The sequence below is a fragment of the Terriglobia bacterium genome, assembly GCA_020073205.1.
Classification (GTDB): domain Bacteria; phylum Acidobacteriota; class Polarisedimenticolia; order Polarisedimenticolales; family JAIQFR01; genus JAIQFR01.
Genome location: JAIQFR010000022.1, coordinates 1 through 47,788, shown reverse-complemented (window position 1 = coordinate 47,788; position 47,788 = coordinate 1). Strand labels below are relative to the sequence as shown.

31 protein-coding genes and 1 pseudogene are annotated in these 47,788 nt (G+C 69.8%); 16 read left to right on the top strand and 16 right to left on the bottom strand.

Annotated features, from left to right (window positions below; translation table 11 throughout):
* Nucleotides 1–320 precede the first annotated feature (320 nt).
* Nucleotides 321–2,609, top strand: coding sequence for a fused MFS/spermidine synthase (locus tag LAO51_06880; GenBank protein MBZ5638470.1), 2,289 nt, complete (start codon nucleotides 321–323; stop codon nucleotides 2,607–2,609).
* Between the two features lie 3 nt (nucleotides 2,610–2,612).
* On the opposite strand, the gene LAO51_06875 is transcribed toward LAO51_06880, so the two are convergent.
* Complete coding sequence (locus LAO51_06875) at nucleotides 2,613–4,670, bottom strand: tetratricopeptide repeat protein (protein ID MBZ5638469.1); 2,058 nt, start codon at nucleotides 4,668–4,670, stop codon at nucleotides 2,613–2,615.
* A gap of 245 nt (nucleotides 4,671–4,915) precedes the next feature.
* On the opposite strand from LAO51_06875, the gene LAO51_06870 reads away from it, so the two are divergent.
* The gene (locus LAO51_06870; GenBank protein ID MBZ5638468.1) at nucleotides 4,916–7,285 is read left to right on the top strand and encodes a tetratricopeptide repeat protein; all 2,370 of its coding nucleotides are present in this window, start codon (nucleotides 4,916–4,918) and stop codon (nucleotides 7,283–7,285) included.
* 65 nt (nucleotides 7,286–7,350) lie between these two features.
* Nucleotides 7,351–8,064, top strand: a complete 714-nt coding sequence (locus LAO51_06865; protein MBZ5638467.1) for a glycosyltransferase family 2 protein — start codon at nucleotides 7,351–7,353, stop codon at nucleotides 8,062–8,064.
* Between the two features lie 109 nt (nucleotides 8,065–8,173).
* Here LAO51_06865 and LAO51_06860 read toward each other — a convergent pair whose 3' ends face one another.
* The 4 genes from LAO51_06860 to LAO51_06845 all read right to left on the bottom strand — a co-directional run bounded on the left by LAO51_06860 (nucleotide 8,174) and on the right by LAO51_06845 (nucleotide 13,203).
* Nucleotides 8,174–9,490, bottom strand: a complete 1,317-nt coding sequence (locus LAO51_06860) for an insulinase family protein (protein MBZ5638466.1) — start codon at nucleotides 9,488–9,490, stop codon at nucleotides 8,174–8,176.
* Nucleotides 9,490–10,869 carry an insulinase family protein gene (locus LAO51_06855; GenBank protein MBZ5638465.1) on the bottom strand — a complete coding sequence of 460 codons (1,380 nt, stop codon included), beginning with the start codon at nucleotides 10,867–10,869 and terminating at the stop codon, nucleotides 9,490–9,492. Before LAO51_06855 ends, LAO51_06860 begins: the two co-directional genes overlap by 1 nt.
* A 278-nt stretch (nucleotides 10,870–11,147) precedes the next feature.
* Nucleotides 11,148–12,170, bottom strand: coding sequence for a hypothetical protein (locus LAO51_06850; protein ID MBZ5638464.1), 1,023 nt, complete (start codon nucleotides 12,168–12,170; stop codon nucleotides 11,148–11,150).
* A 7-nt stretch (nucleotides 12,171–12,177) separates the two neighbouring features.
* Nucleotides 12,178–13,203: a hypothetical protein gene (locus LAO51_06845; protein ID MBZ5638463.1), complete on the bottom strand. Its 1,026-nt coding sequence runs from the start codon at nucleotides 13,201–13,203 to the stop codon at nucleotides 12,178–12,180.
* 1,066 nt (nucleotides 13,204–14,269) lie between these two features.
* Here LAO51_06845 and LAO51_06840 point away from each other — a divergent pair.
* From LAO51_06840 to LAO51_06830, 3 genes and pseudogenes are all read left to right on the top strand, one after another.
* Nucleotides 14,270–15,355, top strand: a complete 1,086-nt coding sequence (locus tag LAO51_06840; protein MBZ5638462.1) for a hypothetical protein — start codon at nucleotides 14,270–14,272, stop codon at nucleotides 15,353–15,355.
* A 105-nt stretch (nucleotides 15,356–15,460) separates the two neighbouring features.
* A pseudogene (locus tag LAO51_06835) lies at nucleotides 15,461–16,021 on the top strand (amidohydrolase family protein).
* Nucleotides 16,018–17,934: a hypothetical protein gene (locus tag LAO51_06830; GenBank protein MBZ5638461.1), complete on the top strand. Its 1,917-nt coding sequence runs from the start codon at nucleotides 16,018–16,020 to the stop codon at nucleotides 17,932–17,934. The pseudogene LAO51_06835 and the gene LAO51_06830 overlap by 4 nt, the downstream one beginning before the upstream one ends.
* Before the next feature lie 302 nt (nucleotides 17,935–18,236).
* Here LAO51_06830 and LAO51_06825 read toward each other — a convergent pair whose 3' ends face one another.
* Complete coding sequence (locus LAO51_06825) at nucleotides 18,237–19,349, bottom strand: hypothetical protein (protein ID MBZ5638460.1); 1,113 nt, start codon at nucleotides 19,347–19,349, stop codon at nucleotides 18,237–18,239.
* Between the two features lie 443 nt (nucleotides 19,350–19,792).
* Between LAO51_06825 and LAO51_06820 the strand changes: the two genes are divergently transcribed.
* Together LAO51_06820 and LAO51_06815 are read left to right on the top strand one after the other, a co-directional pair.
* On the top strand, nucleotides 19,793–20,122 hold the full coding sequence (locus LAO51_06820; GenBank protein ID MBZ5638459.1) for a hypothetical protein: 330 nt from the start codon (nucleotides 19,793–19,795) through the stop codon (nucleotides 20,120–20,122).
* A gap of 340 nt (nucleotides 20,123–20,462) precedes the next feature.
* Nucleotides 20,463–20,969, top strand: a complete 507-nt coding sequence (locus LAO51_06815) for a TIR domain-containing protein (GenBank protein MBZ5638458.1) — start codon at nucleotides 20,463–20,465, stop codon at nucleotides 20,967–20,969.
* 88 nt (nucleotides 20,970–21,057) lie between these two features.
* On the opposite strand, the gene LAO51_06810 is transcribed toward LAO51_06815, so the two are convergent.
* From LAO51_06810 to LAO51_06800, 3 genes are read right to left on the bottom strand one after another with little or no spacing between them, the layout of a single operon-like run.
* On the bottom strand, nucleotides 21,058–23,994 hold the full coding sequence (locus tag LAO51_06810; GenBank protein ID MBZ5638457.1) for a hypothetical protein: 2,937 nt from the start codon (nucleotides 23,992–23,994) through the stop codon (nucleotides 21,058–21,060).
* A gap of 60 nt (nucleotides 23,995–24,054) precedes the next feature.
* Nucleotides 24,055–25,662 (bottom strand): amidase, encoded by a 1,608-nt coding sequence (locus LAO51_06805; protein ID MBZ5638456.1) that lies wholly within the window; start codon nucleotides 25,660–25,662, stop codon nucleotides 24,055–24,057.
* Nucleotides 25,663–26,250 carry a TlpA family protein disulfide reductase gene (locus LAO51_06800; GenBank protein MBZ5638455.1) on the bottom strand — a complete coding sequence of 196 codons (588 nt, stop codon included), beginning with the start codon at nucleotides 26,248–26,250 and terminating at the stop codon, nucleotides 25,663–25,665.
* Nucleotides 26,251–26,460: 210 nt separating this feature from the next.
* Between LAO51_06800 and LAO51_06795 the strand changes: the two genes are divergently transcribed.
* Both LAO51_06795 and LAO51_06790 read left to right on the top strand, forming a co-directional pair.
* The gene (locus LAO51_06795) at nucleotides 26,461–27,474 is read left to right on the top strand and encodes a hypothetical protein (GenBank protein MBZ5638454.1); all 1,014 of its coding nucleotides are present in this window, start codon (nucleotides 26,461–26,463) and stop codon (nucleotides 27,472–27,474) included.
* On the top strand, nucleotides 27,474–28,418 hold the full coding sequence (locus LAO51_06790) for a CPBP family intramembrane metalloprotease (protein ID MBZ5638453.1): 945 nt from the start codon (nucleotides 27,474–27,476) through the stop codon (nucleotides 28,416–28,418). Before LAO51_06795 ends, LAO51_06790 begins: the two co-directional genes overlap by 1 nt.
* 92 nt (nucleotides 28,419–28,510) lie before the next feature.
* Here LAO51_06790 and LAO51_06785 read toward each other — a convergent pair whose 3' ends face one another.
* The 3 genes from LAO51_06785 to LAO51_06775 all read right to left on the bottom strand — a co-directional run bounded on the left by LAO51_06785 (nucleotide 28,511) and on the right by LAO51_06775 (nucleotide 31,163).
* A complete protein-coding gene (locus LAO51_06785) occupies nucleotides 28,511–28,819 on the bottom strand; it encodes a hypothetical protein (protein ID MBZ5638452.1) in 309 nt (102 codons plus the stop codon).
* 53 nt (nucleotides 28,820–28,872) lie between these two features.
* Nucleotides 28,873–29,784, bottom strand: coding sequence for a hypothetical protein (locus LAO51_06780; protein MBZ5638451.1), 912 nt, complete (start codon nucleotides 29,782–29,784; stop codon nucleotides 28,873–28,875).
* A gap of 356 nt (nucleotides 29,785–30,140) precedes the next feature.
* Entirely contained in the window at nucleotides 30,141–31,163 is a 1,023-nt protein-coding gene (locus LAO51_06775; GenBank protein MBZ5638450.1) for a methyltransferase domain-containing protein, read from the bottom strand.
* Between the two features lie 226 nt (nucleotides 31,164–31,389).
* Between LAO51_06775 and LAO51_06770 the strand changes: the two genes are divergently transcribed.
* From LAO51_06770 to LAO51_06760, 3 genes are read left to right on the top strand one after another with little or no spacing between them, the layout of a single operon-like run.
* A complete protein-coding gene (locus LAO51_06770; protein MBZ5638449.1) occupies nucleotides 31,390–32,106 on the top strand; it encodes a CPBP family intramembrane metalloprotease in 717 nt (238 codons plus the stop codon).
* Nucleotides 32,107–32,113: 7 nt separating this feature from the next.
* Nucleotides 32,114–32,587: a sigma-70 family RNA polymerase sigma factor gene (locus LAO51_06765; protein ID MBZ5638448.1), complete on the top strand. Its 474-nt coding sequence runs from the start codon at nucleotides 32,114–32,116 to the stop codon at nucleotides 32,585–32,587.
* A gap of 33 nt (nucleotides 32,588–32,620) precedes the next feature.
* The gene (locus tag LAO51_06760; protein ID MBZ5638447.1) at nucleotides 32,621–33,052 is read left to right on the top strand and encodes a hypothetical protein; all 432 of its coding nucleotides are present in this window, start codon (nucleotides 32,621–32,623) and stop codon (nucleotides 33,050–33,052) included.
* Between the two features lie 15 nt (nucleotides 33,053–33,067).
* On the opposite strand, the gene LAO51_06755 is transcribed toward LAO51_06760, so the two are convergent.
* Nucleotides 33,068–33,778 (bottom strand): PilZ domain-containing protein, encoded by a 711-nt coding sequence (locus LAO51_06755; protein MBZ5638446.1) that lies wholly within the window; start codon nucleotides 33,776–33,778, stop codon nucleotides 33,068–33,070.
* Between the two features lie 99 nt (nucleotides 33,779–33,877).
* On the opposite strand from LAO51_06755, the gene LAO51_06750 reads away from it, so the two are divergent.
* On the top strand, nucleotides 33,878–36,073 hold the full coding sequence (locus LAO51_06750) for an alkaline phosphatase family protein (protein ID MBZ5638445.1): 2,196 nt from the start codon (nucleotides 33,878–33,880) through the stop codon (nucleotides 36,071–36,073).
* 31 nt (nucleotides 36,074–36,104) lie between these two features.
* On the opposite strand, the gene bla is transcribed toward LAO51_06750, so the two are convergent.
* On the bottom strand, nucleotides 36,105–37,037 hold the full coding sequence (gene bla, locus LAO51_06745; protein ID MBZ5638444.1) for a class A beta-lactamase: 933 nt from the start codon (nucleotides 37,035–37,037) through the stop codon (nucleotides 36,105–36,107).
* Between the two features lie 147 nt (nucleotides 37,038–37,184).
* On the opposite strand from bla, the gene LAO51_06740 reads away from it, so the two are divergent.
* Nucleotides 37,185–38,459: a polysaccharide deacetylase family protein gene (locus tag LAO51_06740; GenBank protein ID MBZ5638443.1), complete on the top strand. Its 1,275-nt coding sequence runs from the start codon at nucleotides 37,185–37,187 to the stop codon at nucleotides 38,457–38,459.
* Between the two features lie 6 nt (nucleotides 38,460–38,465).
* Here the strand turns inward: LAO51_06740 and LAO51_06735 are convergent, their stop codons facing one another.
* Both LAO51_06735 and LAO51_06730 read right to left on the bottom strand, forming a co-directional pair.
* The gene (locus tag LAO51_06735; protein ID MBZ5638442.1) at nucleotides 38,466–41,219 is read right to left on the bottom strand and encodes a serine/threonine protein kinase; all 2,754 of its coding nucleotides are present in this window, start codon (nucleotides 41,217–41,219) and stop codon (nucleotides 38,466–38,468) included.
* Between the two features lie 213 nt (nucleotides 41,220–41,432).
* On the bottom strand, nucleotides 41,433–45,875 hold the full coding sequence (locus LAO51_06730; GenBank protein ID MBZ5638441.1) for a PAS domain S-box protein: 4,443 nt from the start codon (nucleotides 45,873–45,875) through the stop codon (nucleotides 41,433–41,435).
* Between the two features lie 322 nt (nucleotides 45,876–46,197).
* Here LAO51_06730 and LAO51_06725 point away from each other — a divergent pair.
* On the top strand, nucleotides 46,198–47,788 hold a 1,591-nt coding region (locus LAO51_06725), incomplete at its 3' end, for a hypothetical protein (GenBank protein ID MBZ5638440.1).

Below are 47,788 nucleotides of genomic sequence, written 5' to 3'. Positions count from 1 at the left end.
TCCACCGGCGGCGCTGCTCGGGCGTGGCCGGGCCGGCGAATTCGAACTTTCCGATCGGGTATCGCAGGTCCATGGGCGGCTCCTTCACCGTTTACCGGAACGTTCAGAATAACAGGAACGCGGCCGGGCCACGCATTCCTCCCCTCCATTCTCGTCGCTCATGCCATAATCCGACATCATGGCTGGGTCGGCACACCTCGAAGCCTCCGCCGCCGTGCGGGTCCCCGGCTTCTTCCGCAGCGCTCACCAACGATTGACCGGGATGATGCCCGCGGCCTGGGCGCCGTCGCCGCGCGCCTCCGCCTGACGAGCGACGACCCATGCTGCCGCTCTACGTTCTCGCCACGTTGCTCAGCGCGGTGTTGCTCTTCACCGTCGAGCCGATGGTGGCGAAGATGCTCCTGCCGCTCCTCGGCGGGAGCCCGGCCGTGTGGAACACCTGCATGGCGTTCTACCAGGTCGTGCTGTTGGCGGGGTACGCGTACGCCCACCTGCTCCCGCGCCGCCTGTCCCCGAGGGCCCAGGCGGCCGCGCACGTGGTCGTCCTGGCGCTCCCGATTCTCTTCCTGCCGCTCGGCCTTCCGACCGGGGCGGCGCCGCCGGCCCGCGGATCGCCGATCCCGTGGACGCTCGGCATGCTGCTCCTCGCCGCCGGCGCGCCGTTCTTCGTGCTCTCGACCACCGGTCCGCTCCTCCAGCGTTGGTTCGCGGCGAGCGGGCACGGGAGGGCGCGCGATCCGTACTTCCTCTACGCGGCGAGCAACGCGGGGAGCCTCCTGGGGCTGCTCCTCTACCCGCTGGCCCTCGAGCGGGCGCTCCCCCTCGGGATCTCGGGAGGGGAGGGTCGGCTCCAGCTCACCCAGCGCACGCTGTGGTCCCTCGGCTACCTGGCGTTCGCCCTGGTCGCGGCGTCGTGCGCGCTCTCGGCGGCACGGCGGAAGGGAGCCGAGGGCCGGCTCGCCCTCGCCTCGGATCACGGCTCTGGCCGCGCGGCGGCGCCGTCGTGGCGGACGCGGGCCCTCTGGGTTCTCCTCGCGCTGGTGCCGTCGAGCGCGCTCCTCGGCGCGACGCAGCACGTCACCGCGAACATCGCGGCGTTCCCGCTCCTCTGGGTGGTCCCGTTGGCGATCTACCTCCTGACCTTCGTGCTGGTCTTCTCGCCGCGGTGGCGCTTCCCCGCGCGGCGGTCGGGCCAGATCCTCGCCGTGCTCGCGGCGCTCGTCGCCGCGAGCTTCGTGGCCTCGGTGCGCTCGCAGGGTTGGATCCTGCTGCCACTCCACCTCGCGACCCTCTTCGCCGTCGGCCTCACCTGTCATGGCAGGCTCGCCGAGGAGAGGCCACACGCGACGCGCCTGACCGAGTTCTACCTCCTCGTGGCCGCGGGCGGCGCGCTGGGAGGCGTCTTCAACGCGATCGTCGCGCCCCTGATCTTCCGGAGCGTCGCCGAGTATCCGATCGCCCTCGTCGCTGCATGTCTCCTGCGTCCGCGGACGGACAAGGAGTCCTCGCGCGTCCCGTCGCGGGCCACGCGCGCCCTCGACCTGGGCCTTCCGCTCGCGCTCGCGGCGCTCATGGCCTTCCTCGCGGTCCTCCCGATGGCGCCAGGGGCCGAGAGCACCTGGAGCGACGTCGCGATCCGGGCCGGCGTCCCCGCCACGCTCGCGCTCGCGCTGATAGGCCGCCGCACCCGGTTCGCGCTGGCCGTCGGCGTCCTGATGGTGGCCGGCTGGGTGGAGAACACCGCTCCGGCCTGGAGCCTCCACCGCGAGCGGACGTACTTCGGAGTCCTGAGGGTCGCGATGTGGGAGAGCCCGCCGTTCAAGATGGTCGACGCCGAGGGTCACGAGTGGTTTCGCCAGGTGAAGTTCCACGTGCTCACGCACGGCGCCACGCGGCACGGATCGCAGGCGCAAGACCGCGATCTCGCCGCGATCCCCACGACCTACTTCCACCCGACCGGTCCGATCGGGCAGGTGTTCTCCGACCTCCTCGGCAAGGAGCCGCCGCGCGCGGTCGGCGTCGTCGGCCTCGGCGCGGGAACGCTGGCGGCCTACGGCCGGCCGGGGCAGCGCTTCACGTTCTTCGAGATCGACCCGGCGGTGATAGGGATCGCGCGCGACCCGCGCTACTTCACCTACGTCTCGCATTCGAAGGCGCGGATCGAGATGGTGCCGGGCGACGGCCGACTGTCACTCTCGCAGGTGCCGGACGGGGAGTTCGGCCTGATCGTGCTGGACGCGTTCAGCTCCGACGCGCTTCCCGTGCATCTCCTGACCCGGGAGGCGCTGGCCCTCTACTTCCGCAAGCTCGCGCCGGACGGGATCCTGGTCATCAACCTGTCCAGCAGGTTCATGCGACTGGAACGCGTCGTCGGCGCCCTGGCGTCGAGTCTCGGCCTCGAGATCCTGATCCGTCGCGACCGCGTGAAAGCCGCGAGAGAGGCCTTCGAGGGGAAGGACGGCTCGATCTGGGCGGTCCTGGCCCGGGACGCGGTCAGGATCGCGCCGCTGACGAGGGATCCGCGCTGGGAGGCTCCGGTGGCGGACTCCCGGTACCTGTGGACGGACGATTATTCGAACGTCCTGGGGGTCCTTCACTTTCCACGATAGCCGTCACTGTCGTCCTTTGCCCCGACGCCTGGCGACCTCCCGGAGCCCTGCCCCCGCGTACGCGTCGTTCGGGAAGGCGAGGAGCGTCTCCCGGAACAGGCGCTCCGCCCCGTCGAGGTCGCCGCGCTCCGTGAGCACGGCGGCCAGACCGTTCCTGGACGCGGGATGATCGGGACTGGACTCCATCCCCGCGCGGAAGGCGGCCTCGGCGTCGGCGAGCCGGCCCTCCGACAGGAGCGCGAAACCGAGGTTCGCTTTGGCGTCGGGCCTCCGGGGCTCGAGGTCGATCGCCTTCCGGAACGCGGCTTCCGCTTCCGGATACCGGCCCAGCGCCGCGAGCGCGGCCCCGAGCCCGTTCCAGGCGTAGGCGGAGGCGCCGTCGACCCGTGTCGCGCGCTCCAGGATCGGGACGGCCTCCTCGTTGCGGCCCTGGGCGCGCAGTTCCTCCCCCAGACCGACGTAGGACATCACGTAGCCGGGATCCAGATCGACGGCCAGCCGCTGCTCCGCCTCGGCCTCGGCGAGGCGTCCCTGCCGGTGGAGCAGCCGCCCCAGGTTGTAGTGGGCCCTCGGGTGGCGCGGGTCGAGGGCGATGCAGGCGCGGTAGTTCTCCATCGCCGCGTCGAAGAGCCCCTTGTTCTCCATCACGACACCCAGATTGAAGAGAAGAGCGGGGCTCTTCGCGTCGGGGGAGACCCTCGGGCCCCAGGCCTTGTCGAACGTCGCGAAATCGACCGCGGGCCTCTTCTCCGGGAGGCCATGGTCGAGAAGGGCATTGAACAGCTCGAACGCGATCCGCCGGTGGCCCTCGCGCGTGGGATGGACGTAGTCCTCGATGAGGTTGAACCCGACCAGCCCGTGAGGGGAGGCCTTAGCGAAGCTCCGCTCGATGTCGACGAGGATCACTCCTCGCTCGCGCCCGACCCGCCGGATCGCGTCGTTGAACGTGCTCAGGACCCGCGAGGGCATCGCGTCGCGGTCCCGCGCGAGCACGTAGGACGCGCGGGCGTCGTCCCACCGCCCGAGGGCCTCGTAGGCCTTGCCGAGGACGAAGTGGACCTCGGCGTAGCCGGGAGCGACGGCGCGTGCGCCCTCCAGGCTGAGGGCGGCGCTCACGGCGTCGCCCGCCGCCAGGAGCCGGCGCGCCTCCGCCAGCCGCTTCAGGACGTCCCGTCGGGCGTCGAGCCGGAGCCCGTCGGGGAAGACCGACCGATCGGGCGACCACCCGCTCAGATTGCAGGGAACCGTGCAGAGGACGAGCGGCACGCCCTTGCCGCGGGCCATCTCCGCGATCGCGCGGAGGTTCTCCTCGAGCGCCCGGAGGGCGTCCTGCCGGTCCCGATCGTCCACCGTGCTGCCGGTGTCGCGGATCACGTCCACGCCGAGCAGCTCTCCGGCGCTCCGGGGCTCCGCGTCCTTCTCCCCCGGCCGCGCGCGCGGCCGGATCCTCTCGTAAAGGCGTGTCATCGCGGAGTAGAGCCGCGACCGGAAGAGCACCGCCTGGATCCATCGCAGCTGCGGGCCCCGCTCCAGCTCCCGGCGCATCCGACGCTCGACGAACTCGTTGTGCGCCTCGAACATGACGAGCGCGTCGGGCGCGTAGTCGAGGATCTCCCGTGCGAGGATCCTGAGCCGGACCGAGCCGTACGACATGGCCGCGGCGTTCACCGCCTCGATCTTCCGGTCGCGATACGTACCCGCGAGCGCCGCTCCGAGGACGTGCGTGAACGCCGCGTCCGCGCCCCACGGGAAGCCGTAGGCGCTCGACCCCCCGATCGTGAAGAAGCGGAACCCATTCGCCGGCTTCCTCGCCAGGAACTCCTGGTAGTTGAACGAGTGGCGGACCGCCTGCGGGATGGTCCGGTAGAGGTCCCGACCGTCGTCTCTCTCGTACGCCCGCATCCGGGACGAGAACCCCTCGTAGGGGTCGCGGTCCGAAAGCAGGGTGCGGACGCCGAAAGCCCTGAGCGACGCCTCGACGAGTCCGACGATCGCGGCGGCGACCAAGAGTCCGATCGCGGCGTCCCGGACCCTCGAGCCGGCTCTCGCGGCGCGGTGCATGGCGGAAATCTCCCGCCGCGTAGCATACTACCTGCTCTGCCCCCGGGCCCTCGGCCCGTCCTGAAGTGCACCCTCGCGATGCGCGCGGCCGGGACGCCGGACGCCCTCATGAAACCGCTCGTGGGAAGGTGAAGCGCGCAGGACGTGCGCGGCCGCAACCGCCGGCCCTCATACGACCCTGCACTATAATGGGCTCAATGGGCATCGGCCAAATCCCCGAAGACGCCGGGAAGGCTCCTGATACCGTGAGGGGCGGCTCGGCGCGACTCCGGGCGTCGTCCAGGCGGCTGACGGTTCTCTCGGCGACGGTCGTAGCGCTGGCGGCGTTCGCGGCCTACTACAACAGCTTCGGCGGGCCTTTCATCCTCGATGACGTGCTCTCGATCGTGGAGAATCGAAGCATCACGCGCCTCTGGCCGCCGTGGACGGCGCTCTCGCCGCCCGTCGGATCCCAGACCGTCAGCGGCCGGCCGCTGGTCAATCTCTCGCTGGCGGTCAACTACGCGATCGGCGGCCTCAATGTCCGGAGCTATCACGCGCTGAATCTCCTCGTCCACGTTCTCGCGGCCCTCGTTCTCTTCGGCGTCTTGCGCCGGACATTCCTGTTGCCCGCATTGAGAGACCGCTTCGGTCGTGCGTGCACGCCGTTGGCGACGGCCGCCGCCCTCCTCTGGGCGGTGCATCCGCTGCAGACCGAGTCGGTCACCTACATCGTCCAGCGGGCAGAGTCCATCGTGGGGCTCTTCTACCTTCTGACGTTGTACGGTGTCATCCGCGGAGCCCAATCCCCGCGCGGGACCGTCTGGTACGCCGGCGCCGCGATGACCTGCCTGCTGGGAGCGGCCAGCAAGGAGGTCATGGCGACGGCGCCGCTGGCCGTGTTTCTCTACGACGGGCTGTTCCTGGCCGGATCGTTCCGCGAGGCGCTACGCAAGAGGTGGGGCCTCTACGTCGCGATGGCTGCAACCTGGGGGCTGCTGGGCTACCTCGTCGTCTCCACGGATCACCGCGGCGGTACCGCCGGTTTCGGGACCCAATTGAGCACCTGGTCGTATGCCCGGTCGCAATTCGGAATCATCGTCCACTACCTTCGGCTGTGCGTCTGGCCGAGCCCGCTGGTGCTGCACTACGGATCCGAACCGGCGAAGATCGCCCGTGAGATCGTCCCCTGGGCGACGCTGATCGCGATCCTGGCGGGAGCGACGGTCGTGGCATTGTGGCGCCGTCTTGCGATCGGTTATCTGGGAGCCTGGTTCGCCCTGGCTCTGGCGCCCACCTCGAGCATCGTCCCCACCGCCGACCTCGTGTTCGAGCACCGGATGTACCTGGCGCTGGCGGCGCCGGTGGTGCTGGCGGTCACCTGCGCCTACACAATGTGGGACCGACTCCTCGCCAGGATCGGAACCTCCGGCCCGGCAAAACGGTGGGCGATTCCGGCGGTCGTGCTGGTGGCTGTGACCGCGGCGCTGGGAGGCACCACGGTCATGCGGAATCGGGATTACCGGTCCAAACTGGCGATCTACCAGGACACCGTGAACAAGCGGCCTCGCAACTTCCGCGCGTGGGTGGGTCTCGGCTCCGCCTTGTTCGAGGAGGGCAAGACCAGCGAGGCGATCGAGGACTACGAGCGGGCTCTGCGCCTCAATCCCGGCTTTGCCGACGCGCACAACAACCTCGGCAACGCGCTGCTCCGCCTGCGCCGCACCGAAGAGGCCATCGAGCACTACAGGAAGGCGCTGCGGCTGGAGCCCAATTCTGCCAAGGTCCTCAACAATCTCGGGAAAGCCCTTGCCACGATGGGGAAGCCCCAGGATGCGCTCGAGTACTTCGAGCGGGCGCTGCGGATCGACCCCTGGCTGGCCGGGGCCCACGTCAATCTCGGCAACGCTCTGCTCCGACTGGGCAGACCGAAGGACGGGATCGGACACTACGAGGAAGCGCTGCGGCTCAGACCGGACGATGCCGAGATCAGCAATGACCTCGGCATTGCGTTGGCCCGCTCAGGAAGAACGCAGGAGTCGATCCGGTACTTCGAGCGGGCGCTGCGCCTCGAGCCCGCGTTCGCCGAGGCGCACAACAATCTCGGGAGCGCCCTGGTCGCCGTCGGCAGAGCGCCGGATGCCATCGGCCACTTCGAGGAGGCGCTGCGACTGAGGCCGGATTCCCCAGAGATCCACTGTGCGTTGGGCGATCTTCTGGCCTGGGCAGGCAGGACGGGCGACGCCGCATCGCACTACGAGCAGGCCATGCGACTGAAACCCGACCAGGTCCGGGCCATCGACGGTCTGGCGTGGCTTCTGGCGACGCACGATCGCGACAGGGGCGGTGATCCGGCCAGAGCCGTCGGCCTGGCCCTCCGCGAGCGCGAGCTGACCGGCGACGGTGACGCGAGGTCGCTCGATACCCTGGCCGCCGCGTACGCCGCCGCCGGCCGGTTCCAGGAGGCCGTGGCGACGGCGCAGCGGGCGGTGAGTCTCGCATCGACGGCGGGGCAGGATCAGATGGCGAACATCATCGAGACCCGTCTCGGATTCTACCGGGACCACCGCGCGTTCCGTGAGGCGGCCCGTCCGGCGGAGGGCTCTCCTTTGCCCGGTCTTCCCAGAGCACCGTGATCGTCGTATCCACCGCGAATCCACCGCGCGTTCGCGCCGTTCCGTGCTATCTTCGGACCCGTGTCATGGTGAAGACCCGTCTGTCCGTCATCGTACCCGTCTACAACGAAGTCCGCACCGTCGAGGCGCTCATCCGCCGGCTGCGGCAGGTCCCCCTCGAGATCGAGCTGATCGTCGTGGACGACGGCTCGACCGACGGCACGCGGGAGAAGCTGAACGCGATGCCCGGGATCGACCGCCTGATCCTGCACGCGGGAAACCGCGGCAAGGGGGCCGCGGTCCGCACCGGGATCTCCGCGGCGACCGGGGACGTCGTGGCGATCCAGGACGCCGACCTGGAGTACGATCCGTTCGACTTCGTTCCCATGCTCGAGCGCATCGAGAAGCACCGGGCCTCGGTCGTGTACGGCTCCCGGATCCTGGGTAAGAACCCCATGAGCTACCTGGCCTACTACATCGGCGGTCGCGGTCTCACCTGGATCGCCAACCGACTGTACGGCCTCGCGCTCACCGACGAGCCCACCTGCTACAAGATGTTCCGCCGGGAGATCCTCCGGGAACTCGACCTCCGCTGCGAGGGATTCGAGTTTTGCTCCGAGGTCACGGCCAAGGTCGCGCGTCGCGGGCACCGCATCGTCGAGGTCCCCATCCGTTACGAGCCCAGGACCCTCCGCCAGGGGAAGAAGATCCGCGCGCGCGACGGGCTCATCGCCATCTGGACCCTCCTCCGCTGGCGATTCTGGCGAGGCCCCTCGCCTCTTCATCCTGACCGGCGGTGACGTGTCCCGATGGAGGCATGCAAGAACCCGCTGCGCATCGACGTCGATCTCGCCGCGCGCCGATGCAACGGACGTTCTCCGCTCCCGCTTCTGAACAGGCGGCCCGCCGTCACTCCGGTCGAAGCGTCAGCATCGTGAGCCGGCCGGGGTCGTAGAAGCGGCGGATGAAGGTGTTGATCTCATCGAGCGGAAGTGCCGCGGCCTTCTCGGCCTGCCGGTCGAAGAACCCGTACGGGAGCCCGTGCCGGCGTTCCGTCATCGCGGTCGCGAGGATCTGCCCTGGCGACTGCCGGAGGAACGCCCGGCGGCCGGTGACGTTGCCGGCCGCCATCGCGCGCTCCTCTTCCGTGATCCCCTCGGCGTGGAATTTCGCGAGGACGTCCCGGATCCTGCGCTCGGTCGCCTCGGCGTTGTCGGTGCGCGTGAAGGTCCCGATCGCGTAGACCCCGGGATCGAGATCGTCGTCATCGGACACGTCGGCGCCGTAGGTGTCTCCGGATTCCTGGCGCAGCGCGACCATGAGGCGCGAGTTGAAGTGGCCGCCGAGCGCATGGTCGGCGATGAGCGCCGCCGCGTAATCGGGGTCGAGCCAGCCGAGCGAGTCGCGCCCGTACGCGAAATAAACCTGCGTGAGCCGGGGAAGCCGGACCGTCGCCTCGCGGGGCCTGCGGTCGGCAGGCGCGACCGGACCGAAAGCGGGCCTCATCCCGGCCGGCTCGTTCCCGGCACGGGGCAGGAGCCCCTGGGCGACACGGCGCGCCTCCTCGAGGCCGAGGTCGCCCGCGAAGCCGACGACGCGCCCGGGAATCCGCACGAGAGCGTCGCGCGCCGCGAGTAGCTTTTCGAGGTCCTTTCCCGGAAGCTTCGGTCTCTCCGACGGGCGGCGGCGCGGGTCGTCCTCGCGGAACAGCAGGCGCACACCCGCTTGACGGAGAACGAACTGCGGGTTCTTGAGGGCAGCTTGCCAGTTGATCTTCATCTCCTGCCGGAGCCGGGAGAGCGCCTTCCGGTCCAGGTCGACACCCCTTAGGACGTCCCGCACGAGCTCGAGCGCGGCGGGGAGATCCTCCTTGCCGCAGGTCAGGAACATCGTCGCGGAGCGTGCTCCGGTCGACAGCGAGAGCCCGGCCGCCAGGCGGTCGGCCCTGCGGCGGAGGTCCCCCTTCGAGTCGCGGAGCTGCAGTTCGAACGCCACGCCAGCGTCGTGCTCCTCGACCCACGGGCTCCAGGTTCCCGCGGCGAACTCGAGGCGAATGGAGACGACGGGCGCTCGGTGGTCCTCGACCAGAAGGCCCGTCGTGCTCTCGTCCACCTGCCATTCCTGAACGGTGTCGATCGAGGCGGCCGGGAATGCGAGGAGCGCGAGCGCCGCGATCGCTCCCGCGCGAGATAGCCTGACGAGGGAACGTCCGAGGGAGTCTTCCATCACCGGCCTCCGAAGAGGGGGTAGAGCCAGCCGAAGAGCCGGACGTAGAGCGGGACGTGCTCCGGCCGGACGTAGAGCCGGATCGGCTTCGCATCGAGGACGTACTTGCGGAACGCGGCCTCGACCTCGGCGCGGGTCACGTTCTCGATTCGGGCGGCGCCGTCGAAAGCGCGCGCCTCGTCACCCTCCCACCAGGCCGCCCTCCCGATCTCCGAGGCGACCTGGTCCGCGAAGAAGACCCGCGTCTGCTCTTCCCGGGCCAGAGCCTTCTTCGCCGCCCTGAAGCGCTCCTCGTCGAGCCACTCGAAGCGACCCAGCGCCGTGAGCGCCTCGTCGAGATGGCGGAACGCCGTCTTCTCGCGACGGTACGGCAGGCTCGCCGAGAAGAACAGCAACAGCCCGCCCCGCCGCATCGACTCGATCAGTGTATTCGCGTACACCGCCCGGTTCCGCTTGCGAACCAGCTCGTCCTCGAACGGGTCGAGGGAGCCGCCCGCGAGGAGCTCCTGGACGAGGAGCAGGGCCGCGTGGTCGGGGTGCGTCGGCGGTGGCAGGGGGAATCCGGCCACGGCGATCTCGGCGGGCGGCAGGTCCTCCTTGAGATCGAGGGTGCCGGGGTACTTCCACGTGTCGAGCGGCGGGACGTCCCCGGGGGTGATTCCGTCGGCGGGCAGCGGTCCGAACACCTCCCGGATTCGTGCGAGCACGGCGGGTGCGTCCACCGGGCCCACGACGACGAGATGGGCGTTGCGCGGCCGATAGTAGCGCTCGTAGAAGTCGCGCGCGTGCTCGAGGGTCGCGGCGGCGATGTCCTCCTTGGTCCCGACGGGGGAGAGGGAGTACGGGTGCTCGCCGAAGATCCTCTTCAGCGCCTCGGTGAAGAGCCGGCTCATCGGGTCGTTCTCGGTCGAGAGCCGCAGCTCTTCGGTGACGATCCGCTTCTCGTTCGCGAGGTTCTCGTCCGTGAGGGACAGGTTCACCATCCGGTCGGCTTCGAGGTCGAGCAGGGGGAGGTGACCTGCGGGTGGTATCGTCGAAACGTAGACCGTCTCGTCGAACGACGTGTAGGCGTTGACGTACCCTCCGAACCTCTCGTGGTGGTCCCAGACCGCGCGCTTCGGGTGCGCCGCGGTCCCGCCGAACATGAGATGCTCGAACAGGTGGGCGACGCCCCGTGTCCGAGGCTCCTCGTTCGCCGAGCCCACGTGGTACCACACCTGGGTCGCCACGATCGGCATCGTGGAGTCCTGAAGGATCGAGACGCGGAGGCCGTTCGGAAGGGTCTCCGAGACGTACCCCGGCGGCGGCGCTGCCGCCGCAGCTGCCGCGGAAAGCGCGATCCCGAAGACGATCCAGGCGAGGCGACGTGACGGTCGCATGGAGCGGTCCCCCTGTACTCGGATCCTGGGCGAACTCTACACCCCCTCCCCTCTCTTTCGACCCGCCTCGTCTCTCGTGCGCCGGAAAGCGGGATCGGGACGACGTCGATCGCCTCGACGAAGGGCTCCAGTCGCTTCGGGGACATCGCTTCACAGCCCCGCCAACGGCTCGCTGCTGCGCCGCGCCAGGGCGGTGCTCGATATTCCGGCGGCGAGGGGACAGGGAGCCGAGTTCGGCAGCGAGCCGAGGTCGCACCGCTCGGCTCCTCGCGCTCCGGTCAGTAGCTTCGCGCCCGCTGCTCGGCGGTCTTCAACTTCGTACGTGCCGCTTGGAGTCGCTCGAGCAGCTCGACGGTCGCGGTGACGCCCCACGTAGGATCGCGGCCCGTTCCCGAGGCCGACGCGCTCGTGTGTCTTACGACACCGACCGAATACCTGTCGTAGCGGAAGAGGGCGCCGTATCCCGGGGAGAGCTCCTCGCGAAGGACCAACAGGAGAGACGCCCCCAGGTAGTGCCGTTTCTGCTGGTCGAGGCGGAACCGGTATCGCACGAACCCGAGAGGCTCGATGAAAAGAGCCCCCTTCGCGCGGGTTTCCGAGAAGTCCGAGCCGCCCGTGATCTCGGCGCCCACCGACGGGTGGAGGAGCACCCACTCGATCGTCGGGAGCCTGTAGATGGAAAGCGGCCTCCGGTGGACGAGATCGTTGAACACGCGCTCCCACGGGAACTGGCCGAATCCGTCCGTGATCACCCACATCCAGGTGTCGCTCAGCTTCTTCAGCTGGGCGGCTCCCTGACTGAGGGCCGGCTTGTTGTAACCCGTGACCGCGGTCTCGACCGCCCGGGCGGCCTCGGTGATCGCCGTTCGTTCGTCATCGCGCGCGAGACACGTGCCGGACGGTCTCGAATCGAGGGGAAGTCCGTTCTCCGCGGAGAGTTCGACCTCGTCGTCCTCTGCCAGGAAAAGAACGCTTCGACTGTACGTGCTCCCGTCGTAGGGAATCGAGTCCGTGTGGGCTGCGAACTCGAGCGCGAGGTACGGCCCGGCCGACTTGAGGCCGCCGACCAGCCCGCCGAGCCTGAGGATGACCCGCGCGGGCGCGCACGGCTGTCCCGTCTTCGCCGCGGTCGGCCAGCTCGACTCGAGGATCCGGATCTGTCTGGCGGCCTCATCGCAGACGGTCTTCTTCGCGACATCGAGGCCGGCGCAGTCGTCGGCGCGCGCGGTTCCCACGGCCGCGGCCAAGACGAGTCCGAGGCTCAGGGGCACGATGAGCCGAGTGAGAGCGTTCTTCCGCATATCGCCCCTACAGCATCGACTTCAGGGCGTCGACGACGTAGCGAAGTTGGTTGACGAGCTCCGTCTCGTTCTCGGGATCCGGTTTCGGGATGGACTTGAGTTCGTCGATGTACTGATCCACCTCGGCGACCTTCTCGAACTCTCCGCCGAACCGCTTGACGCCGTAGTACTGGTCAATGGCCGCCTTGAGATCATTCGCGGGGAGGTTGTTCGGGTCGGGGAGGCGCAGAATGGGCCCATGCACGGCCGGGTGCTCGAGGTAGTGCTCGATGCTGTGGATGTTCCGGGCGTAGTAATGCTCGACGGCGAAGCGGAAGTAACCGCTGGACTCGTTCGCCTGCAGGTCGAAGCCGCGGACCCAGGGGATCGGGTCCAAGCGATGGAAGACGTTGCGATAGGTAACGCACAGGCCGTTCGCCGCGTACCTCTTAGGAAGCAGTCGGCTCTCCGTGTAGGCCTGCAGTCCCTTGCGCTGCAGGAGCCGACTCGTATTTGCGACCATGACGATTTCGCGAAACAGGAAACCCGGCGGCAGGCCGGGCCAGCCGATGCCCGGGGCGGGGGTCGCCAGCGCGTTCACGGCCTCCATCGCCACGGCCGTGCCGAGGCTGTGCGCGATGATCGAGAATTCCGTGTCGCCGTCGCTCTTCTTGGAGATCACGTCCGCCAGCGCCGCGGTGACCCTGGCCACGACGGCCATGCGCGTGACCTCCACGAGGAAGAGAACGACATCTCCGATGTAGGTCCAGACGAAGCTGCCTTCGGTTGCACCGTCCAACCAGGAGAGCGCGTCCTTGACCTGGGGGAACAGCGCGCTCGCCTTCAGTTGTGCGAGGTCCTGGTCCCATCGCTGGAGCTGCGCGTCGAAGACATCGTCGTACGTGATCCCGACGAAATCGACTTGCTTGCTCGGCGGAGCGCTGACGGTCGCGTAGCGGCTCCCGAGCTGATCGATCTGCTCGACAACGCCGTTCCACCAATTCGCCGGGTGAACGCCCACGCCGTGGATCAAGAACACGACTTGTTTCGGCACCCTGTTCCTCCCGCGACAGCCGCTTGGCCCGCCGATCGACCGCCGGCCTCACACCAGGGTGGTGCGTCCTTCGTCCCGGACCGGATGCGGATCCCGAACCTGCGCTCTCAACTTACGAGAATCGGGAAGCACTCCATTCGATCTTCGAAACCCATGGGCACTTCCGAAGAGGAATGCTGGATCATCCTGCCTTTCGCCCCGAAACGACCCATCCAAGTCCATTCTCCTCTCGGTCGCCGGGTGAATTCAAGCTGCTCGCCGCGAGGTCATGGCGGGGGCCGGCGCTCGCCTGGGCGTAACGGATCCTCCTCCTCCGCCCGGAGGTGCCAAGGCGCAGCGCGGCGCCAGCGGAGCGAACGCCTATTGCAGGGCGCGGGGGGGAAGGGAGCCGGGAACGCGATCGCGCCGTATGATGTCGGTCGCGCCGCGTCGGCAGAACCGTGCCCACGACCGACGTGGCCCCGGTAACTCCGGGGAAGGGCTCATGTCACCGCGCGAAGGTACGCAGTCCGGCAGGATCCGAATTCCCGCGATCACGGGCATCATCTTCGTTTCGGTCCTTCTCGTCGTCGTCCTGTTCGTGAACATCGTCGGGCGCGCGGATCGCGCCACGCCGAGCTCCAGCCTGGGGGCTCCGGATGTCGTCCCACAGGGTGACACGTCCACGGGCCCAAGTGCTCCGAAGCCTCAGAACGGTCAGGGCGTGGTCGAACGTCTCGATGCGGCGCCGGATCGGACCCGAGCCGGCCGAGGGAGCGAGACGCCGACGGAGCGCCGGTACGACGAGCGGGGCGCGGACGCCGGCGCCAGCTCCCAGCCGACGCGGACGCAGCGCCCGCCAACCGTCGATGTCCGCCAGTCGCCGGAGGGATCTTCATCGGACGCACCCGCGGGCGGATCGCACGCTGTCGCACGGGGCGTCGCCCCGTCGGTACCGGTGGCGGCGGGGTCCCGTTCCAGCGCACCCGACGTCCGGCAGGGCGGCCCCGGGGTCCGTGACCCCGTCGCGTCACCCGCGCCGGCCGCGTCACAACCCGAGGGCGCCGCACCCGCGGAGGCACCGGCGGTGCCTCCCGTGGACCCGAGCTCGGACCGTGGGCCGCCGGTGCTCGTCGGGCTCCGCTTCGAACCGCCGGAGATCGGCGGCGGCGACGCGACCACGCTCGTGATCGGCGCGACCGACGACCTGTCCGGGGTACAGAGAATCGTGGGGAACCTCAGCAGCCCGAGCGGAACGGCCTCGCTGCCGTTCCACGTCGAAGGCGACGGCACCGCCACCACGTTCAGCGTCCCGATGGCGATCCCCAAGGACGCCGAGACGGGACTCTGGTACGTCGCGACCCTTTACATCGTCGACCGTGCGGGCAATCCACTGAACTTGAGATTCACGCCGGCGACGGTTCCGGCGGGAGGGGCGCTCAAGGTCGAGTCCGCACAGCCGGACTCCACCCCGCCCACGGTGCACGACGTCCGGGTGGACAAGCTGACGCTGAACGGTGGCGAGCGGAACCCGATCCGCGTCGAAATCGACGACGATCGCTCGGGGGTCGCGAGCGTCACGGGGTTCTTTCAAAGCCCCACGAAGGCCGCGATCCTCCCGTTCGCCTGCCACGCCGGCGAAGACCCGGCCTTCTGGGAAGGCGAGGTGACGGTCCCTCGTGACGCCGACTGCGGGACCTGGAGCCTGGAGAACCTCAGGGTCGTCGACGGCGCGGGCAACATCGCCATCGTCTCGGGCGATTCTCCGTTGATCGCTCGAGTCGAGTTCGGCGTCTCGAGCGACCAATGCGATTCGACTCCGCCGACGCTCGAAGCGTTCACGCTCACGCCGACCGCGGTCTCCAACGAGTCCGCCACGGACATCCGGGTCACCGCCGTGGTGAGCGACGTCGGGAGCGGCGCATACTCGCTGAACGGAGTCGCCTCCGGGCCGGCAGCGACGAGCGGACTGGTCCCGACCCTCTTCTTCTCGTGCGCCCCGCCCGCGAACGACCCGTCGGGCGCCTGGATCGGGACGATCGTCGTGCCGCGGTTCGCCGCCAAGGGCCTCTGGCGGGTGACGCTGGTGCGGCTGCAGGACCGGGCGCTCAACAGCCGCGAGTACAACGCCGGCGACCCGGCCGTCGCGCAAGGAGTGTTCGAGGTGCGTTGAGACGGCAGCGATCCCCGGGTCAGTCATCGCCGCGCTTCGACGTATGATGCGCCTCCTGGCACGGAGGAGACTCATGCGAATTCGACTGGCGCGACTCGCGATCGTCACCATCGCGGCGGGCTTCGCGGCGCAGTCCTCGGCGTCAGGCTCCTCGCCGGAACGGACGCTCCCAATCCGGGATGCTTCCACGGCGCCTCGCTGCACACGGAGCTCTGGTCGCTCGCGTCCGCCGGCCTCCCTCCAGCTTCGGTGCTGCGCATCGCCACGCGCGATGCCGCGCGCAGCCTGGACGCGGACGACCTGGGAGAGATCGCTCCCGGGAAGCTCGCGGACCTCGTCCAGCTGGAGGCGAACCCGCTGGAGAACATCCACGCCACGGCCCGGATCTGGCGCGTCGTGAAGGGGGGCTACATGTTCGATCCGCGGCGGCTCCAAACCGGCCCCCTGAGGCGGCGAGGTCCGCTGCGCCCACGGCCCCCGGGCACGTGGCGCGTTCGTTCGACGCCAGCGGTCGCGGGCGCGCCGCATCGTCTTGCCGTTCAGGCGCTTCGCCGGCCGGTGCTCCCCACGTCGAATTTGTCGAAGATCCACGGTCAGCGTATAGGAACGGGGCCTCGGCTCGGGGGTCTCGGGGGGGGCCTGAGAGGTCGGGTGGTCTTGCGATGAAGCTCGCCATCGTTCGCAGGGATCCAGTCGCGATGCTCGTCCTCTTGGGCTCGCTGTCGACCGCGGCGGCGCAGCAGACGCTCTACGTGGACGCGGTGAACTGCCCCGGTCCCGGAACGGGCACGCCGGCCAACCCGTACTGCAAGATACAGGACGCGATCTGCTACCTGAAGAACAACGTCCCCGCCGGAGGCACGGTCCTCGTGCGACCGGGAACCTACGCCGAGGCCGTTCGGATCTTCGGCGGGATCAGCGTCGTCTCGACCGACGGCCCCGCGGTCACGACCATCAACGCCTCCGGGAAGCCCTGCATCCTGTCAACGTGCGCTCCGAACACCGCGACCACCCAGTGCACCGCGGTGCAGGCGACCTCGGTGAGCGGGGTGGGTCCCACGTCCGCGGACCGGATCCAGGGTTTTCACATCACCGGCGGCAAAGGGTACGTCTGGACCACCGGCACGATCTCGTCCGTGGGGGGCGGGATCTTCGTGTGGGGCAACAGCTCGCCGACGATCACGCAAAACGAGATCGTCGGGAACTCGCTGGCCGCCACGACGACCAAGCTGTTCTACGGCGGCGGGATCTACATCGGGAGCAACATTGGGGGTGGCCAGGTCCCCGCGAGGCCGGTGATCACCCAGAACCTGATCGAGGGAAACGTCGCCGATCCACCCGCGGGGACGAACAACAGTCCTTCGTACGGGATCGGCGGGGGGATCTACTCGGGGTTCGACGCGGCGCCCGCCATCGACGGCAACACCATCCGGAGCAATCGCGGAGGCGGCGCACTGAAGTCCAATCAGATCAGCGCCGGCGGCGGGATCGCGATGTACGGGCGCGCGGCGGCCGGATCCCCGTTGATCTCGAGGAACCTGATCCAGGTCAACACGACGACGAACTGGGCCGGGGGTCTCCAGGCCGGCGGCTTCACCGGCGGTACGGGCGTGCTGAACGGCGTCGGGATCGTCGAGAACAACGTCTTCGACGGCAACAGCTCGACGCTCGGCGGCGGCGCCCACACGTCGTCGACGACGATCGCCTTCCGGAACAATACGTTCGTCAACAACGTGGCGTCCTACGGCGGGGCCGTCTACCTCGAGCCCGGGAGCACCACCGGCCTGCCGACACTGGCGAACAACCTGCTCACGTTCAACTCCGCCAGCAAGTCGTCGGGCGGCGGCGGCGTCTGCGTGGGCGGCGCGTTCAATCCCATCGTTCGGTACAACGATCTCTACGGGAACACCCCGCAGAACGTCGCGTGCACGAAGTCCGACTCGAGCTACATCGCGGTGAACGGCAACATGTCGGCGGACCCGCAGTTCGTGGATCGGGCGAACAAGGACTTCCACCTTCTCTCGAGCAGCCCGGTGATCGACGTCGGGGAAAACGCGAACGGCGCCGCGCAGGACAGGGACGGCGCTCCCCGTCCCCAGGACGGAGACTACGTCGGGGGTCCCGTCGTGGACATGGGAGCGTACGAGTTCTCGCCCGACTACGACCGGGACGGCATTCCCGACTGGCAGGACCCCGACATGGACAACGACGGCGTGCCGAACGCGCAGGACTGCGCGCCGCTCAACGCCGCCGTTTGGTCGCCGCCGATCGAGGTCCAGGGTCTGCGGGTGGACAAGGCCGCCGCGACCCGTCTCGGTTGGACGGCACAGGGGCAGGCGCCGTACTACGACGTCGCGGGCGGAGCGCTGTCGGACCTGCGGTCCGGCCAGGGTACGAACGGCGCCACCTGCTTGAGAAACGACGACGGACAGCCGGCATGGGACGACGGGTCCCGGCCGGATCCCTCACCCGGCCAGGGGTACTACTACCTGGTTCGCGCGCAAGACGTCTGCGGGTCCGGAACCTACGGCTTCGCGAGCACCGGGGGTGAGCGCCGCCCTTCCACGGATTGCCCCTAATCCCGGCTTCCTGCTCCCCGCGCTCGTTCCCGTCGCGGATCCCTGGCCGAACCACCGAAGACCGGGAGCCCGAGGCCGTCAGTTCGCGCGCTTCAGGATCAGCGGGCCGTAGAGGCCGGAGAACAACTGGTCCACCAGCTTGAGCCGCCTCACTTCCCGCTCCCCGGCGCCTCCTTCACCCCCAGCGACCGGCCGAGCGAGAGGATCCGCAGGCCCACGAAGCCATGGGCTCTGGCGAGCGGTCGGATCGATCCGGACCAGCCTCGCCCGGATCACGACCAGGAAACGGCCGATGACCCGGGTCAGCTCGCGACCCTCGTCTCCCGCTTCGTCACTTCCAGAGCGGCACTCGACCGGAGGTTTCGGACCTCGCGGGTCTCCGGCGTCACCTCGTCGACGAACTGGGCGTGGTCCTCGGCGGCACGGAATTCCGCCGTGGCGCGAACGGTGTCCCCCAGGGCCTCGTAAGCCTTGAAGAGCGCGTGGTGGGCGTAGAAACGGAGGATGCGGTCGTCCTCCTGGATGGCCCAGGCGAGGACGTCCCGCAGCAGCGCGAGGCTCTCCTTACTCCGTCCGAGCTCCTGGAGCGCGCGTGCCTCGTCCAGACCGCGGACGGCTTCGAGCCGTTTGAACCCGCGGCTCCGAGCCAGCACCCTGGCCGCTCGCGCTGCGCGGCGGGCGCCCTGCCAATCTCGCCGCTCTCGGAGCAGCTTGACGTGCACCCCCAGAGCCGTGGACTCCCCATACACGTCCCGCGCCCGTCGGTAGGCGGCCACCGCCGTCTTGAGCGCCGCCTCCGCCGGCGCGAACGCCCCCAGCTCGGCGAGAATCGAGGCCTTTTCATGGAAGACCCACGCACGCTCCCGGTGCTGGCGGGATTCGAGCCGCGCTTCGGCCCGGGCGAGAAGGCCGAGCGCTCCATCGCAAGAACCGAGGCCGCGCCAGCACTTCGCCGCCTGCGTCAGGGCGGGGACGAGGATGCTCTCATCGGGCGGCTCGAAGAGCAGATCCTCCACGATGTACCGCGCGAGAGCGAGCCGGCCCAACGAGCCGGCCGCGACGGCCATCCCGAGGAGCGCCTTCTGTCGGCTCACCCGTTCTTGAGCCCCCGTCGGCGTACGGGTTCGCGCGGCAAAGAACCGCGCGAGCGCCTCGCGGATGTTGCCCGACTTCCAGTTCTCGACACCTTCACGACCCAGCCCCTCGAACGAACCCGTCAGCACCACCGATTCCGCATTCTCCTCGAGGTCGAGAAGATCCGCGGCGAGCTGGATCGGGAGATCGTAGAGCTTGAAGAGCCGGTAGAGTCGGCGGACCCCCAGATCCGTCTTCCCCTGCTCCGCTCGCGCGAGCGTCGCGAAGTGCACGCGCTCGCCCGCCGTCCCGGAGCGGGCCTCCACCTCGCGTAGGCTCAAGCCCAATTCCTCGCGACGCCGCCGGAGAAGCTCTGCGAGAACCTTCGAGGGGTGAATCGCGGCTTTTCTCATGCGCGAATGAATACACCCATTCGACGTTTCTGGCAACGGTCGAAGGTCGAGTCCTTAGGCGAATCGTCTCCCGGCCCCGTTCCCGATGACGATTGTGTATCCCGGTCGCAACAAACAACGTATATCTGGCAAGACGTGAGACGAGTGGCCCGTCGGCTAGCCAGAGGAACGACCTCCCTTCACGGGTGGGCGAGGAACGACCCCGGCGGCGCGGGATCTCCCACACCCATCGGTCCGCCCATCCGCCGACGCGCGGCGCCCACTCGGGCCAGGGCCCGCCCCCCACCATGCTCGTCCGCCCCCGGCCGCGGTCCGCCCTTACTTCCCCGGCGACTCCGACCCGAGTCGCCTCCAAGAAAAGGAGCCTTGCCATGAAGCCTCTTCTCGCCTTCTTTCGCACGGCCGTCATCGTTCTCGTTCTCTGCGTCGCCATGGTGCCGATCCACTCCGGAGCGCGCCTGAATTGCGACGTTTCGGGGATGGAGGTGTCCGGGAGCAGCGTGATCGTCGCGCTCCACAACGCGGATCAGGAAACGGAGCTGGTTCAGGTACGCATCACGGTGCTCCTGGACGACGACACGATCGAGACGCTCACGAGCGCGCCGCTCTCCCTCGAAGCCGGGGAGACGGCCAGCGTCCAATTCCAGGCCTCACGGACGGTCTCGTCCATTCTGGACGGTCCGGAACCCTGGCCGTTCTAGCTTGTTGACCGGGAGCCCGCCGGATCGCCGGGCCGAGCCGGCGGGCTCCTTTCGGGCTGGCTCGAGGCGGTGTCGCGAGCCGCGGCCGGTTGCCCGCCGCTCGAGAGGGGGGTGTCGCCGCGAAATTCACGGTCGTTGCAAGGTCAATACATACGACGTATCATTCAAATCCACGAGCCGCAGGACTCGGAGGAACGGCCCTGGTTCACGGATCGTCCCATGCAACGCTCCGATCGCTCCGTGACCGGCCGCGCACGCCCGGGTCGGGGGGGCTTCATCGGCCGCTGGCGGCGGCCATCGGCGCCGCATGGCTCCAGGCACTCCGCACCGAGGAGAGATGATGGCACGGCGAGTCTTCTTCAGCTTCCACTACACGAACGACATCTGGCGAGCGAACCAGGTTCGGAACGCCCATGTCGCCGCGGGAGCGGGGGCGGCCGGCTTCTTCGATCGCTCGGAATACGCGGAGGCCAAGAGGTCGGGCAAGGACGGCATCGCGCGCATGATCCTCCGGCACCTCAGGGGCACCTCGGTCACGGTCGTCCTGATCGGACGGGAGACCGCGGAGCGCCCCTGGGTGAAGTACCAGATCGAGAAGTCCATCGAGCGGAAGAACGGCCTCGTCGGCATCTACATCCATCACATGAAGGACGCGAATGGCGAGCCGTCGCCCTGCCGCGGAGGCAAGCCGGTCGTCCCGGAAGGCGTGGAGTTCCCCGCCTACGATTGGGACGATCGCCTCGAGAGATTCCGGTGGGAGATCGAGGCCGCGGGACAACGCTCGGACGCGCTCCGCAGCACGCGCCCACCGCGCGACGGGGAAGTTCGCGGCATGAACGGCTCGTGAGACCCCACGACGACGCGGAGCGCCGGACTCGTGGCGGCTCGCACTCCGCCGCCGATCCCGTTCACGCCACGCTCAGGGCTCTCCTGGCTCAGCCGGCGCTGCCCCTGCTCCGTCCCGCCGTCCGTTGACGCTTTCCCCGTTCCGGGATGTCGCGCTCGACCGAATCCGGCTCGAACTCGAGACGGACCCGCGTGCCTCGGCTCGGGTCCGCCGCGATCTCGAGCCGCGCCCCGATCGCTTCGGCCCGCCACCGCATCCCGTCGAGGCCCGACCCGTGGCCGGGCGCCGGCGGTCCCGCCTCGCCGAGCCCGCGCCCGTCGTCGCTCACGGAGAGCGTCCAGAAGCGCCGGCCCGGCACGAGCGAGAGCGTCACCTTCCGCGCCCCCGCGTGCGTCGCCGCGTTGTGCAGCACTTCGAGCCCGAGCAGAGCGACGTTGCGGCGAACGGCCAGCGAGAGCGGCACGACGGGAACCGGATCGGGTAGGTCGACCTCGAGCCGCGGCTCCGGCCCCGGGAACATCGCCTCGCCGCGCTCGCGGAGGTGCGCGGCGAGCGACGCGGTGTTCGCCGCCCCGGGTCTGAGCGTCCGCACCATGTCGGTGAGGGAGTCTCCGAGTTGGCGCGAGACGTGGCCGATCCTCTCGACCAGCGCCCAGCGCCGTTCGGCATCGACGCCGGGACGCGCGGCGACGCCGGCGAGGATGCCGATGGTGCCGAGCCCCGAGCCGAGCTCGTCGTGAAGGTCCATCGCGATGCGGGCCCTCTGGCGCTCCAGGCGCACGAGGACGGCGATGCGCGTGCGGTGCACCGCGTACGCGGCCCCGGCCGCGGCGGCGAGCGCCGCGAGGAACACCCACGGCTCCAGGTACCACGGTCGGCCGACGGAGAAGGAGAAGAGCGCCGGCTGGGGCGACCACCGCACGCCGTCGAGCGTCGCCTCGACCTCGACGCGGTACTCTCCCGGGGCGACGTCGACGAACCTGAAGAGCGGGTTGGCGGTGGGTGGCGACCACGGCTCGTCCGGGCGGAGTCGCGACCGGTACCGCAGCAGCGACGGGTCCCGGTAGCTCGCGGCGGCGAAGCGCAGCTCGAGCCGGTTCCGGTGGTGCGGCAGCCGCAAGGCCTCCGCGACCGGCAACGGGCGCCCGTCGATCGAAGCCTCGGCCAGCGCCACCGCAGGAGGGGGCACGGCAGCGCGCCGCACGCCGGCGGGAACCTCGAGCACGCCGATGTCGACCGAGAGCCAGACCCCGCCGTCCGAATCCTCGATCGCGTCGGCGACCCGGGTCTTCCACACGCCTTGCCAGGCGCCGGGTTGCTCGACGATCTCCCACCCGTCGGGCTCCCCCGGCCGCTCCGCCGCACGCACCGCGTAGCCGCATCCCGTCAGCCACGCCGTGCCGTCCGCGTTGCGCGTGATCGACGAGGTCCACTGAGAGGCGAGACGAGCGGAGCCGGGGATCGGCTCCCAACGTCCGCCGCGATGGCGGAAGAACCCCCGGCCGCCCACGGCGGCCCACGTGTCTCCGCTCGGCATGGCGGCGAAGCCCTCCCACGAACCTGCGCCCGGTACCTCCTGGCAGGTCCACTCGGGTCGGCCGTCGCCCTCGACCTGGCGCACGGCGGCGCGGCAGACCCGGTCCCCCCGCGCGACGAAGAGATCTCCGCCCGGCGACTCGAAGGCGCGGTAGCCGCGCGGGGTGCCGCGATCCTCGCCGGGGATCGAGCGCACCACGAGACGCGGGGCGTCGTCCCCCGCCTCGAGGCGGAAGACTCCCAGGTTGGTCGGAATCCAGATCGAGCCGTCGTCGCTCGCCGAGCAGCGCCAGTTCCCCCGCAGTCCCGGCGCGCGGACCGCGTGCATCCCGCCGCGCGCGTCCCACACTCGGAACAGGTCGTCCCCCGCCTGCCAGACGCGCCCCTCGGCGTCGACGCACGGCGGGTAGATGCTCCCCGACGGCACGCGCTGCCACGAAGCGCTCGCGGGGCCGCGCGGCGTCCGGTGCAAGCCTCCCCACAGGGCGTGCCAGAGCGCATCCTGCGTGACGGCGAAGCTGCGGCCCCCTCCCGTTTCCTCCGCCATGCGCGTGTCCGGCTCGGGCATCTGCACGAGGCCGAACGGCGTCGCCACCCACAGGCTGCCCTCGCGGTCCACGAGAAGGGGACCGCCCCCCTCGGCCCCGATCGCCGGCGTGACCCACTCGGGCGGTGCCCCGTCGCGCTCCGCCACGATGCCGGAGTCGTAGGCCGCCCAGAACGTCTCGCCCCGGCGCACGACGTCGATCAGCCGGTGGGGCTCGTGGAACAGCGCCTTGTCCTTCCCCGCGGCCCAGAGGTGGACGCTGCCGTCGGCGCAGCCGAAGACGATCGATCCGTCCGCGAGCGACCGCACGGCCACGGGATCCGCCGCGCGCGCGAGGGTCGTCGTCCGCCCGCCAGGGGTGATCCGGAGCAACGCATCATCCGTGACGGCGAGCACGGTCTCCCCCCGGTCGGCGAACAGAAGTCCGATCTCGGGTCCGGGCTCTAGATCGACGGGCTGCCAGACTCCGCCGGGGGCGAGCCTCTCGAGGCGGCGATCGAACATCGCCCAGAGGGCCCCGTCTCCCGTGAAGGTCGCGAACCGGACTCCGTCCGCCGGACGGCCGTCGGGCCCTTCGAGAGGGGAAGCGGCATCCCCCGCGGCCCGCCAGAGGCGTCCATCGGCGTCCCTCAGGATCATCGACTCGGAAGCGGTGCCTCCGATCGGAGTCGCGTTCAACGGAATGACGAGCCGGAACGCCTGCCCGTCGTACCGAAACACCCCGCCCGGCGTGCCGATCCAGAGGAAGCCATGAGCGTCCTGGAGGACGTTCGAGCAGTAGCTGACGCTGAGACCGTTCGACGCGTCGAAGCGCCGCGCGAAGACGACCCCCGCGCTCGCGCTTCCCGCGGCGAGCGCGGCCAGCAGCCCCGCGAGCCCCGCGAGGGCGGCCCGAGCCGCGAGGTTCCCGATGCCGCGTCCCCGATCCTCCGGCGCACCCATGGTGCGCCCGATTCTAGACCGGGTGGAGGAACGTAGCAGCGGTCGCCGACGTCTTCGCGCCTACTTCACCTCGGCCGTCGGGAGGAACTTCGGCGCCTTCCGGAACCTGGTCCGCTGCTCGAAGGCGTACGCGAGCCTGATCAGCGTCGCCTCGGCCCAGGCGCGCCCGAAGAACGAGATGCCCACCGGCAGCCCGAACACGTATCCCATCGGCAGCGTCACGTGCGGATACCCGGCCACGGCCGCGAGGGTCGACGAGCTAAGGTAGCCGCCGTCGCCGTTCACGAGGTCGATGGGCCACGCGGCCGTCCCCGTCGGGCAGATCAGCGCATCCAGCCGGTGCTTGCGCGAGGCGCCGTCGATCCCTTCCTCGCGCGACTGCCGCCGGCATTGCGAGAGCGCCTTCAGATACTCCGGCGTGGACAGCGGACCCTTTTCCTGCGCTTGCTGGAACAGCTCCTGCCCGAAGTACGGCATCTCCCGCTCGGCGTGCCGCTCGTTGAACTCGATGGCGTCGGCCAGCGACTTGAGGGGAGAGCTCGGCCCGAACCACCGGAAGTACGCGTCCAGTCCGGCCTTGAACTCGTACAGGAGAACCATCAGCTCCTGCGCCTCGAACTGGCCCAGGCCCCCGATCTCGACCGGGTCGACGATCTCCGCCCCCGCCCCCCGGAGCACCTGGAGCGCGTCGTCGAACAGCGCGTCCACCGCGCGGCTCTCGCCCGCGTACTTGCGCACGACGCCGAGGCGGGCGCCCTTCAGCCCTCCCGGATCGAGCGCCTGGACGTAGTCCTGCGTCTTGCCGGCGGATCCTCTCGCCGCGGCATCGTCCGGATCGGCCCCCGCGATCGCCGAGAGAAGAACCGCGGCGTCGGCGACCGTGCGCGCCATCGGGCCGGCGGTGTCCTGCGTGTGGGAGATGGGGACGATTCCCGTGCGGCCGACGAGCCCGACCGTGGGCTTGATCCCGACCAGGCCGTTCGCGCACGCGGGCGAAACGATCGAGCCGTCCGTCTCCGAGCCGATCGCCACCGGGCACTCGCTCGCGCTGACCGCCGCCCCCGAGCCGGAGCTCGACCCCGAGGGACTGCGATCGAGCGCGTAGGGGCAGCGCGTCTGGCCGCCCCGCCCGCTCCAGCCGCTCGAGGAGTGCGTGGAGCGGAGGTTCGCCCACTCGCTCAGATTGGTCTTCCCGAGCAGGATCGCTCCCGCCCTGCGCAGCTGCGCCGCGACGAACGAGTCCTTCGGAGACCTCGCGTCCGCGAGCGCGAGCGACCCCGCCGAGGTCGACATCCGGTCGGCGGTCGCGACGTTGTCCTTGACCAGCACCGGAATGCCGTGGAGGGGCCTAAGCGCCCCTCCGGCCTTCCGCTCCTCGTCGGCCTTGAGAGCGAGGGCCATCGCGTCCGGGTTCATCTCGAGGACGGCACGGAGCGTCGGGCCCTGCCGGTCGATGTCGGCAATCCGCTGCGAATACGCCTGCACCAGCTGCTGCGACGTGAATCGCCCGGACGCGAGCCCGGCACCGAGCTCCGCCAAGGTGAACTCCTCGAGCTCGAACGCCGGAACCGGCGCGGGCGCCTGCGCCCCGAGCTCGAGTCGAGAGGACGCGGCGACGGCGGCCGCACCGATCAGGCCCGTCTTCAGGAACTCACGACGATCCGGCATTCAATCCTCGCCGCGGCCCCCCAGCGCCGACACCACGGCGGCGCGCATCGCCGCGTACTCCGCCCGCGCCTTCGCGTCCTTCGAGTTCGCCGCGAACGAACCGCCCGGGTGCACGTGGCGAACGATCCCCTCCCGGTCGATGAGCAGCGACGCCGACGTGAACTCGGCGTCCGGGACCCGGTCGAGCCAGAGGCGGCGCAACGCGCTCCACTCATCGTCGATCGCCACCGGGAACAGGAACCCGTACGCCGCGACGTATCGGCTCACCTCCTCGACGGTCGTGGGCGTGGGTCGCGGCTTCGGGGTGTACATGCCGACCACCACCAGGCCTCGCGAGCCGAATTCCCGGTAGAGCGCGTTGAGAGCGGGGGCGGTGGCGGAGCAGTACGGGCAATCGGCGTCCATGAAGAACCGGACGAGGACGACCTTGCCGCGAAGGTCCGAGAGGCTGAGGGGTCCCCCCTGAACCCAGCGCAGGACGGGCCACTCCGGCGACGGCTTGCCGACGAGACTCGCGCCCGGGCCGCCCGCGAGCGCCACGGAACCGCTCACCGCAGTGGCCAGCAGGCTCGGCCAGATTCGCCTCATGACATGGTGAGCCTATCTCGACCGATCGTGGGCCGCCACACGGAATGTCGCCTGGCGAGGAAGGGACGGAGCACCTCGATTCGGGAGTAGCATCAAGGCGGGATGAACCGACCACCGCGAACATGGGCTCGGCGCGGAACCCCGCCTTACCGGTGCGGCGGTTCGAACGTGTCCCGCCGTAGACCGTCAAGGATCTCCGGGGGACTGTCCTTGGTTTTGATCGCCGCGATGTCGTGGCCGCTCGCCGCCTGTCGCAGCCCGCGGCCGGATCGGACGACTATCGACGCCGCCGTCCGGTCGGGCTTGGGGTTCGTCGCGTCCGCGTACCACGGCAACTCGTTCGACGATCCTTACCTCCGATACGTCTACACCGACGAGCGCCTGTCTTCTCCGCTCGAGGGGTACGAGGTCACGTACCGCCTCCTCGACGCGTACTTCATCGTCCGGATGCTCAAGGAGACCGGCGTCGCGCCGGGCCCGGCGGCCGTCCTCTTCGAAAGAGCGGAGGCTCTGACCACGGCGCTCGTCCCCTCGTGGCGCGCTTTCGGAATCTACAACCTGCGCCGCTCGCCGTCGCCGGGCGGCATCGCGCTCGACACCTACGCGATCCTCGCTTGGCTGAGCCGCGATGTCGGTTTGGCGCGCGTGCTCGTGTCGGGCCTCGACGGCGACGGGTGGCTTCCCGCCAACCTCTACACGGGGGAGCAGTCGTTCCGCCTGCTGGCCGACGAATCGTGGGCAGCACGGGCCGTTCTCGTATCGGGGATCGATCCTCCGCTGGGGAACGGCCTGGTCCTTCGGATCGGCAAGGAGGCGCTGCTTCGTGTCGGGCGTCCTCAGTCCTCCGTCGCGCGGGCCAATCTGGTGGTCCTCGCCCTCGACGCGCTACGCGATCTTCGCGAGTCGACGGGCGGTGCTCCCGGTGGCGATCCCAAGGTCGACCGGATGCGCCGGGGCCTCGTCGAGGAAGGCGTCCGCCTCCTCGGAGATTCCGAGTTGGAGGACAGCACGCTGACCCTCGCGAACCTGCTCGGTTCGCTCGCGCCGGAAGGGGAGGCGCGGAGAGAGTCGTTGGAGCCGGGGGTGAGGACGCTCCTCGCGGGGCAGGATCACTACGGCGGTTGGAGCGAGGCGCGTGGAACCGGCGGTTCCTCCGGCCGTGTCTTCACCACGCTTCGAGCGATGCTCGCCCTGGCGACCTACCGCCGCGATCGAGAGCCCTGATGAGCAAGGGTTCCGCACGGGCTTCGAACGGTTTCCCGGCGGCCCTTCTCTGCGCCGAGGCCGCGATCCTCGTCACCGCCTACGGCGTCGGCGTCGGCCGTATCGAGGCGCCGATCTCGGTGCTGCTCCGCGGGACGCCGAGGGGGTACCTCTTGGCAGCGTTCGCGGAGCTTGCGGTGGTCGTGGGCGTCGTTTACCTCCTGAACGGCCTCCGCCTGCACCGGAGGGGCGCGGGTCCCGCGCGAGCCGATCGTCGATTCGTCGCGACCCGCTGCTCGGAGGCGATCCTTCTCCTCGGCGTCATGGCGCTCGCGTTGCGCTTCCTCGTCCCCGGTCTCGATGCGTCGGAATTCGCCCGCAGAGGACTGGGAGCGCCCGGCGCCCTGTTGCGGTTCGCATGGACTCTGCCGTTCGGCGTCCTTGCCGAGGAGGTGGTGTTCAGGGCAAGCCAGGATCGGCTTCGCCGTTGCCTCGGCGGGTGGCCGACCCTCGTCACGATCCCCGTCTTGTTCGCCTTCTATCACTCGACGCCGGGCCGCACGGCATCCTCCCTCGATCTGGCGCTGCTGGCGTCTCTGGCCGCCGGCGGATGGATCATCTCGCGGCTCTACGAAGCCACGGGCAGCCTCGCAGCCGCTGTCGGTGTGCACCTCGCGTACGATTTCCTGGCGGTAGGGCAGGCGTGGCTCAACGTCTTTCGGGGCAGGGCGATCGAAGCCGCCTACTTCGCCGTATGGCTGGTGGGGTCTGCGGCCCTCGCGTTCGCGGGGGCCCGTCGAGCCTTGAAGCTCACCCGAGTGGCCGGCGAAGCCGACCGCCATGGAGGGCACGGACGCACTTGGCCTGAGATCATCCCGGCGCCTGCCTGGGCCCGCTGGGCCATCGCGCTCGTGCTGGCGGTCGGCCTGCCGGTCCTCCTATCCCGGATCCGGTCGGGCGGCTGAAGACCGGAGTCCGGCGGCCCGATCCTCCCGGCCGCGCGAGCGCTAGCTCCGAAAGGGACCCGCTCGGCGTCTTCCGCCGCCTCTGAAGGGGATCAATCCGAAGGCGCCTGCTCGATGTTCGGCTTCCTGAACACGGGGGAGCCGCCGCCGCCGGTGGGGCAGTCTTTGTGGCAGATCATGTAGTAGACCGACCCGTCCCAGCAGGTGAACTGGCAGTACCCCTGCCCGTTCATGCATACCTGGGTCGCACCGACGCAGCCCCCGTCGTAGGAACACATGACGTAGCCCTGTCCGTAGTCGCAAATCTCCCAGCAGTTCGGGATGGCGAGCGCGAGACCGGCTGAGCCGACCGCGACCCCCACCAACAGCGCCATCAACCAGAACCTCGCACGTCGTACCATGGCACCCTCCTGTTTCCCGGCGCTCCCGCGACAGCGAACGCCGACCCGGACGGTTAACGAGCCTCCTTCAAGCGGAACCGGATGATCCGGTTGGATCGCGGTTCCAAGCCGACCAACCCTTCTCCCAAGAACGCGGCCCCTCCCACCTCTCCGAGGCCGCGGATCACGTCCACCGCGCGGCCCTCCGGCGAGAACCTGTAGATCGCAGCGTCACGCGCCGTGGGAGAAGCGGCGCCCTGGCTCCCGGTCGTTGCCGTTCCGTTCTCGAAGACGTAGAGCGCGCCGAGCCGGCCCTGGCCGTCCCTCAAGAAATCGACGAACGGGTTCACCAAGCCTCGGTGCCCCTGGGACTTCGCCGTCTCCTCCACCTTCCGCGTGCGAAGAGCGAGATCCGCCACCAAGTCGGGGGGATCGATGGTGAATTCCCCGGTCGGTCTTCCGTCCGAGCCGAAATGGAACACCTTGCGGCCGGGGTTCCAGAGCGCGATCACCCCGCCCTTCGGGTCGTCGAGCAAAAGACAACCCATCGGCGTCACCTGATCGGTCGCGCCCGGCAGGGGAACGAGCGATTTCGCATATCGAAGGTCGCCGTCGAGCACGTCAAAGAGGTAGCCCGTGGCGTTCGGATACGCGAACACGTTCCGCTCGGCGGCGCCGACCGCTCCGAACGCGGCGGTGAGGGCGGCCTCTCCGACGATCGCGCCGTCCTTCGAGAGCCTCACGACCCGCCGGGAGCCGCCGTCCGCGAGGATCAGGCCGTCCGCCGAGCGCGACAGCCGAAGCCAAGGCCCCTGGAACTTGCCGGACGCCGAATCCGAGCCGTCGGTAGCCCAACGAACGGTGCCGTCAAGTCCGAGGCGCAGGACCTGCGCCGGGTCGGCGGCCGTCGCGTAGAGCGAGTCCGGGCCGGCGGCCAGGATCTGGATGAGACGGCCACCGCGGAACGGCAGGCCGAGGGATCCCACGTCGAGGGTCCCGACCCTCTCGACGGAGGTTTCGACGGGAAAGGCGTCGAGGCTGGTGTTCCCACCACAGCGTGACAGCCCAAGGGCGAGCAAACCTGTCGCGAGTGCGACGACCGCGCGACACGCGACTCCTGGGGTCGAGCCGCCGACTTCGGTCGAATGGGCAACCACTTCCACCTCGAGTTCGACGGACTGAGAAGCAATATACCCGAACCTCGACGAGCCCAAACCTGTTTTTCGCGGTGGCTCGGGTCGATGACCCGGCGATCCGGAACCTTTCCACCCATGCCACCGCGCCGAGGCACGAGTCGCTCGACGGTCAGGGGCGCACTCTCGAGCGAAGCGCCGGCGACAGCTCACTCTTTGACGATGATCAGATCCAGGGAAGGTTGATAGAAGCCCCGATGAATCGCGGGCCCGACGCGCGCCAGGAACGACTCGAACCGATGATCGAGAGACCGCCTCCAGGCGACCTCCCGCCTCAGGCTCCTCCCCCTGAGGTAGAGGGGAAGGCTGCTGATCACCCGAAGCTCCTCGGCCCGCTTCAGCGTCAGGTCGAACTCGTGGTAGCTCACGCCGCGCCCGCGCCTCAGGAACCGCTGCATCGCGTCGCCCGTGCACTCGGGATACGACCCCCGGAACGACGGCCTCGGGCTGAAGCGCGAGTACAGGAGCGCGAGGTCGTCCGGGAGCCAGGGGTAGAACGGCAGGAGGGACGTGTGGTGGTCGAAAAACCAGAGGCGATTGGGCGTCTCCACGACGCACCACAGGGCGCCGGGGGACAGCATGCCCCACGTGTCCGTCATCGCGATCATCCTCTCGCCGTGGGTCATGTGCTCCAGGCAGGCGAAGAGGATGACGAAATCGAAGCGCCGGTCGGAGAGCCTTCCGCCGACCTCCGTCGCGTTGCACTCGAGCAGCTCCACGTCCAGGCCGTAGACTCGACATCGATCCCGCGCCACGGCGAGGCTCTCCTCGGCGACGTCCACCGCGGTGACCTTCGCGCCTTGCTCTGCAAGTGCCACGGTGGACGAGCCCGTGCCGCAACCGATCTCGAGAACGGTCGAGCCGGACAGGGGCTTGGCATGGTCGAGCCACGGAACGACCGTGGTGCGGAAGCCCTCCAACCGCCGGGAAAGGTGGTCGCGCAGGTCACTCCCCCCGGCGTCCGAGGCGAGGTACGCGTCGAGGGAATCCGCCTGTCGCTCCGCGAGATACGACCGGGAGAAGTAGCTCTCCTTCAGCGAGGCGGTGATCCGCTCGACGCCGGCGGGATCGAGGTCCCTGAAGTTGTCGGCGATCCGGGACTCGATCTCGCGGCCGACGAATCGTCCGAGCAGAGACCGGAGCCCACCCGACCGTTCGGCCACTGGGCGCATCGGCGTTCCTCCTCCGGTTGCCGCGCTCCCGAAGAGTCTATTCGCGTCCGGTGCGGGCACAATAGGGGCGCAGGGGCTGCGAGCTCAAGGAGTGCCGTGGACGGCGCGAAACCGGTCTGGCCCCCACGGCACCGTCCGAAGGAGATCAACGACTCTCCGTAACTTCCGGGACGTTCCCGGATACCTGTCGTGACGGAACAGAACTCCAACACCCGGAGAGTCCAAGATGCCCGCTGTCGAAACCGACACTCGCCCCGGCGCCCCGAAGCTCGTCGCGCCCCGGTGGCACACCGCTCTGCTCGTGGCGGTCTTTCTCGCGTTCACCGTCGCGGGCGTGTTCTTCCAGAAGGCGGCGCTCAGGGACCCCTCCGCGGTGCGCCCCCCCACGCTCGTCCCCCTGTATCTCTCGATGCTCGCCCTGGAATGGGGACTGCTGTACTTCGTGTGGAAGGGCGGGCTGCGCCGCAGCGGAACGACGCTGCGGGAGCTCATCGGGGGACGGTGGACAGGTATCAAGGATCCTCTCGTCGATGTCGCGCTCGGGGGGGGGCTCTGGGCGCTGTGGAAAGCCGCCGAGACCGGAGCGGACCGGCTTCTCGGAGAGGGGCACGCGGCCTCGATAGAACCGCTCTTGCCGCGGCGGCCCGTCGAGATCGCGCTCTGGGTTCTGCTCTCCCTGAGCGCCGGGATCTGCGAAGAGGTGGTCTTCCGAGGGTACTTCCAGCGTCAATTCGAGGTTCTGGCGCGCCATCGATGGGCGGGCCTGGTCCTCCAGGCCCTGCTCTTCGGGGTGGCGCACGGTTACCAGGGAGTGCTCGCGTGCTCGAAGATCGCCGTGCTCGGGGCCGCGTACGGAGGGCTCGCGATCTGGCGCCGAAGCCTTCGCCCCGGCATGATCGCGCATGCGGGGACCGACGTTTTGGGAGGCATCTTCGGGATTTGATCCATCGATGACCGACTTCAGCGCCATCTACCGGGAGCACGCCCCCGGCGTCTTCCGCTTCGCGCTCTACCTCACCGGTAACCGGAGCGAGGCGGAGGACATCACCTCGGAGACCTTCGTTCGCCTGTGGACTTCCCCCGAGCCGGTCCGGATGGCCACGGTGAAGGGTTACCTCTGCACGATCGCGAGAAACCTGTTCCTCAAAGGCCTGAGGAAGGAGAAACGCCACGGCGCGCTGGACGAGAGCCTGCCGGACGGACGGCCGGACCCGGAAGCGACCGCGGATCGGCGGGCCGAGTTCCGGGCCACGCTCGCCGCCCTAAAGGGGTTGCCGGAGGCGGATCGTTCGGCCCTCCTCATGAGGGCGATCGAGTCGATGCCTTACGACGAGATCGCCCGGGCGCTCGGGATCTCGGTCGGCGCGGCGAAGGTCAAGGTGCACCGCGCTCGCCGCGCGCTGTCTCGGCTCAGGGAGTCCTAGGGTCCACCGCAAGTCACCCGGAGGGAATGTGAAATGAACGTCACTCGGGAAGTCATTCTGGACCTGCTGCCGCTCTACGTGGCCGGCGAGGCCAGCCCGGCGACGCGCGCCCTGGTCGAGGAGTACCTGAGCCGTGACCCTGTGCTGGCGCAGCGTGTGCGCACCGGGTGGGACGAGGAACTGGCCCGCGGCGTTCCCTCCGCGCTACCCCCGGAGCTGGAGATGCGCGCGCTCCGCCGCACGCGCCGGCTTCTCGGCCTGCAGAAGTGGCTCTTCGGATTCGCAATCGGCTTCTCCGTCGTCTCGCTGACGAGCCAGATCTCGTTCGATCAGGGGCGGCTCACCGATTTCCACCTGCTGATCCGGGACCATCCCGTTCCCTTCGGGATCTCCATGGCGATCGGCGTCGTGTGCTGGGTGGGTCACCACCTCGTGCGTCGGAGGCTCCGCTTCACGGCGCCGTGAGGCTCCACGTCGAGGTCAGGGAATCTGGCGGACGAACTGCGTGTACAGGGCCGGCCGGTCGTCCAGGCGGATTCCCATCCCCGCGAGCCGTCCGATCCCCGGCTTGCGCCGGTTCCAGACCACGGTTCCGCGAACCCGTATCGAGTACGCGTCGGTCTCGAGCTCGATCGCGATCGGGCTCCCGCGGCTCAGGGGGGCGTCGGTCACGACGAAGAGACCCGTCTCCGACAGGTTCCCGGTGACGGCTCTCCTCTGCGGTCTCACCGGTCCGAACAGCAGGGGGATCGTCCGCAGCTTTCGGGGGGCGGGCGCTCCGCGCTTCGGACGGGCCGGCCCGGCGTCGGCGCGCGCGCGGTGCTCCACGGGTATCGGCCCCGCCTGCACCGGCTCGAGAGCGTCGCGCCGCGAGTACCCCCGCTTCGAGATGTGATCCTCGATGAACGCGATCGCGCTTCGCTCGACCTCCTGCGGCGTCGGACCGAGGAACTTCATCGAGACCTCGCCGCCGGGAATGGTCCAGAGGACGTTGGGGTAGGTCAGGATCCGGGCCCGCCATCCCTCCTCGCAGCGGGCCACGAGGACGCCGTACGCCTCGACGCCGACCGGCGTCGCGACCGTGACCCTCCATCCATGCCGCTCGGGCTCGGTGGCGCGGATCTCCACGGGACAGTCGGGACGGCGTGGGGCGTGGAGTGATCCGCAGCGGGGGCACCAGTTCGGCTTCACGGGCGACACTCTCCTCGTCGAGGCTCCCGCGATTATGCCGGAGAGAGGGGGGCCGAGGCGAGCCGCCGCGATCGGACCGCATGGTAGACTCCGAGCGACATGGCACGGTCGAGCAGGTTCCCCCCAATTGCGGCGGTCGGGTGCGCCTGGCTCATGCTCCTCGCCGGGTGCGGTAGCTCCGCTCCGAAGCCGACCGCCTCTCCCGCTCCTCCGAGCAGGCCGTTCGCGGGGTGCAGGGTCCTGCTCATCGGCCTCGACGCGGCCGACTGGGAGATCATCCATCGGCTCTCCGCCCTGGGCCACCTCCCCAACCTCGCCCGCCTCGAGCGCGAGGGGGCCTCGGGGGTGCTCCACGTCGAGGAGCCGCTGCTGTCGCCGGTCATCTGGACGACGATCGCGACCGGCCGTTCCGCGACCGAGCACGGGATCTTCGGGTTCCTCACCTCGCGGGGGGACGCGACGCAGCCGGTCCGGTCGGACGAGCGGAGGGTCCGCGCGTTCTGGAACGTGGCCAGCGAACTCGGCATCAAGGTCGGGGTCGTCGGCTGGTACACGACCTGGCCGGCGGAGCGGGTGGACGGGTACCTGGTGTCGGACCGGCTCGGGACGCACCAGGTCGAAGGCACCGCGGAGCGGGCCGCGACGGGGCTCGTGTATCCCGAGACGCTCCTGCCCGAGATCGAGGCCTTGAGAGCGCAGGTGGAGCGGGACGTCGGCGACCGGGCGGTGGCCCGTTACTTCAAGAAGGGCGAGAGCGGGGGCTCCACGGTCCGAATCCGGCAGGAGACCTTCAAGACGTTCCTCGGCATCCTCCGCACCACCGAGCTCTACCGCCGGCTGACGCCGCTCCTCATGGAGCGATTCGATCCCGCGATCTCGGCGGTGTACTTCGAGGGGACCGACTCCGTCGGGCACCTCTTCGCGCAGTTCGCGCCTCCGCCCCTCCCGGGGGTGGATGCCGAGCAGGCGCGGCACCTCGGGGAGACGTTCGACCGGTACTACGAGCACGTGGACGAGATCGTGGGCGAGCTCGTGTCGCGCGTCGACCCCGCCAGGACCACCGTCATGGTGATGTCGGATCATGGGTTCAAGACCGGGCCGCGCCGCCCCGCGACCCCGGTGCTGTCGGAGCACGCCAACCAGGCCCCCATGTGGCACCGGCCGGAAGGGGTGCTGCTGCTGTGGGGACGCGGCGTCAAGCCCGGCGCGGTGCTGCAAGAGGCGACGGCCTACGACGTGCTTCCGACGCTTTGCCGGCTCGCGGGCCTTCCCATCGCTGCGACGCTCAAGGGAAAGTCTCTCGACGAGGCGCTCACCGGGGAGGTCCTGGCCCGGCCGGTGCGAAAGGTGGCGGACTACGAGGCGGCGGGCCCGCGGGAGGCGCCGGAGCCCGCCGAGGCCTCGTCGGACGAGCAGATCGCGAAGCTGCGCGCGCTGGGCTACATCGGCGGATCCGGCGGCGAGGGCGCAAAGCGCTCCGACGGAGGAGGCGTCGTGGGGAGTCGCGGGCAGGAGGGGGTGCTCCTGAACCGCTTCAACGAGGCCGTCATCCTCGCCAATTCGGGGAAGCGTGAGGACGCCCTCCGGAGCCTGCGCTCGCTCCAGCGCGACGCTCCGACGTTCGCGCTGGGCTTCCTCGGGGAGGGGCTCGTCGACCTCGCGGGAGGCGACGCGAAGTCGGCGGTTCCCTTCATGGAGAAGGCCGCCAAGCTCGACCCCCGGGTCGGCGCGACCTACGCGGACCGCCTCGGGGAAGCCTACGTGAGCGCGGGACGAGAGGGCGACGGGATCCGCGTGCTCGAGGGGGCGCTGGCTCGGGATCCTTCGAACGGCAGGGTGTCGCTCGTCCTCGGTCAGGCTCTCCTGCGGCGCGGGGACCTCGCCGGGGCGCGCCGCCTGATGGACGTCGCGCGCCGGTACGCGGACAGCCCCACGGACCGCGCATCGGGCTGCACCGGCCTGGGTGTCGTGGCCGAGGAGGAAAAGCACCTCGACGAAGCCGCCGCCCGTTACGACGAGGCGCTGCACATCGCGCCCGATCTCCCGCTGGCTCTGGAGCGGGCCGCCGACGTGGAGCTTCGGCTCGGGCGCCCGGACCGCGCGGTGGAGCTGACGGAGCGCCTCCTGCGGAGGAGCCCGGCCACCGCCCTGAACCAGGCGCTCTACGGGAGGGCGCTAGCGGCGGCGGGGCGCCCGGGCGACGCGCGGCGAGCCCTCGAGAGGTCGCTCGCCCTCGATGCGCAACAACCGGAGATCCGGCGGCTCCTGGACGGGTCGGCGCAGAAGGAGCCGTAGGCGGCGCTCGACGACTCGTCCATCGACCCGGTCAGTTGGAGAAGCAGTCCCAGGCGGCGCGGGCGATCCTGGCGATCACCCCGTCGCGCGTGGCCTCGTCGGCCGTCGAGTCCGAGACGAACACCGCCACGGCCAGATGCCGCCCGTCCGGCAGCGTCACCAGGCCGACGTCGTTCGTCGCGACCGTCCGGCCGTCGATCGTACTCGAAGACCCGGTCTTGTGCGCCACCGGCGTGTTCGCGGGCAGCAGCCCCTTGATCCGCCTCGGGCCGGTGCTCGCCCTCGCCATGAGTTCGAGGAGCAGGCTCCGGCTGGCCGGCGCGAGCCCCCGCCCCTCGTGGAGCGACTTCAGCAACGCCAGCGCGGATAGCGGGGTTGCCCAGTTGCGGAACTGCGCCCTCGGCTCCCGCCCCATCTCCTTCTCCGACGTCGCCACCACGATTCCCGTGATGCCGATATCTCGGAGGCGTTGCGTGACCCGCCGTGGCCCGCCCACGAGATCGAGCAGGACGTCGCAAGCCGTTCCGTCGCTCTCGGACACCATGTAACGGAGCAGCTCGCGCACGGTCAGCTCGGCGCCGCCGGGATGGGCGTCCCGGATCGGGCTGTGCTGCTGGGCGGCGGCGAGATCCTCCGGCCGGATCCCGACCGTCTGCCCGAGGCTCAGCGTTCCCCGGTCCACGCGGTGCAACACGGCCATCGCGATGGGGAGCTTGTAGACGCTCTGCATCGGGAACCTGCGATCGCCGCTCGACGAGACGGTCTCCCCCGATTCCACCAGCATCACGGCGGCTCCGACGGGTCCGTGCGCCTCCCGTGCGACGTCTTCGATCCGCGCGCCGAGATCGGTCGGGGCGCAGGCGTGCCGGCCCGTCGCCGCGGAGACGCGGACAGGCAGCGCCGCCGCGGCGACGCAGAGCAGGATCGCCGGGCGCCGCGCGCACCCGGCGAGCTTTCCAGCCATGAGGCTCACGGCCAGTCTCCCTCGCTCGACCCGCTCCGTTCGTGGGACCCGTCTCCGAGGCTCTTCCGAGCCTCTGCAACGCACCACGGGATATTCTACGCGGGAACCCGCGGGGAGGTCTCCCGCCGCCCACGAAGGAGGATCCCGATGCGCCGCACCGCGGTCGCCGTTCTCGTCGCGCTCGCCGCCGCGAGTCGTCCGCAGGCGGCGGAAGACGCGAAACGTCCCGTCCTGGTCACGGTGGACGACCTCCCGATCTCGTCGGCGAGGCTGCACCCCGCGGACGACGAGCGGGAGCGGATCACCCGCGGCCTCCTCGCCGCCCTCGGCAAGCACGGCATCCGGGCGGTCGGCCTCGTGACCTGGAGGAACGTCCGCGACGACGCGGGCCACCGCCTCCTCGATCTCTGGCTCGACAGCGGGCACGAGCTGGGGAACCACACGTACGGCCATCTCGACCTCTCCGAGGTGGGCGCCTCCGCCTGGATCGCCGACGCCGAACGCGGCCGGAAGAGCCTGGCGGCCCACCTCGCGCGCCGCGGTCTCGCGCTCCGCTTCTTCCGCTTTCCGTTCCTCACCGAGGGCGGCTCGACGGAGCAGCTCGACGAGGCGCGAGCGTGGCTCGCCCGGACAGCACAGAGGAGCCTGCCCGTTACGATCGACGACCAGGACTGGTCGTTCGAGGCTCCCTGGGTCGAGGCGCGGGGGGTGGGCGGCCGGAGCGCACGGTCCGGCGTCGCGGAGGATTACCAGGCCTCGCTCCGCCTCGCCGTCCTGCGGCAGGAGAAGCTCGGAGACCGCCTGCTCGGCCGCACGACGCCGCAGATCCTCCTCCTCCACGCGACCGAGGTCGGTGCCGCGCAGTGGGACCGGCTCTTCTCCTGGCTCGAGGAGACCGGCCATCGGTTCGCGACCGCGGACGAGGTGCTGGCCGATCCGGCGTTCGCCGAGCCGCCGCGATTCGTCGCTTCCTTCGGTTGCGGGCTCTGGGACCGGATCGACCACCTGCGCGAGGTCGAGGCCGCGCGGGACGAAATCTTGGCGCTGCTCCACGACCAGGCTGTGGCGTGGAGCCGCGGGGACCTCGACGCGTTCGTGTCGGTCTACGACGACGACGCGACGTTCGTTTCACCGTCAGGTCTCGTCCGGGGAAGGCGCGAGGTCCTCGAGCGTTACCGGAAGCGCTATCCCGACGCCGCCGCGATGGGCTCGCTGACGCTCGAGATCCTCGACGTCCGGCCGACCTGGGGGCGCGAGGTCACCCCCAACGGCGATGCGCTCCCGGGCCGAGTCCACGGCGTCGTCGTCGTGGCGCGCTGGACCCTCGCGTACCCCGAGAAGCCGAAGGCGTCCGGGCTCACGATGCTCGCGCTCGAGAGGACGCGGGACGGCTGGCGGATCGTACGGGACGCGTCGATGTAGCCTCGTTCATTTCGCCGGGATGCGCGAGGCGGCCAGCGCGTCTTCGGCGCGGCCGAATCTTGACCAGCGGTCGGCGAGCGCGCGGGAGAGCGCCGCGCCCGGTCGCAGCTCGGAGAGATCCGGCCTGCGCGACAGCACCCATTCGGCGTCGTCCGCCGCGAACTTCAGAAGGAAGAGCGACTCGATGCTCGAGAATGCGTGCCCGGCGATATCGTCCAGATCTCGGGCCGCTCGTTGGACGTCCTCCCTCCCCGGATCCCGTCCCATCGCGATGCAGGCCCGTAGCGTCGCGACATGGAGGGGCACCGGCACCCCCGTCGTGCGGCTCCGCTCGGCCCGGGTGAGGGCCCCCAACGCGGCCGCGGGATCCGAGACCGGCCGGACAAGACGGGATTCCGCGAGCAGGTAGAGGAGCACCTGCCACGGCCTCTCCATGGGGGTCAAGCGCAGCGCCTCGCGCGCCGCCCCCTCCGGGTCGTTCCGTCGGAACCGGTCGGCCATGCGGACCAGGTGGTCCTCGACGCCGTGATCCGGCCCCCCCTCGTCCTCCGAGACCGATCGGATCTCCGGCGGCAAGCCCGCCAGCCATCCGATGAGGAACCACTCGTACTGGTACATCCGGTGCGACGGGCGGGCGCTCCAGGCGAGGAGCGCCCGGCGGGCTTCTTCGCTCCATCCGAGACGCGCGAGGATCTCCGCCTCGAGCAGGCGGTAGCGCGGCGGCTCGGGCTCCTCGTCGATCACCTGCCGGACGAGAGCCAACGCGGAGAGGAGAGCGGGCTCGCCGGCCTCGCGAGCGGTCTCGATCCGCAGCCGGGCGGCCCAGTAGAGCGCGATCGACCGAAGAATCGGCACCCCCTTCGCATCGGCGGCGGCGGCCTCGAGCGCCGCCGCGCCTCCCGCGGCGTCGCCGGCGCCGGCGAGCTTGGCCGCGCCGGCGAGGGCGGCCATGACCTTTTCCCTCGACCGGCTCCACTCGTCCTCGGAGAGGCCACCGCGTCGTGCCGCCTCGAGGGGCACGCCGTTTTCGAGACTGACGGCGATCCTCGTGTTCCCCGTCAGCTTCACGTCGGCGGTGCTCCCGCTCACCTCGACATCGAAATCGCCGGTCGAGGCGTCGTAGGGGAGGGGCAGATACCAGAGCGCGGTGTCGGCCTCGACGGATGCGCCGGTGAACGGAGGGGCCTGGCCCCGCGGCTGCCGGTTCGTCGACAGCGCGAACAGCACCTCCCGCGGCCCGAGAAGGTTGTTGAACCCGCCGATCAGGAGGATCGGCCTCCGCTTGCCGCCGACGGTGCAGAGCTTCACGCTCTCGATGTACCCGGGGTGGTCGTAGGTGTAGAGCGTGGTCCCGCCTTCCTCGAGGAGCACGAGCCGGCACGGATAGCCGCACGGGTGATACGCCGTCACGGCCAGGAGAGGCGCTTCGCCTCGGGCGAGGGGCCCGAGGGCGAAAAGCCTCCGGGGAACGAGCATCGGGTTGTAGAAGCGATACGGCCGGACGCCGAACAGCTCGCCCTGCTCACGCGCGGTGAGAAGCGGATGTCGCCAGTCGAACGGCAGCCTGACCCGATAAAGCATGGGCGGCACGTTGGAGCCGTCGAACGGTGTGTCCTCTCCGAGGGGCATGGGCTGCTGCGCGACGAACGCATCGGTGGTGAAGATGCCGCGATCCGGGTTCGACGCGATCGCGGTGATCCCGCGCCCGGAGGCGGCGCCTCGAATCGTCGGGCCCCCTCGGGATTGCCAGACGAGCCGGTCGACTTCCCACCCCACGCGGACCGGAGCGATCAGCGCCAGCGCCAGGAGCGCGAGGATCAGGAGCCCGGCCGCCCCGCCGGCGGCGACCCGTCCCTTGCGTCGAGCCGCCGCGAGACGAAGTCCGCGAGCGGCGCCGGCCAGGCGATCCGCCGCGCTGAAGCGGCGGTCGAGCCACTCGAGAGCCCGGCTCGCGTCCCCGGGCCGGTCCTCGGGACGTTTCTCGAGCAGACGAAGGGTCAGGGCGCGCAGCCGCGGCGGGCACGCCGCCAGCTCGACGCGCGCCCGGGGGGGAGGGGCGTCGAGGTGGGCCCGGAACACGTCCGCCTCCGACGTCCCCTGGAACGGCGGCCTGCCCGAGAGCATCTCCCACAGCGTGACCCCGCAGGAGTAGAGGTCGGTCGCCGGACCGAGGTCCCTCTCGCCCAGGATCTGCTCGGGCGAGCAGTATTCGGGGGTCCCCACGAACCGGCCCGTCGCGGTAAGCCCGGTCTCCCGCACGGGGCGCGCGAAGCCGAAGTCGAGGAGGACGATGCGCGGCGGGCCGCCGCCGGCGCTCTCCGCCAGGAAGACGTTGCCCGGCTTGATATCGCGGTGGATCACGCCGGCGTCGTGCGCCACCCCCAGCGCCTCGAGGATGCCGCGCAGGATCCGCTCGGCCTCGTCGGGCGCGAGCCGACCCTCGCGGCGGATTCGCGAAGCGACGCTCTCGCCTCGGAGCAGCTCCGAGACGATGAAGAACAGCCCGTCGCTCTCGCCGATGTCGTGGACGCGGAGGATGCCCGGGTGCTGGAGCGACCTCACGACCCGAAGCTCCCGCCTCAGGCGATCGAGATCCCGGTCGGTGGCCCCCGGGAACAGGACCTTCAGGGCGACGTCCGTCCTCGCGATCCGATCGAAGGCGTGGAAGATCTCCCCGGTGCCGCCGGCGCCCAGCGGCTCGCGGATCTCGTAACGCCCTGCGAAGACCGAGCCCTCGGCGAGGCTTGCGAACCGCAGCACGCGTCCCCGCCGCCGAGGGTCGGCCGGCCGGGCTCGTTCGTGGGGTTCGTCGTCGGCCATGCGCCTGTCGCCTCTGCCCGGCGGGATCCGCGCCGGGGCCCGATCTGCGCCTGACCCTACACGAAATCCGGGATTCGGAGAAGCCGTGCGCGTCGGCGCCGCGGTGAGGTCATCGCGACGCGGGCGGGGCGATGCCGCGCTGGGCCTCGGGGGTCAACTCCTCGCGTCGAGCACCGCTCGGACCTTCCTGGCCAGGACGGCCGGGGAGAACGGCTTCTGGAGGAAGGCTTCGCGCTCCCGCAGCCCTCCGCGCTCGTCGATGAGGTCGTCGGTGTATCCGGAGACGAACAGCACCTTGAGCCCGGCCCGGCGCTCGCGGAGGAGATCGGCCAGCTTCGGGCCGCTCACCTCCGGCATCACGACGTCGGTGACGAGAAGGTCGATCGGGACGCCGCAGCCTTCCGCGGTCGCGATGGCCGCCCACCCGTCGCTGGCCTCGAGCACGTTGTAACCCCGCGCCTGGAGCGCCTTTCGGGCGATACCGCGCACTCCCGCCTCGTCCTCGACCAGGAGGATCGTCTCCCTCCCCTCGAGCACCGCTTCCGCTCCGGCGCCGTCTCTACGGGCCACCGCTTCCGCGTCGGCGGCGGGAAGGAAGATCCTGAAGCAGGTGCCCTCGCCCACGTGGCTGTCGACCTCGACGAGTCCCTCGCTCTGCTTGATGATCCCGAACACCGTCGCGAGCCCGAGCCCCGTCCCCTTGCCCGGCGCCTTCGTGGTGAAGAACGGCTCGAAGATCCGGGCCTTGATCTCCGGCGTCATGCCGCACCCCGTGTCGCTCACGGATATCCGGGTGTAGAGGCCGGGGCGGGCGTCGCAGTGAACCCGGCACTCCTCCTCGCCCAGCTCCACCGTGCGCGTCTCGATGGTCAGCCGGCCGCCGCCCGGCATCGCGTCCCTCGAGTTCACGGCCAGGTTGATCACCACCTGCTCGATCTGGCCGGGATCGACCTTGACGGCCGCCGCGTCGGGAGAGAGGACGGTGGTCAGGACGACGTCTTCGCCGATCAATCGGCGCAGCATCTTGTCGAGGTCGCGCACGACGTCGTTGAGGTCCAGCACTCTGGGCTCGAGCAGCTGCTTCCGGCTGAACGCGAGGAGCTGGCGGGTCAGGGCCGCGGCGCGCTCGCCCGCGTCCCGGATGTCCCCGACGTACCTCGCCTTCGAGTCGTCCGGGGGGAGCATCTGGAGCAGGAGCTCGCTGTAGCCGGTGATCACCGTGAGCAGGTTGTTGAAGTCGTGGGCGACCCCGCCGGCCAGCCGTCCGATCGCCTCCATCTTCTGCGACTGGCGTAGCTGCTCCTCCAGCTCCACACGCGCGGTCACGTCCGACCACGAGCCGACGATCTCGGTGGGACGACCGTCCGCGCCGCGGAGCAGGCGCTTCTCGTCCTGGATCCAGGCGTAGCTCCCGTCCTTCCGCCTGAAGCGGAACTCGAGGACCTGGTGCTCGATGTCGTAGGGAACCGGCTGCGCCGCCAGGACGCGCTCGCGATCGTCGGGATGGAGGTTCGCGTACCACCACGCCTCGTCCACTTCGCCGCGCTCGTAGCCGGTCAGTTGGACCAGGTTCTCGCTGGTCCACTTGAGCCGGAGCTGCCCGCTCTCCTCCGCGAGCGCGTAGATCACCGCCGGGCTCGACGATACGAAGCGGTTGAGCGCCTCCTCGGCGCCCATGCGATCGGTGATGTCCTGCATCGTTCCGCGCAGCCGTTCGGGACGGCCGGCCTCGTCGGTCAGGGCCTGGCCGCTCCCGTGCACCCAGCGGACCTCGGCGCCCGGGGTCAGGACGCGGAAGTCGATTTCGAACGGCTCGTGCGTTTCGAGCGCGCGCTCGTGGATCCGGATGAAGCGGTCGCGATCCTCAGGGTGCACGCGCGCCAGGAAACCCGCGAAATCGAGCGGCGCCGACTGCGGATCGACGTCGATGAGCCGGTACATCTCCGCGGACCACGTCGTGGCGTCCGACCCGACATCCCACTCCCAGCTGCCGATCCGGGCGGTCCGCTGAGCTTCCTCGAGCTGTGCGTCGCGCCTTCGGAGCTCGAACTCGGTTCGCTTGCGGGTGGTGACGTCGTGAAGGAACCCGTGCCAGAGGATGCCACCATCGGGCTCGGGCTCCGGCGCGGCGCGTCCCTCGGCCCAGACCTCGCCTCTTCGGGGGTGCCGAACGCGGAACTCTTCCTGCCACGGCGACAGCGTGCGCCCCGACTGCTGGATCGAACCCAAGACCCGCAAAAGGTCGTCCGGGTGGATGGCCGCAAACGCCGAAGCCGCGTCGTCGACCAGCCCCTCCGTGGCGATCCCGAAGATCTCCGCGAAGGACGGGGCGGCGTACGGGAAATGGAACGAGCCGTCCGGCCGCATCCGGAACGCGTAGACGGCTCCGGGAACCGTGGCCGCGAGCTTGGAAAGCCGCGCCTCCAGCTCGAGTCGGGCCGCGATGGCGGTCTCGGCCTCCTTCCGCCGGGTGATGTCCCGATCGCTTCCGCGGTACCCCTGGAACTGCCCGTGCGGCCCGAACACCGGGACGCCGCTCGTCTCGAGGACGACCCGCCGGCCGTTCCGGTGCAGGTTGACGTTCTCGAGGCCCGCGAAGGGCCGCTGCTCGGCCGCGATGGTCCCGAAGATCTCACCCACCCGACGAGCCTCGTCCTCGGGCATGAGATCAAACGGGGTGCGTCCGACGACCTCCTCGGGCTCGTAACCCAGGAAATCCTTGACCTTCGGGCTGACGTACGTGTAGGTCCCGCCGGCGTCCACCTCCCAGATCCAATCGAACGTGGTCTCGACCAGGGAACGGTACCGCCTCTCGCTCCGAGCCAGATCCTCCTGGCCCTGGCGATGGGCGACGATGCTGGCGAGCTGGTCGGCCACCCGCTCGAAGTGCGCGATGCGCTCCTGGGAGAACCGGTCCTTGCGGCGGTCGTTGAACTGGAGCAGCCCATGCACGGTCTCGCCGGTGCGGATCGCGACGAGCGCCACCGACTCGTACCCCTCGCCGTTGCAGCGGTTGCGGGTGCGCGCCTGCCGGTCGGCGTCCGTCGTGCTGGCCAGAAGCTCCGTGGTGCCGTTGGACCAGAAGCTGCCCCTACCGGTGAAGAAGGGCTTCTCCGGGTTGAACCGTCCGCACAGGACGTTCCCGCACATGCACTCCAGCACGGGATTGCCCTGGACGTCCCGAACCGGCTCGCCCTGGGGATCTCGGACGCAGAGCGAGTTCTCGGCGTGGATGAAGTCCGGCGGGAACCCCCGGGCCTCGATGTACGGGAAATCGTCTCCTTCCCGAATTCGGATTCCGACCGCCTCGCAGCCGGACCAGTCCCTGAGCAGCAGGGTCACGTCCCGCATGAGGTCTCGAAGGCCCGTCGTGGTGTTCGAAATCTGCAACAGGCGCATGGAGATCCCGCGCTCGACCTCCAGCTGCTTGCGCTCGGTGATGTCACGGCAGAAGCAGACGACGCGCCCGCCGCCGAGGTCCATCGACGTCGCGCTGACCTCGACGTCGAGGATGCGTCCGTCCTTGCGGCGGTGCCGCGACTCGAACCGGTGCGAGCCACGGCGAGTGATCTCCAGGATGTGCGCCATGACTTCCGCCGCCGACTCGACGGCCTCGACGTCGGGGATCCCCATCCCGAGGATCTCGTCCCGCGTGTACCCCGTCATGGCGCAGAACGCGTCGTTGACGTCGAGGAACCTCCCCTGGGGGTCGGCGACCCAGAACCCGTCCATGGTCGTCCGCAGCATGGTGCGAAGGTGCTGCTCGCTCTGGGCAAGGTTCCGCTCGGCTTGATTGCTTTCGGTGACGTCGCGCCAGGTCGAGGCGAAGTAATCCCGACCGCGGAGGCGGACGACGTGCTTCGAAATCTCCGTGTCCCGCAGGACCCCGTCCTTCCGCCGATGGGTGTTCACGAAGTGAGCTTCGCCGGCGCGCAGGACGTTTCGGATCCGCGCCGAGACCTCGCCCTCGTCGAGAACGCCTTGGATGTCGAGGAGGGTCAGCCGTCCGAATTCCTCCCGGGTGTAGCCCAGCTCCGCGCAAGCGGCATCGTTGAATTCCACGAATCGCAGGGTCTCGGCGTCGATGAGGACGATCCCTTCGGCCGCCTGGTTGACGATGGCGCCGTAGACCTCTTCGCGATCCCGAAGCGCGCTCTCCGCCGCCTTGCGCTGGGAGATGTCCCGGCAGACGCAGAACACGAGCTTGTCGTCTCCGAAAACCGCCCCGTTCGTGCTGATCTCGACGTCGAGGAGGGTCCCGTCCTTTCGGCGATGGCGGGTCTCGAAGTGGGCCCCGGCAGCATCGACGAGGCGGATCATCTCCAGCAGCTCGGGTCGGGTCCACTGCGTGTCCCAGTCCCACACGTGAAGATCCAGGGCTTCCTCGGCCGAGTACCCCAGCATCTCGACGAACTTACGGTTCGCGTCGTGGACCCGGCCGTTCTGATCGAGGACGACGATGCCGTCCCTGGACTGATCGATCAGGATCCGGCGCCGAACCGCCTCGAGCGCGGCCGCATCGCCGGCTTGCGGGCCGGAAGGATCCAGCCGGGTCGGGGCGGGGGAGGCCGGTGTGTCGGTCAACGTGCGATTCATGGGTCCCTCCGGAAGTCAGCGGAGAGGGAGGATGGCGCGCCGCGAGCAGGGCTCACGATGCCTGCCGTCCCTGGAAACACGCTCGTGCGTCACGCGTCTCCATCCCGTCACCGCCGCATGCCGGCGGGACACCCTGAATCCTGTCGTCGATCGATCTCCATCTGTTGGAATCAGAATCTCGGCGCCGGGTGAAACATAAACTCTTGAAATTCAAAAAACTACTCGGGACCGACTTTCTCTCTCCGAGCGCACCCCACAACCTCGCGGCCACCGTGGGTGGATTCCGGTGTAACCTCCGTCCCCCACGTAGCAGGACGTCACGATGCCCCAGACCAACGGACCCTCGGGATCTCGAGCGCGACCCCCCGGCGCCCCCCTGCCTGGAACCCGCGGCTGGGCCGCCGTCTGCCTTTTGACCCTGGCGTTCGCCGCCCTGGCTTACGGCTGCGTCCTCTGGTGGCCGAGAACCGTGGACGACGCGTTCATCGTGTTCCGCTACGCGAAGAACCTCGCCGACGGCGCCGGACCGACCTTCAACCCCGGAGAGCGCGTCGAGGGTTACAGCTGCCCCGCGTGGATGCTCCTCTTGGCAGGCGCCGTTGGCGCCGGCTTCGATCCCGTGGCAGCGTCCAAGGCGCTCGGCTGCGCTTCGGCCGCGTTGCTCCTTCTCGCGCTCTACCGGTCGCTCCTCGGGGCCGGCGCGCTCGATTGGGGGGCCGCGACGGCCGCGATCCTGCTCGGCTCGAGCTTCGTGCTCCAGCTCTGGACGGTCGCGGGGCTCGAGACGGTGGCCTACGCGCTGCTGCTGTTCGCCGGTCTCGCCGGTCTCTCCCGCGCGGCCCCGTCCCGACGGCAGCTCGCCTGGACCTCCCTCGCGCTCGTGGCCGCCGCACTGACCCGTCCCGAAGGGCTCGCGTTCTGGGCCCTGGGCTTCCTTTCGGTCGCGCTTTCGAGGGAGGAGGGCCGGTGGCGCGCCCTGTCGGCCTACGCGCTTCCCGGGGGGTTGCTCATCGCGCATTTCGCGTGGAGGCTCGCGTACTACGGCGCGCCGTTTCCCAACACCTACGACGTCAAGACGGGCGGCGGGATCCGGATGTGGGTGCAAGGGCTCCACGGTCTGTCCCTCTTCGTGCGGAACCCGGCTCACCTCGGGTGGATCCTGTGCGCCGCGATGGGGGCCGTCGTGGGGATCGCGGATCGCGCAAGCCGCCGGGCCGCCGTGGTGATGGGCGGAGCGGTCGTCGCGCAGCTCCTCTACGTCGTGGCCGTGGGGGACGACAGCCTGAGGGTCCACCGCTTCTACGTCCCGGTCCTCGCTCCGATGGCCTTCCTCGTCGGGCTCCTGTTCGTCCGGAACGGGACCGAGCGGGGGAGGGCGCTGGCCCTTCGCGGCTTGGGCGCGCTCGCCGTGACGCTCACCGCGTCGGTCTCGGTGCGAGCCATGCGCCAGGAGCTCGTCCCGGCTCTTCACGAGGGGATGCTGGTCTACCAGGAGGGGAACGTCCGGCTGGGTCGCTATCTCGCCCGGACGCAGGATCCCGGCACCTGGATCGCCGTCGCGTCCGCGGGAGCGATCCCGTACTACTCGGGCCTTCCGGCGATCGACATGTACGGGCTGAACGACCGACACATCGCGCGAACGCCGTTCCCCGAAAGGACGACCGGCGTGCTCATGAAGTGGGACAATGCCTACGTGCTCTCCCGGCGCCCCCGACTGATCGTGCCCAATCGTGGATACTTCGAGGCAGGTAATCGCACGGGGGATCTCGTGGCGCAGCGGCCCGAGATCCTCGCCTCGGCGCCGATGGATCGGGACCTCCTGGAACGTCTCCGCGCCGACGGCGGCTATGGCCTGCGCCCGATCCGCTTCGAGGACGGCTCGGTCTTCTGGGTCTACGAACTCAAGGGGCGCC

Excerpts from the sequence above, each read along its gene's own strand:
- LAO51_06880 (MBZ5638470.1), top strand. The coding sequence starts at position 321 with ATGCTGCCGCTCTACGTTCTCGCCACGTTGCTCAGCGCGGTGTTGCTC.
- LAO51_06875 (MBZ5638469.1), bottom strand. The coding sequence starts at position 4,670 with ATGCACCGCGCCGCGAGAGCCGGCTCGAGGGTCCGGGACGCCGCGATC.
- LAO51_06865 (MBZ5638467.1), top strand. The coding sequence starts at position 7,351 with ATGGTGAAGACCCGTCTGTCCGTCATCGTACCCGTCTACAACGAAGTC.
- LAO51_06860 (MBZ5638466.1), bottom strand. The coding sequence starts at position 9,490 with ATGGAAGACTCCCTCGGACGTTCCCTCGTCAGGCTATCTCGCGCGGGA.
- LAO51_06855 (MBZ5638465.1), bottom strand. The coding sequence starts at position 10,869 with ATGCGACCGTCACGTCGCCTCGCCTGGATCGTCTTCGGGATCGCGCTT.
- LAO51_06850 (MBZ5638464.1), bottom strand. The coding sequence starts at position 12,170 with ATGCGGAAGAACGCTCTCACTCGGCTCATCGTGCCCCTGAGCCTCGGA.
- LAO51_06830 (MBZ5638461.1), top strand. The coding sequence starts at position 16,018 with ATGAAGCTCGCCATCGTTCGCAGGGATCCAGTCGCGATGCTCGTCCTC.
- LAO51_06820 (MBZ5638459.1), top strand. The coding sequence starts at position 19,793 with ATGAAGCCTCTTCTCGCCTTCTTTCGCACGGCCGTCATCGTTCTCGTT.
- LAO51_06815 (MBZ5638458.1), top strand. The coding sequence starts at position 20,463 with ATGGCACGGCGAGTCTTCTTCAGCTTCCACTACACGAACGACATCTGG.
- LAO51_06810 (MBZ5638457.1), bottom strand. The coding sequence starts at position 23,994 with ATGGGTGCGCCGGAGGATCGGGGACGCGGCATCGGGAACCTCGCGGCT.
- LAO51_06805 (MBZ5638456.1), bottom strand. The coding sequence starts at position 25,662 with ATGCCGGATCGTCGTGAGTTCCTGAAGACGGGCCTGATCGGTGCGGCC.
- LAO51_06800 (MBZ5638455.1), bottom strand. The coding sequence starts at position 26,250 with ATGAGGCGAATCTGGCCGAGCCTGCTGGCCACTGCGGTGAGCGGTTCC.
- LAO51_06790 (MBZ5638453.1), top strand. The coding sequence starts at position 27,474 with ATGAGCAAGGGTTCCGCACGGGCTTCGAACGGTTTCCCGGCGGCCCTT.
- LAO51_06785 (MBZ5638452.1), bottom strand. The coding sequence starts at position 28,819 with ATGGTACGACGTGCGAGGTTCTGGTTGATGGCGCTGTTGGTGGGGGTC.
- LAO51_06775 (MBZ5638450.1), bottom strand. The coding sequence starts at position 31,163 with ATGCGCCCAGTGGCCGAACGGTCGGGTGGGCTCCGGTCTCTGCTCGGA.
- LAO51_06770 (MBZ5638449.1), top strand. The coding sequence starts at position 31,390 with ATGCCCGCTGTCGAAACCGACACTCGCCCCGGCGCCCCGAAGCTCGTC.
- LAO51_06765 (MBZ5638448.1), top strand. The coding sequence starts at position 32,114 with ATGACCGACTTCAGCGCCATCTACCGGGAGCACGCCCCCGGCGTCTTC.
- LAO51_06760 (MBZ5638447.1), top strand. The coding sequence starts at position 32,621 with ATGAACGTCACTCGGGAAGTCATTCTGGACCTGCTGCCGCTCTACGTG.
- LAO51_06750 (MBZ5638445.1), top strand. The coding sequence starts at position 33,878 with ATGGCACGGTCGAGCAGGTTCCCCCCAATTGCGGCGGTCGGGTGCGCC.
- bla (MBZ5638444.1), bottom strand. The coding sequence starts at position 37,037 with ATGGCTGGAAAGCTCGCCGGGTGCGCGCGGCGCCCGGCGATCCTGCTC.
- LAO51_06740 (MBZ5638443.1), top strand. The coding sequence starts at position 37,185 with ATGCGCCGCACCGCGGTCGCCGTTCTCGTCGCGCTCGCCGCCGCGAGT.
- LAO51_06730 (MBZ5638441.1), bottom strand. The coding sequence starts at position 45,875 with ATGAATCGCACGTTGACCGACACACCGGCCTCCCCCGCCCCGACCCGG.